The sequence below is a fragment of the Amycolatopsis sp. PSD-21 genome (genome assembly GCF_055561455.1).
Genome location: NZ_CM145712.1, coordinates 278,196 through 333,212, shown reverse-complemented (window position 1 = coordinate 333,212; position 55,017 = coordinate 278,196). Strand labels below are relative to the sequence as shown.

At 68.6% G+C, this 55,017-nt stretch carries 57 protein-coding genes (2 of these 57 running past the window's edge); 18 read left to right on the top strand and 39 right to left on the bottom strand.

Annotated features, from left to right (window positions below; genetic code table 11):
• On the bottom strand, positions 1-107 hold the start of the coding sequence (locus tag ACZ1DY_RS01735; RefSeq protein WP_465483438.1) for a spore coat protein. The gene continues 856 nt to the left of window position 1, outside the view; 107 of the gene's 963 nt are visible here — the first part of the coding sequence; the start codon lies at positions 105-107; its stop codon lies off the left edge, out of view.
• Positions 104-850: a cytidylyltransferase domain-containing protein gene (locus ACZ1DY_RS01730; protein WP_465485805.1), complete on the bottom strand. Its 747-nt coding sequence runs from the start codon at positions 848-850 to the stop codon at positions 104-106. The genes ACZ1DY_RS01735 and ACZ1DY_RS01730 overlap by 4 nt, the downstream gene beginning before the upstream one ends.
• Positions 851-899: 49 nt before the next feature.
• Here ACZ1DY_RS01730 and pseB point away from each other — a divergent pair, with 49 nt between their 5' ends.
• Complete coding sequence (gene pseB / locus ACZ1DY_RS01725; RefSeq protein WP_465483437.1) at positions 900-1,883, top strand: UDP-N-acetylglucosamine 4,6-dehydratase (inverting); 984 nt, start codon at positions 900-902, stop codon at positions 1,881-1,883.
• Positions 1,876-3,009: a DegT/DnrJ/EryC1/StrS family aminotransferase gene (locus ACZ1DY_RS01720; protein ID WP_465483436.1), complete on the top strand. Its 1,134-nt coding sequence runs from the start codon at positions 1,876-1,878 to the stop codon at positions 3,007-3,009. Before pseB ends, ACZ1DY_RS01720 begins: the two co-directional genes overlap by 8 nt.
• Here ACZ1DY_RS01720 and pseI read toward each other — a convergent pair.
• Genes pseI through ACZ1DY_RS01700 form a run of 4 tightly spaced genes read right to left on the bottom strand, consistent with a single transcriptional unit; the run spans position 3,006 to position 5,687 of the window.
• Positions 3,006-4,061, bottom strand: a complete 1,056-nt coding sequence (pseI, locus tag ACZ1DY_RS01715; protein ID WP_465483435.1) for a pseudaminic acid synthase — start codon at positions 4,059-4,061, stop codon at positions 3,006-3,008. The genes ACZ1DY_RS01720 and pseI overlap by 4 nt on opposite strands.
• A gap of 10 nt (positions 4,062-4,071) precedes the next feature.
• Entirely contained in the window at positions 4,072-4,590 is a 519-nt protein-coding gene (locus tag ACZ1DY_RS01710; protein ID WP_465483434.1) for a GNAT family N-acetyltransferase, read from the bottom strand.
• Complete coding sequence (locus ACZ1DY_RS01705) at positions 4,587-5,021, bottom strand: hypothetical protein (RefSeq protein ID WP_192747511.1); 435 nt, start codon at positions 5,019-5,021, stop codon at positions 4,587-4,589. The genes ACZ1DY_RS01710 and ACZ1DY_RS01705 overlap by 4 nt, the downstream gene beginning before the upstream one ends.
• 36 nt (positions 5,022-5,057) lie before the next feature.
• Complete coding sequence (locus tag ACZ1DY_RS01700; RefSeq protein WP_192747999.1) at positions 5,058-5,687, bottom strand: hypothetical protein; 630 nt, start codon at positions 5,685-5,687, stop codon at positions 5,058-5,060.
• Between the two features lie 144 nt (positions 5,688-5,831).
• Between ACZ1DY_RS01700 and wzm the strand changes: the two genes are divergently transcribed.
• The 3 genes from wzm to glfT1 are packed head-to-tail and all read left to right on the top strand — an operon-like array spanning position 5,832 to position 8,518.
• The gene (gene wzm / locus ACZ1DY_RS01695) at positions 5,832-6,785 is read left to right on the top strand and encodes a galactan export ABC transporter permease subunit Wzm/RfbD (protein ID WP_465483433.1); all 954 of its coding nucleotides are present in this window, start codon (positions 5,832-5,834) and stop codon (positions 6,783-6,785) included.
• A gap of 3 nt (positions 6,786-6,788) precedes the next feature.
• Complete coding sequence (gene wzt, locus ACZ1DY_RS01690; RefSeq protein WP_257483720.1) at positions 6,789-7,613, top strand: galactan export ABC transporter ATP-binding subunit Wzt/RfbE; 825 nt, start codon at positions 6,789-6,791, stop codon at positions 7,611-7,613.
• Complete coding sequence (glfT1, locus tag ACZ1DY_RS01685) at positions 7,610-8,518, top strand: galactofuranosyltransferase GlfT1 (protein WP_465483432.1); 909 nt, start codon at positions 7,610-7,612, stop codon at positions 8,516-8,518. The genes wzt and glfT1 overlap by 4 nt, the downstream gene beginning before the upstream one ends.
• On the opposite strand, the gene ACZ1DY_RS01680 is transcribed toward glfT1, so the two are convergent.
• The 6 genes from ACZ1DY_RS01680 to ACZ1DY_RS01655 all read right to left on the bottom strand — a co-directional run bounded on the left by ACZ1DY_RS01680 (position 8,430) and on the right by ACZ1DY_RS01655 (position 14,088).
• Positions 8,430-9,680: a hypothetical protein gene (locus ACZ1DY_RS01680; RefSeq protein ID WP_465483431.1), complete on the bottom strand. Its 1,251-nt coding sequence runs from the start codon at positions 9,678-9,680 to the stop codon at positions 8,430-8,432. The two genes, glfT1 and ACZ1DY_RS01680, sit on opposite strands and share 89 nt — an antisense overlap.
• Before the next feature lie 286 nt (positions 9,681-9,966).
• Positions 9,967-10,404: an SUKH-3 domain-containing protein gene (locus ACZ1DY_RS01675; protein ID WP_465483430.1), complete on the bottom strand. Its 438-nt coding sequence runs from the start codon at positions 10,402-10,404 to the stop codon at positions 9,967-9,969.
• Between the two features lie 266 nt (positions 10,405-10,670).
• Entirely contained in the window at positions 10,671-12,134 is a 1,464-nt protein-coding gene (locus tag ACZ1DY_RS01670; protein WP_465483429.1) for a hypothetical protein, read from the bottom strand.
• A gap of 12 nt (positions 12,135-12,146) precedes the next feature.
• Complete coding sequence (locus tag ACZ1DY_RS01665; RefSeq protein ID WP_465483428.1) at positions 12,147-12,695, bottom strand: DUF3558 family protein; 549 nt, start codon at positions 12,693-12,695, stop codon at positions 12,147-12,149.
• A 6-nt stretch (positions 12,696-12,701) separates the two neighbouring features.
• Positions 12,702-13,178 carry a hypothetical protein gene (locus ACZ1DY_RS01660; protein ID WP_257483713.1) on the bottom strand — a complete coding sequence of 159 codons (477 nt, stop codon included), beginning with the start codon at positions 13,176-13,178 and terminating at the stop codon, positions 12,702-12,704.
• A 145-nt stretch (positions 13,179-13,323) separates the two neighbouring features.
• Positions 13,324-14,088, bottom strand: a complete 765-nt coding sequence (locus ACZ1DY_RS01655; RefSeq protein WP_257483712.1) for an ESX secretion-associated protein EspG — start codon at positions 14,086-14,088, stop codon at positions 13,324-13,326.
• A gap of 114 nt (positions 14,089-14,202) precedes the next feature.
• On the opposite strand from ACZ1DY_RS01655, the gene ACZ1DY_RS01650 reads away from it, so the two are divergent.
• Positions 14,203-14,445, top strand: a complete 243-nt coding sequence (locus tag ACZ1DY_RS01650) for a hypothetical protein (RefSeq protein WP_126732425.1) — start codon at positions 14,203-14,205, stop codon at positions 14,443-14,445.
• 90 nt (positions 14,446-14,535) lie between these two features.
• On the opposite strand, the gene ACZ1DY_RS01645 is transcribed toward ACZ1DY_RS01650, so the two are convergent.
• From ACZ1DY_RS01645 to ACZ1DY_RS01635, 3 genes are all read right to left on the bottom strand, one after another.
• Positions 14,536-15,555 (bottom strand): acyl-CoA dehydrogenase family protein, encoded by a 1,020-nt coding sequence (locus ACZ1DY_RS01645; protein ID WP_465483427.1) that lies wholly within the window; start codon positions 15,553-15,555, stop codon positions 14,536-14,538.
• Positions 15,556-15,808: 253 nt separating this feature from the next.
• The gene (locus ACZ1DY_RS01640; RefSeq protein ID WP_257483710.1) at positions 15,809-17,734 is read right to left on the bottom strand and encodes a glycosyltransferase; all 1,926 of its coding nucleotides are present in this window, start codon (positions 17,732-17,734) and stop codon (positions 15,809-15,811) included.
• Between the two features lie 6 nt (positions 17,735-17,740).
• Positions 17,741-18,223, bottom strand: a complete 483-nt coding sequence (locus ACZ1DY_RS01635) for a GtrA family protein (RefSeq protein WP_465483426.1) — start codon at positions 18,221-18,223, stop codon at positions 17,741-17,743.
• 101 nt (positions 18,224-18,324) lie between these two features.
• On the opposite strand from ACZ1DY_RS01635, the gene ACZ1DY_RS01630 reads away from it, so the two are divergent.
• The 6 genes from ACZ1DY_RS01630 (at position 18,325) to ACZ1DY_RS01605 (ending at position 23,767) form a co-directional block, all read left to right on the top strand.
• Complete coding sequence (locus tag ACZ1DY_RS01630; RefSeq protein WP_126732429.1) at positions 18,325-19,695, top strand: FAD-binding oxidoreductase; 1,371 nt, start codon at positions 18,325-18,327, stop codon at positions 19,693-19,695.
• A complete protein-coding gene (locus ACZ1DY_RS01625) occupies positions 19,692-20,447 on the top strand; it encodes a decaprenylphospho-beta-D-erythro-pentofuranosid-2-ulose 2-reductase (protein ID WP_126732430.1) in 756 nt (251 codons plus the stop codon). The genes ACZ1DY_RS01630 and ACZ1DY_RS01625 overlap by 4 nt, the downstream gene beginning before the upstream one ends.
• Before the next feature lie 71 nt (positions 20,448-20,518).
• On the top strand, positions 20,519-21,004 hold the full coding sequence (locus ACZ1DY_RS01620) for a YbaB/EbfC family nucleoid-associated protein (RefSeq protein WP_465483425.1): 486 nt from the start codon (positions 20,519-20,521) through the stop codon (positions 21,002-21,004).
• On the top strand, positions 21,001-22,491 hold the full coding sequence (locus tag ACZ1DY_RS01615; RefSeq protein WP_465483424.1) for a WXG100 family type VII secretion target: 1,491 nt from the start codon (positions 21,001-21,003) through the stop codon (positions 22,489-22,491). Before ACZ1DY_RS01620 ends, ACZ1DY_RS01615 begins: the two co-directional genes overlap by 4 nt.
• A complete protein-coding gene (locus ACZ1DY_RS01610; protein WP_465483423.1) occupies positions 22,488-23,174 on the top strand; it encodes a hypothetical protein in 687 nt (228 codons plus the stop codon). The genes ACZ1DY_RS01615 and ACZ1DY_RS01610 overlap by 4 nt, the downstream gene beginning before the upstream one ends.
• Positions 23,174-23,767: a hypothetical protein gene (locus ACZ1DY_RS01605; RefSeq protein ID WP_465483422.1), complete on the top strand. Its 594-nt coding sequence runs from the start codon at positions 23,174-23,176 to the stop codon at positions 23,765-23,767. The genes ACZ1DY_RS01610 and ACZ1DY_RS01605 overlap by 1 nt, the downstream gene beginning before the upstream one ends.
• Positions 23,768-24,297: 530 nt before the next feature.
• Here ACZ1DY_RS01605 and ACZ1DY_RS01600 read toward each other — a convergent pair.
• The 5 genes from ACZ1DY_RS01600 to glf all read right to left on the bottom strand — a co-directional run bounded on the left by ACZ1DY_RS01600 (position 24,298) and on the right by glf (position 28,987).
• Positions 24,298-25,803, bottom strand: coding sequence for a hypothetical protein (locus ACZ1DY_RS01600; protein ID WP_465483421.1), 1,506 nt, complete (start codon positions 25,801-25,803; stop codon positions 24,298-24,300).
• A 38-nt stretch (positions 25,804-25,841) separates the two neighbouring features.
• The gene (locus tag ACZ1DY_RS01595; protein WP_465483420.1) at positions 25,842-26,198 is read right to left on the bottom strand and encodes a hypothetical protein; all 357 of its coding nucleotides are present in this window, start codon (positions 26,196-26,198) and stop codon (positions 25,842-25,844) included.
• Between the two features lie 98 nt (positions 26,199-26,296).
• Positions 26,297-27,256 carry a decaprenyl-phosphate phosphoribosyltransferase gene (locus tag ACZ1DY_RS01590; RefSeq protein ID WP_063277319.1) on the bottom strand — a complete coding sequence of 320 codons (960 nt, stop codon included), beginning with the start codon at positions 27,254-27,256 and terminating at the stop codon, positions 26,297-26,299.
• Positions 27,253-27,768 (bottom strand): phosphatase PAP2 family protein, encoded by a 516-nt coding sequence (locus tag ACZ1DY_RS01585; RefSeq protein ID WP_037333445.1) that lies wholly within the window; start codon positions 27,766-27,768, stop codon positions 27,253-27,255. The genes ACZ1DY_RS01590 and ACZ1DY_RS01585 overlap by 4 nt, the downstream gene beginning before the upstream one ends.
• The gene (gene glf / locus ACZ1DY_RS01580) at positions 27,761-28,987 is read right to left on the bottom strand and encodes a UDP-galactopyranose mutase (RefSeq protein ID WP_126732438.1); all 1,227 of its coding nucleotides are present in this window, start codon (positions 28,985-28,987) and stop codon (positions 27,761-27,763) included. Before glf ends, ACZ1DY_RS01585 begins: the two co-directional genes overlap by 8 nt.
• 81 nt (positions 28,988-29,068) lie before the next feature.
• On the opposite strand from glf, the gene ACZ1DY_RS01575 reads away from it, so the two are divergent.
• Entirely contained in the window at positions 29,069-31,078 is a 2,010-nt protein-coding gene (locus ACZ1DY_RS01575; RefSeq protein WP_465483419.1) for a DUF6541 family protein, read from the top strand.
• A 324-nt stretch (positions 31,079-31,402) separates the two neighbouring features.
• Here ACZ1DY_RS01575 and ACZ1DY_RS01570 read toward each other — a convergent pair whose 3' ends face one another.
• Positions 31,403-32,296 (bottom strand): LLM class flavin-dependent oxidoreductase, encoded by an 894-nt coding sequence (locus tag ACZ1DY_RS01570; protein WP_465483418.1) that lies wholly within the window; start codon positions 32,294-32,296, stop codon positions 31,403-31,405.
• A gap of 82 nt (positions 32,297-32,378) precedes the next feature.
• Here ACZ1DY_RS01570 and ACZ1DY_RS01565 point away from each other — a divergent pair, with 82 nt between their 5' ends.
• Entirely contained in the window at positions 32,379-33,179 is an 801-nt protein-coding gene (locus ACZ1DY_RS01565) for an HAD family hydrolase (RefSeq protein WP_257489852.1), read from the top strand.
• A gap of 111 nt (positions 33,180-33,290) precedes the next feature.
• On the opposite strand, the gene ACZ1DY_RS01560 is transcribed toward ACZ1DY_RS01565, so the two are convergent.
• The 3 genes from ACZ1DY_RS01560 to ACZ1DY_RS01550 are packed head-to-tail and all read right to left on the bottom strand — an operon-like array spanning position 33,291 to position 37,113.
• Entirely contained in the window at positions 33,291-34,025 is a 735-nt protein-coding gene (locus ACZ1DY_RS01560) for a lysophospholipid acyltransferase family protein (RefSeq protein ID WP_126732442.1), read from the bottom strand.
• Positions 34,026-34,078: 53 nt separating this feature from the next.
• The gene (wsfD, locus tag ACZ1DY_RS01555) at positions 34,079-35,506 is read right to left on the bottom strand and encodes a glycan biosynthesis hexose transferase WsfD (RefSeq protein WP_465483417.1); all 1,428 of its coding nucleotides are present in this window, start codon (positions 35,504-35,506) and stop codon (positions 34,079-34,081) included.
• Positions 35,503-37,113 (bottom strand): hypothetical protein, encoded by a 1,611-nt coding sequence (locus ACZ1DY_RS01550; RefSeq protein ID WP_465483416.1) that lies wholly within the window; start codon positions 37,111-37,113, stop codon positions 35,503-35,505. Before ACZ1DY_RS01550 ends, wsfD begins: the two co-directional genes overlap by 4 nt.
• 261 nt (positions 37,114-37,374) lie before the next feature.
• Here ACZ1DY_RS01550 and ACZ1DY_RS01545 point away from each other — a divergent pair, with 261 nt between their 5' ends.
• Complete coding sequence (locus ACZ1DY_RS01545) at positions 37,375-39,327, top strand: DUF6541 family protein (RefSeq protein ID WP_465483415.1); 1,953 nt, start codon at positions 37,375-37,377, stop codon at positions 39,325-39,327.
• On the opposite strand, the gene ACZ1DY_RS01540 is transcribed toward ACZ1DY_RS01545, so the two are convergent.
• Genes ACZ1DY_RS01540 through ACZ1DY_RS01510 form a run of 7 tightly spaced genes read right to left on the bottom strand, consistent with a single transcriptional unit; the run spans position 39,324 to position 45,756 of the window.
• Positions 39,324-40,292, bottom strand: coding sequence for a lysylphosphatidylglycerol synthase transmembrane domain-containing protein (locus tag ACZ1DY_RS01540; protein ID WP_257483698.1), 969 nt, complete (start codon positions 40,290-40,292; stop codon positions 39,324-39,326). The two genes, ACZ1DY_RS01545 and ACZ1DY_RS01540, sit on opposite strands and share 4 nt — an antisense overlap.
• 34 nt (positions 40,293-40,326) lie before the next feature.
• Entirely contained in the window at positions 40,327-41,577 is a 1,251-nt protein-coding gene (locus ACZ1DY_RS01535) for an acyl-CoA reductase (protein WP_465483414.1), read from the bottom strand.
• Positions 41,574-42,626, bottom strand: a complete 1,053-nt coding sequence (locus tag ACZ1DY_RS01530) for a LuxE/PaaK family acyltransferase (protein WP_465483413.1) — start codon at positions 42,624-42,626, stop codon at positions 41,574-41,576. The genes ACZ1DY_RS01535 and ACZ1DY_RS01530 overlap by 4 nt, the downstream gene beginning before the upstream one ends.
• Complete coding sequence (locus ACZ1DY_RS01525) at positions 42,623-44,020, bottom strand: AMP-binding protein (RefSeq protein WP_465483412.1); 1,398 nt, start codon at positions 44,018-44,020, stop codon at positions 42,623-42,625. Before ACZ1DY_RS01525 ends, ACZ1DY_RS01530 begins: the two co-directional genes overlap by 4 nt.
• A complete protein-coding gene (locus ACZ1DY_RS01520; RefSeq protein ID WP_185927063.1) occupies positions 44,020-44,775 on the bottom strand; it encodes a glucose 1-dehydrogenase in 756 nt (251 codons plus the stop codon). Before ACZ1DY_RS01520 ends, ACZ1DY_RS01525 begins: the two co-directional genes overlap by 1 nt.
• On the bottom strand, positions 44,775-45,014 hold the full coding sequence (locus ACZ1DY_RS01515) for an acyl carrier protein (protein WP_034309750.1): 240 nt from the start codon (positions 45,012-45,014) through the stop codon (positions 44,775-44,777). Before ACZ1DY_RS01515 ends, ACZ1DY_RS01520 begins: the two co-directional genes overlap by 1 nt.
• 10 nt (positions 45,015-45,024) lie before the next feature.
• Positions 45,025-45,756, bottom strand: coding sequence for a UDP-N-acetylglucosamine acyltransferase (locus ACZ1DY_RS01510; RefSeq protein ID WP_465483411.1), 732 nt, complete (start codon positions 45,754-45,756; stop codon positions 45,025-45,027).
• A gap of 158 nt (positions 45,757-45,914) precedes the next feature.
• On the opposite strand from ACZ1DY_RS01510, the gene ACZ1DY_RS01505 reads away from it, so the two are divergent.
• On the top strand, positions 45,915-47,021 hold the full coding sequence (locus ACZ1DY_RS01505; RefSeq protein ID WP_192747476.1) for a DegT/DnrJ/EryC1/StrS family aminotransferase: 1,107 nt from the start codon (positions 45,915-45,917) through the stop codon (positions 47,019-47,021).
• Entirely contained in the window at positions 47,018-47,977 is a 960-nt protein-coding gene (locus ACZ1DY_RS01500) for a Gfo/Idh/MocA family protein (protein WP_192747475.1), read from the top strand. The genes ACZ1DY_RS01505 and ACZ1DY_RS01500 overlap by 4 nt, the downstream gene beginning before the upstream one ends.
• Before the next feature lie 16 nt (positions 47,978-47,993).
• Here the strand turns inward: ACZ1DY_RS01500 and ACZ1DY_RS01495 are convergent, their stop codons facing one another.
• The 8 genes from ACZ1DY_RS01495 to ACZ1DY_RS01460 form a co-directional block, all read right to left on the bottom strand.
• Entirely contained in the window at positions 47,994-48,740 is a 747-nt protein-coding gene (locus ACZ1DY_RS01495; protein WP_465483410.1) for a hypothetical protein, read from the bottom strand.
• A complete protein-coding gene (locus ACZ1DY_RS01490) occupies positions 48,737-49,246 on the bottom strand; it encodes a SigE family RNA polymerase sigma factor (protein WP_126732456.1) in 510 nt (169 codons plus the stop codon). Before ACZ1DY_RS01490 ends, ACZ1DY_RS01495 begins: the two co-directional genes overlap by 4 nt.
• 45 nt (positions 49,247-49,291) lie before the next feature.
• Positions 49,292-49,861 carry a copper resistance CopC family protein gene (locus tag ACZ1DY_RS01485; protein ID WP_465483409.1) on the bottom strand — a complete coding sequence of 190 codons (570 nt, stop codon included), beginning with the start codon at positions 49,859-49,861 and terminating at the stop codon, positions 49,292-49,294.
• A 75-nt stretch (positions 49,862-49,936) separates the two neighbouring features.
• Positions 49,937-50,473 carry a Uma2 family endonuclease gene (locus ACZ1DY_RS01480; protein ID WP_465483408.1) on the bottom strand — a complete coding sequence of 179 codons (537 nt, stop codon included), beginning with the start codon at positions 50,471-50,473 and terminating at the stop codon, positions 49,937-49,939.
• A 168-nt stretch (positions 50,474-50,641) separates the two neighbouring features.
• Positions 50,642-51,268, bottom strand: coding sequence for an acyltransferase (locus ACZ1DY_RS01475; protein ID WP_126732461.1), 627 nt, complete (start codon positions 51,266-51,268; stop codon positions 50,642-50,644).
• Positions 51,255-52,451: a glycosyltransferase family 4 protein gene (locus ACZ1DY_RS01470; RefSeq protein WP_126732462.1), complete on the bottom strand. Its 1,197-nt coding sequence runs from the start codon at positions 52,449-52,451 to the stop codon at positions 51,255-51,257. Before ACZ1DY_RS01470 ends, ACZ1DY_RS01475 begins: the two co-directional genes overlap by 14 nt.
• 26 nt (positions 52,452-52,477) lie before the next feature.
• On the bottom strand, positions 52,478-53,410 hold the full coding sequence (locus tag ACZ1DY_RS01465; protein ID WP_257483686.1) for an NAD-dependent epimerase/dehydratase family protein: 933 nt from the start codon (positions 53,408-53,410) through the stop codon (positions 52,478-52,480).
• Positions 53,411-53,417: 7 nt separating this feature from the next.
• Positions 53,418-54,548: a DegT/DnrJ/EryC1/StrS family aminotransferase gene (locus ACZ1DY_RS01460; protein WP_465483407.1), complete on the bottom strand. Its 1,131-nt coding sequence runs from the start codon at positions 54,546-54,548 to the stop codon at positions 53,418-53,420.
• Between the two features lie 103 nt (positions 54,549-54,651).
• On the opposite strand from ACZ1DY_RS01460, the gene ACZ1DY_RS01455 reads away from it, so the two are divergent.
• Positions 54,652-55,017, top strand: the 5' portion of a protein-coding gene (locus ACZ1DY_RS01455) for an AfsR/SARP family transcriptional regulator (protein ID WP_465483406.1). The gene runs 2,745 nt beyond the window's last position; only the first 366 of its 3,111 coding nucleotides appear in the window; the start codon lies at positions 54,652-54,654; its stop codon lies off the right edge, out of view.

Sequence of the window (55,017 nt, the reverse complement as noted above, 5' to 3'; positions counted from 1 at the left end):
ACATCCCAGCCCCGCGCGACGGCGCGTTCGGCATAGGCGACCATGCGCGAGACGTGGCCCGCACCGATCGTCCCGGAGGCGTCGGCCCGCAGCATCAGCCTCGTCACCCGGCCACCTTCTTCTGCTCGACGTGTTCGTTGAGCCGCGCGAGGTCGGGCCGGGACCGCAGCACCGCGACGACCTCGCGCCAGTCACCGACACGGTCCCCCAGCTCCGCCACGACGCCGTCGATGACCGACCAGTCCTCGACGGTGTCCAAGGTCACGCGCAGGTCGTCGGCGGCAGGGCTCACCACGACACCGGAACACGAGTACGTCTCCGGACGCGAGTAGATACCCGAAGTGACGTGTTCCCGATCGGCGCCGCGGGCGATCTCGACCTGTTCGGCCAGCACCTCCGCACGCACGAGCTCCGCGTCGAACCCTCGGGGCAGCGTGCGGACGAGGGTCGTGCTCAGGTAGTCCAGCGACGGTCGCGCCCGCCACAGCGTGACGAGTTGCCCGATCAGCTCCGGGTCCAGCAGCGGGCAGTCGGCGGTGAGCCGCACCACGGCGTCGGCCGGGTACAAGTCGACAGCGACCGCGAAACGCGCGAGGACGTCGTCGAGCGGCCCTCTGGCGACCAGTGCGCCGTGCCGGGCGGCCTCTTCGGCCACCGCGTCGTCGACGGCCTCCGTGGAGGTCGCGACGACGACCTGGTCGATTCCCGGCGAGGCCGCGGCGGCGCGGACGACCCAGCCGAGCACACTCCTGCCAGCCAGCGGACGGAGGACTTTGCCAGGTAGCCGGGTGGACGACGCTCGCGCCTGGATGACGGCGTTGACCACGTGGGCCCCGGGGGCTGGATCCATGGATGACATGATGGCCTGCGGCAGCAGCACCGAAACGCGGAGGTCGACGATGTCCGAGCTGGATGGCTCCAGCATCCTGCTCACCGGCGGGACCGGTTCGTTCGGCAAGGCGTTCATCACCTACGCCCTGGCCGAGCTGAACCCGCGACGGCTGGTCGTGCTCTCCCGCGACGAGCTCAAGCAGTACGAGGCCCGGCAGCAGTTCGGCAACGACCCGCGGCTCCGCTGGTTCATCGGCGACATCCGGGACCGCCGCCGCCTCGAGCGCGCGATGCACGGCGTCGACTACGTGGTGCACGCCGCCGCGCTCAAGCAGGTCGACACGGGTGAGTACAACCCGTTCGAATTCGTGCAGACCAACGTCGTCGGCTCGCAGAACGTCATCGAGGCCGCGATCGACACGGGGGTGAAGAAGGTCGTCGCGCTGTCGACGGACAAGGCGTCCAGCCCGATCAACCTCTACGGCGCCACGAAGCTGTGCGCCGACCGGATGTTCATCAGCGCGAACCACTACGCCGCGACCCATCCGACCAGGTTCTCCGTGGTCCGCTACGGCAACGTGATGGGCTCGCGCGGCAGCGTGATCCCGTTCTTCCGCGCGCTCGCGGAAAAGGGCGAGTCGCTGCCGATCACGCACAAGGAGATGACCCGCTTCTGGATCACGCTCCCGCAGGCCGTGCAGTTCGTGGTCGACTCCTTCGACCAGATGAACGGCGGCGAGCTGTACGTGCCGCGTATCCCGAGCATGCGCCTGGTCGAACTCGCGCAGGCCATCGCGCCCGGTTCACCGATGCACGAGGTCGGCATCCGCCCCGGCGAAAAGCTGCACGAAGAGATGATCGCCCCCGACGACGCCCGCCGGACGGTGCGGCTGAGCGACCGCTACGTCGTCCAGCCCCATATCGCGGGCTGGGGCTACGAGCCGCCGTTGGACGGCCAGGCAGTGCCGGAGAACTTCGCGTACCGCTCGGACACCAACGACCTGTGGCTCGACGCGGACGAGCTGCGCGACCTGGTCGAGCAGTATGGCTGAGTTCCTTCCCTACGGCCGTCAGTCGGTTTCCGACGAGGACGTCGCCGCCGTCACCGAAGTGCTGCGCGGCGACTGGCTGACCACCGGCCCCGCCGTCACCCGCTTCGAGGAAGACCTCGCCGAGCACACCGGCGGCACGCCCGCGGTGGCCGTCACCTCGGGAACGGCCGCGCTGCACGTCGCGTACGCTGCGGCCGGGATCGGCCCCGGCGACGAGGTCGTCACCTCGCCGATGACGTTCGTCGCCACCGCCGCGACGGCCGCGCTGCTGGGCGGCAAGGTCGTGTTCGCCGATGTCGAGGCGGACACGGGCAACCTCGACCCGGCGGCGGCATCGGCGGCCGTCACCTCACGGACCAAGGTCGTCGCCGCCGTGGACTACGCCGGCCACCCGGCCGAACTGGACGAACTCGGCCGGATCGCGCACGACAACGGCGCGCTGTTGCTGGAAGACGCCGCGCATTCGGTGGGCGGCAGCTGGCAGGGCAGGCCGGTCGGTTCGCTCGCCGACCTCACCACGTTCTCCTTCTTCCCCACCAAGAACCTCACCACGGCCGAGGGCGGCGCGGTGGTCGCCGCTTCGAACGAACTGCTGACGCGTGCCCGGGGTTTTCGCAATCACGGGCTGGTGCGGGACAAGACGGCGCAGCGTTATCCGGACGAGGGCGCGTGGCATCAGGAGGTGCACGAGTTCGGCCTCAACTACCGCTTGCCGGATGTGTTGTGCGCCTTGGGAAGCAGCCAGCTGCGCAGGCTCGCCGAGTTCAAGAAGCGCCGCGCGGAGATCCACGCGCGGTACACCGCCGCACTGTCCTCATTGGACGGCGTGCTGACGCCTGCCGTGCGCGAAGGCGCGGATCCGGTGTGGCACCTGTACCCGCTGCGAGTCCTCGAAGGACGCCGCCGCGCGCTGTTCGATCACTTGCGCGCCAAGGGAATCGGCGTCCAGGTCAACTACATCCCCGCGTACTGGCACCCGGTGTTCGAGGACCTCGGATACCAGCGCGGGATGTGCCCGAACGCGGAGCTGTACTACAGCCAGGAGATTTCACTGCCGCTGTTTCCGGCGCTGACCGACGCCGACGTGGACCGCGTCATCGACGAGGTCCACGCCTTCCTCGCCTAGATCAGGCCCCAGGTGAGCGCGGTGCCCTTCGGAACATCGCTAGTGAAGGTGCGCCCGAGCACGTTCACGATCTCGGCGGGCGCCAGCCCACCGGCCGGCCGGATCGAGCGGACGTTCTCCCGCGTGACCGTGTCCCCGGCCCGCACGTCCTCGACGACATAGAGGGAACGCCGGAATCGCAGGCCTTCCTTCTCGCTCTCGCGCGGCCCGATCACCGCCGCGCCCAGCGCCTCCCAGGCACGGTGCGACTCGGTGACCAACGCGGCCAGCTCGGCGGGCTCCAGTGAGAACTCCGAGTCGACGCCGCCGTCGTTCCTCGCCAGCGTCACGTGCTTCTCGATCGCGACGGCACCGAGCGCGACGGCGGCCAGCGGGGCACCGATGCCGGGCGTGTGGTCGGACAGGCCGACGAGCGTCCCGGTCACGCCGGCCAAAACCGGCAAGCCACGCAGGTTGCTTTCGGCGGGCGACGCCGGGTAGCTGGCGGTGCAGCCGAGCACGACCAGCTGGTCATTGCCCGCCGCCCGCGCGGTCCGCACCGCCGCGTCGATCTCGGCGATGCTGGCCATCCCGGTCGAGATGATCAGCGGTTTGCCGGTCTTCGCGCACAGTTCGATCAGCGGCAGGTCGACGATCTCCGAGGACGCGATCTTGTACGCGGGCGCGTCCAGCGACTCCAGCAGGTCGACCGCGGTGGGGTCGAACGGGCTGGAGAAGATCTCCAGGCCACGGGCGCGGGCGCGCTCGAACAGCGGCTCGTGCCATTCCCACGGCGTGTGGGCGCGCTCATAGAGCTTGTAGAGGTTCTCGCCACCCCACAGCGAATGCGAGTCGCCGATCCGGAAGTCCGGCGTGTCCACGTCGATGGTGATCGTGTCCGGCCGGTAGGTCTGCAGCTTGACCGCCTGCGCGCCGGTTTCGGCGATCGCGTCGACGATCTCCAGCGCCCGGCCGAGGTCGCCGTTGTGGTTACCGGACATTTCGGCGATCACGAACGGCGGACGCGCCGTCGAGAGGACATGTGCGCCGATGCGCACCTCGGTGGCGGTCATCGGGGTGGGGCTACCTCTTCTTCCTGGTCCGGCGGTCGGCGGCACGCAGTTCGGTCCAGACGACCTCGCGCGGCTCACCGTCGACCTCTCGAACATACCTGCGTGTTTCGGTGAAGCCGAATCGCTTGTGGAGCTGCAGCACCTGCCGGTTGTCCGCGAGCGTCGCACCGCCGAGCAGGTTCAGGCCGAGCACGTCGAAACCGTAGTCGACGGCGGCGCCCTCCAGCTTCAGCCAAGCGGGGAGGAGTTCCCGGCCGAGGCCTTCGACGTCTAGGTAGAAGTGCCATTCCGCGCTTCCGGCCTCGGTATCGATGTCAGTGAACAACACGACACCGGCGGGCACGCCGTCGTGCCGGTAGACCAGAACACGACGGCTCGGATCCGCGCGGACGGCTTCGAACCAGCCACGGTGTTCTTCGACACCGATCTCGTGCGTGGTGAAGCTGACCTGCCGGACCGACGGGTGGTTGCGCCACCGCCGGATCCGGTCGAGGTCGTCCTCGCCGGCTTCGACCAGCAGGCCGGTCATTCGCCTGCGGGGGCGGTGATGGTGTCCTCGATCCGGCGCAGCCGGTCCTCGTACCTGGCGATCCCGGCGAGCCGGACGCGGATCTGGGCGTGCTGACGCTGGATCTCCTGGATCAGGCTGCGCGCCTCGGCCAGCTCGGGCTTGTCGGCGTGCACGGACAGCGACAGCGACTCGCGCAGGTCCTCCAGCTGGGCCTCCTGGGCCGCGACGCTCGGGATCAAGCGGTCCAGCTCGGCGCGGGTCCAGCGCAGGTCGCCGCGGACGTGCTCGATGCCGCTCTCGGCGCCGTCGAGCCGGCGTCGGTGGTCCGCGGTGGCGTACTCGAGCTCGATGACGCGCCCGTTGAGGTCGCGGAGCCGCTCGTCGATCCGGAAGTCGATGAGCCGGGCGATCCGGGCGATCACGCCGTTACGGAGTTTCTGCACTGCCATGGGGTGGTTCCTTCTCGGGGTGGGCCGGCTGGGACTTCAGCGCAGGAGTTCGGTTTCGCCGGTCTTCGTCCACGAATCCAGCAGCCTGCCCTCGGCGGCGATCTGGTGTTCGGGACCGACGATGCAGGAATCGCCCGCGGCATGCTCCCAGTGCGTCTGGTTCGGGTCGTCGATGAACGAGAACCCGGAGAGGATCAGGTTGGCGTGCGGGAACGACGTGCGTGCGATCCAGGCGGCCAGTGTCCCGGTGGTCGACCACAGGCCCTGTTCGCGGCTCGGCAGGCCGAGCGCGTCCGAGAGCGGCAGCACCACTTCACGGTTCGGCACCGGCACGTAACCGAGATCACCGGGCCACCAGCCTGGGATGTCTTCGGGCTCCCAATGCATCCGCCCCGGCTCGACCAGCAGGTAGAGCCGCTTGCGGTAGTCACGGAAGACGTGCTTGGTGGCGCGGACGGCACGGTTGAACACGACGACGTGCACCCGGCTGCCGACGGTCTCCGGGCCACCCGGCTCGTCGACGACGAAGCCGTTGACGCGGATCACGAGATCGCAGGCGTCGATGGCCTTCGCCCGCCGGGGATCCGGCGGAAGCGGCTGATTGCCGACCACGGCCACCGAACGGGGCTCCGGCCGGTCGGCGTATGCGGCGAGCAGATTGACCATCAAGCTCGCCTCGCCGAGTTCAGCAGTCATGAGGGCAGAAAGTACCAGCACACGCACCGCGTTCGGCTACGAATCCGACGGTAGCTTTCCGTGGTCGGGCGGGGCGGCCCAAGCATCACCGGCCCCATCGGTACCCTCGTTCCCGTGCATGCCACCAGCACGGTTCACGCCGCCGACGGTGCTGCGCCGACCTCGGTTCCGCCGATTTCGGACAGCAAGACCTTTTCGCGCGCGTTCGCCGACATCAAGACCGGTTTCGCCGCCAAAGAGCTGTGGGGACACCTCGGCTGGCAGGACATCAAGCAGCGCTATCGCCGCTCGGTGATCGGCCCGTTCTGGATCACGATCAGCCAGGGCGTCATCGCGCTGGGCCTGGGGCTGCTGTACTCACAGTTGTTCGGCCTGCCGATCGATACCTTCCTGCCCTACCTCAGCACGGGCTTCATCATCTGGGGCTTCATCAGCGGCTGCCTGTCCGAAGGCATGGAGACCTTCATCTCCAACGAGGGGCTGATCAAACAGCTCCCGGCGCCGCTCTCGGTCTACGTGCTGCGCACGGTCTGGCGCCAGACCCTGATGCTGATGCACAACCTGATCGTCTACGTGATCGTCATCGCGATCTTCTTCACCGCGCTCAACCACGAGTATTCGCTGAACACCGGCAACTGCAATCCGGGCTTCTCCGGCATCTGCCACCCCGGCATCGGCTGGTACTCGCTCACCGCGATCCCCGGCTTCTTCATGCTCGCGTTGAACGCCGGCTGGGTCACCCTGCTGCTGGGCATCATCTCGACCCGCTACCGCGACATCCCGCAGGTGATCAACTCGCTCATCCAGCTGCTCTTCTACATGACGCCGATCGTGTGGCCGATCGACCAGCTGCTGGCGGGCGGCGCGCGGGCCTCCGCCTCTTGGGCACTGCCGTTCGTCCACGGCAACCCGTTGTTCCACTTCATCCAGATCGTGCGCGCACCACTGATCGGGCAGGAAGTCAGCGTCAACAGCTGGTACGTGGTGGCAGGCATCACCGTCGTCGGCTGGGTCCTCGCGCTGGTCGCGATGCGCAATTACCGTTCCCGCGTCTCTTATTGGGTGTGACAGATGGTCAGCATTGATGTGCACAACGCCTACGTCGACTTCCCCATCTTCGACGCGAAGACCCGCTCCATGAAGAAGAAGGTGCTGGGCAAGGTCGGCGGCAAGATCGGCACCGAGACCAAGGTGCCGATCATCGAAGCCCTGCACGACGTGACGCTCCAGCTGCGGGAAGGCGACCGGGTCGGCCTCGTCGGCCACAACGGCGCCGGGAAGTCGACGCTGCTGCGGCTGCTGTCCGGCATCTACGAGCCCACCCGCGGTTCGGCGAAGATCTCCGGCAAGATCGCGCCGGTCTTCGACCTCGGCATCGGCATGGACCCGGAGATCTCCGGGCTGGAGAACATCATCATCCGCGGCCTGTTCCTCGGGATGACCGCGAAGCAGATGGAAGCCCGTGTCGACGACATCGCGGAATTCACCGAGCTCGGCGACTACCTGCAGATGCCGCTGCGGACGTACTCGACCGGTATGCGAGTGCGCCTGGCGCTGGGTGTGGTCACCTCGATCGACCCGGAGATCCTGATCCTCGACGAGGGTATCGGCGCGGTCGACGCGGCGTTCCTCAACAAGGCCAAGGACCGGTTGAAGGCGCTGGTGAAGCGGTCGGGCATCCTCGTGTTCGCCAGCCATTCGGACGAGTTCCTCTTCGAACTCTGCGACTCCGCCATCTGGATGGACGAGGGACACGTCAAGCAGCGCGGTTCCCTACGCGACGTGCTCACCGGCTACAAGGGGCGCGACCCGTTCGAGAACATGAGCCAGGAAACGCTGGAGCGGTTCGGTGTCGAGCCCGAGCCGGCGGCGACGACGAACGGCGGCCAGGGATGACCAGCGAGACCAGGCAGTTGCCCGAAGGCGCCGTCGTCGGCGTCGTCGTCACGCGCCATCGGCGGGAACTGCTCGCGGACTCGCTCAAGGTGATCGCCGCGCAGACCCGGCAGGTCGACCACCTCGTCGTGGTCGACAACGGGCCGGACAAGTCGGCGCGGGACATCGTCGAGAACTACCCGCTCCCGTTCACGTACCTGCCCTCGCACCGCAACCTCGGTGGCGCGGGCGGGTTCGCGCTCGGCATGCTGCACGCGCTCTCGCTGGGCGCGGACTGGGTCTGGCTGGCCGACGACGACGGCCGCCCGGCCGATGAGAACGTCCTCGCGATCCTGCTGGACGAGGCCGAGAAGCGGGGTCTGGCCGAGATCTCGCCGGTGGTCACCAACATCGACGCGCCGGACAAGCTCGCGTTCCCGTTGCGGCGCGGGCTGACCTGGAAGCGTTCGTCGTCGGAACTGGGCACCGACTTCCTGCCCGGCATCGCCTCGCTGATGAACGGTGCGTTGTTCCGCGCGTCCACTTTGGACGTCGTCGGCGTGCCGGACCTGCGGCTGTTCTTCCGCGGCGACGAGGTCGAACTGCACCGGCGCCTGGTGCGTTCCGGACTGCCGTTCGGCACCTCGCTCAAGACCGCGTACCTGCACCCGGACGGCTCGGACGAGTTCAAGCCGATGCTGGGCGGCCGGTTCCACGCGCAGGACCCGGAGAACGAGGTCAAGCGCTACTACACCTACCGCAACCGCGGCTACCTGCTGTCCCAGCCGGGCATGCGCAAGATCGGCGCGCTCGAAGTGGTGCGGTTCGGCCTCTACTTCATCGGCGTGAAACGGGACCCGAAGGCTTTTCTGCAGTGGCTGAAACTCGTACGCCAGGGACGCCACGAAAAGTTCTACCGCTACTGACCGGGTAGTACATCAACAGCACGAAGATCAGAGCGGCCGCCGCGTCGACGAGGAAACTCGTCGGCGCCGGCACCCATCCCAGGCTCAGCGCGATGTACAGGAACAGAAGCAACCCGACCCACAGCCGACGGCGTTCACCGCGCTGTCCATCCAGCACCACGGCGACGACACCGAGAACCAGCGGCGCCATCATCACGAAGACCCGGCCGGTGTCGGTCGCGACGAGCCGGCCTGCCACGCAGCAGCCGAAGAGCCAAATGCTCGCGACGAGCAGGTCGCTACCCAGGCCGTATCGCCGGTATTGCCGGTAAAGGCCGAAGGCGAAGACGAGCCACAGGAAGTGGAACGTCGTGAACAGCACCAGCTGATCGCTGCCCTTGTTGGCCGACAACGCGAACGCGATGTTGTCGAACAGGCTCTTGTTACCCTGGCCCGCTCCGAAACCGTATTCCCCGCCGATGAGGTTCTGGGCCCAGAGCCGGAAGGCGATGTAGAGCCCAGCGGCGACGACGACGGCGAGCACGCCGCCCAGCACGTCACGGTCGCGGAACTTGCGCCCACGGGTCCAGGCCAGCAGCGGGTAGAGCGGGGCGAGCAGCAGCGTGGTTTCCTTGTTGATCGCGCCCACCACGATCACGACGGTGAAGGCGATCAGCTTGCGTTCGAACGCGAGCCACAGCGCGACGACATACAGCAGGTTGTTCAGCGGGTCGACCAGATACGGGTTCGTGAAGGCGTACGGCGCGTACCAGAAGGTGCACGCGAGAGCGACCGCGGTCAGGGCCGAGGTGAACAGCTGCAGCTTCAGATGCGAGCGGAGGAACTCGAAGAACACGATGGCCGCGGCCAGCACGGCCACGACGGTCAGCGCCAGCCACAACCGGTCGAGCGAGATCCCGGTCAGGAGGTTCGCGCGATGCACGAGCCAGGGGCTCAGCATGCGCAGAGCGAACGGATTGTCCACCGCGGCGCCGGTCTGCTCCGACATCCGGAAGTAGTTGATCGCGTCGCCCCAGGCCTTTTCGTGGGCGTTGGGCTGCAGATTCGCGTGGGAGATCACGTTGAGCAGCGTGACCATGGCAAGCGTGCCGTATACGCACAGTCGCTGGGTCAATGCCGTACCGCGGGTACGGGAGATCAGCTCGGTTTGTTCGGAAGTCATCTCTCGATCCGTCGCGTAGGCAACCAGCGCGCAATCCCGGTAGTGGGGCGCATCTGGCATCGTAGTGGGCGGCAAGCAGCGGGCTTCTGCCGGTCAGCGGCATGAAGACGGTGACCGCGGGTTCGGTCGCGCCGGGCTTTCATGCCATTCAGGAATGTGCCTTGCCACCGGTGTACGTCGGTGCGGAAGGACTGGCGGCGCTGCGCCGTGGCCCGCGCTAGGTGCCCCTCCAGGTTGCGCCACGCGCCGAGCGCCTCCTCGGGCGGACCGCGCGATAGCCGACAACTCAACCAGTGAAATCGCCTTCGACCAGGCGCACCACAGCGTCACGACCCCGGCCGACTCGCACACCACCACCGAAGAACAGGTAAACCCAGCCAGTATTGTCGATAAGCAGATTCGCATGGCCGTCATCGACGCCACCGATGGGCACGAAGCCGTCGCCACCAGTCTCCAAGGAAAACTTCTCGAGCAACCCGTGAGAGGTCAAGCCAAGCGTCGGGTTGATTACAAAACTGTAGTTCGACGACTCCATTCCGGGAATGCCGACATCCACAGAGACCCCACCGAACTCGGCGAGAAATTTTTCTGCTGCGTCATGCATGACGAATCCTCGTTCGGCGAGCATCGAACGCCAATCCTCTACCGGAACCGCTCGGCCATGTTCCCAGCCGGCCGCATGAAGCAGCGCCACGACATGGTCGGGCCAGGTACCCGCGCTCATCACTTTCCTCGTCCTCTTCGCTCGGTCAGCCGGAACTCTTCAACCAACGGCCTACAGCCCGGACGGCCGACGCCTGCTTTGCCCTTGCCATCGCTGTTCGACGGAGATCTCGTACAGCTTTCCCGTCGGCTCGGTGCGCCCGGCCGGCGGTGACCTCCTTGACCGCGGTCTTACCCGTGGCCGGGTCCGTCGCGTCGAACCAGTCGCTTTCCCGAAACGGGAGTGGCCCCCTTGCTCATGAGCAAGGGGGCCACTCGTGTGAAGAACTACTCGCCGATGACCGGCGGAGCGGTGCGCATGTCGGTCCCGAAGACCTCGTCCGGGTCGCCCTCGACGAGGTATGTCGGACGCTGGTGCTCGGTGTCCTCGTCTCCGTCCGCGTGCTGACCGCGGCCACCCATGCCGCCGCCCATACCCGGCCCGCCGCGACCGGCGGCGCCACCGCCGAGACCGCCCATACCGCGGCCTGCCGCCGCTTCGGCGGCACCGATACCACCGGGGCGGGCCGCGCCGGACGCGGAGCCCGAGCCGGGCGTGGAGCCCCCGGCTCCGCCGCCGGGACCGAACCCGCTTCCGCCGCCACCGCGGGCGGTGCGGCTGTTGTGCTCCGCGTCGCCGAGGCCGCCGCCCATCATGGGCGGCGCCATCGGCATGGGGCTGATCGGCATCGAGGTGTTGTTGTTGGGGCCGGGACCGGTGATCGGCGCCGGCGTGTTCTGGAAGCCGGACGGCGTCGTCCCCGACGGGAGGCTGCCGGAGCCCGTGCTGCTGCCGGGGCCCGGGAGGTTGGGCGAGCCGTAGCCGCCGCCACCTCCGCCTCCTCCACCGCCGCCGGTACCCCTGCTGCCGGGCGGGATGTAGGTGTTGCCGGGGTTGTTGGAGCCGGGCGTGTTCGAGCCGGGCGGAATCTGGTAGATACCGGGCCTACCGGTGTCATCGCCGCCGCCACCCGCACCGAACTTCGGCGGCTCGGCGAAGGCCGGCTGCTTCGACGCGGCGTCGTACAGCGCCTTGTCGTAGCTGTGCATGGCGGAAGCCGCCTCGGTGTGCGCCTCCTGGCTGTCCTTCTGCTTCTGGATGGACTTGTCGATGTTCTCGCCGAGGTTGAACGGGTTCGACGTCATCCACCCCCCGACCTCTTCCTTCCAGCTGAAGGGGATCGGTTTGGGCATCGTGTTCTTCACGGTGGAGGCCGCGGTGCCCTGGTCGTAGATCGTCTCGGAGGCGAGCTTCGCGTTCTGGGAGTTGGTCTCGGACCATTTGCTGAGGCTCTTGAAGTAGCCCTGTGCGTTGCCCGCCGCGTCGCCTTCCCAGGTGCCCTGCGACGAGGTGACCGCCTGGTCCATGGTCTTCGAGAAGGTTTCGAAGGCCTTGGACAGGTCGTGGTACGCCGTGGAGACCTGGGTGACCTGCTCGACGTTCAGGTCCGTGTTGACGAACTGTTCGAGCCGCTCGTGGTCGTAGCCCTGGTAGTCCGCGTTCGACGGCTCCAGGCCCTCGACGTACTGGACGTCGCCGTTCCTGGTCAGCTGGTCGACGTTCTTGTCGCCGACCTCCTGCGACTGCTGGTTGGCCTTCCCGGAGGCGATGAACCGGTTGACCGCGCCGAACAGCCAGCCGTCACTGGGGTCGACGCCCTCCTGCGCCTTCTGCTGGAAGTACGCGTCGCGAGCCGCCGGCGAAAGGTCGGAGACCTGCTGCTCGGTCAGGTTCGGTGTCTTGGTGGTCATCCTGGTTCCCCCTTAGCCCTTCGGAAGCTTCGGTTCGACGATGTCGGCGACCTTCTCGGCGATCCCGCACGCCTTCTGGGCGTCGTCGGCCGCGACGAGGAGATCGACCCGCGCGGACGGGCCGAGTTCGAGCGCCATCAGGCACCCTCCCGGAGGCCTGGGCGCGAGGACAGCCTTGCGTCCGTTGACGTTGCCGGTGGTCTTGCCGTTGCCGGAGTCGCTCACCGAGTCGAGGCCCTGTGCGTCACGGACGCCGACACCGATCGAGAGGGTCTCCGAGACCGTCGCGGCCTCCTTGTTCAGCGTGCAGAGCCGGGCCCCGCCCGCGCTCTCGTTCGTCGGCGGCTTGAAGGTCCCGTAGGACGCCAGGTCCGCCGCGCTGACGAGCGAACACGGGTCGATCGAAGCGGTGTCACCGCCGGAAGTGGGCGCGGCGCTGGAAGCGCTCGACTGCGCCGGAGGAGCCGACGGCGCGGGACTGGCGCTGCCCGGCTTTTCGCTGGAGCACGCGGCCAGTACCAGGGCGGCCGCGGCGAGCGGCAGCACGCAGAGTTTCTTCATCGTCCCTCAGGCCTGAATCTTCTTGGTGGCGTCGATCGCGCGGTCTTCGACGTCCTTGTACAGTCCGGCGGCCCTGGCCAGCGCCTCGTCGGCGTCCTTGACCACCTGCTCGAACTGCCCGATGATCGCGTTCGCGGAGTTCGCGGACTGGGCCGCGCCCTTGTGGTCGTGGGCGGCGACCGCCTTGCCGTACGGGTGACCGCCGAGCTGCGGGGCCTCGTTCAGCGCCATGGTCTTGGTCTTCAGCGCCTTGAGCTCTTCCGACATGTTCGCGAGCGCTTCACGCAGCGGCTTGACGCCTTCGGCGGTGATCTTGAAACCACCGCTCTTGGCGGCCGAGACCAGCTTCTGGGTCTCGGCGCTCACCTTGGCGATCGCGGCCTGGTTCAGGCCGCCCGCCTCCACGTACTTGGCCGCCGCCCCCATGGCGGAGCCGATCGAGAAGTCCGGTGCCGCCTGTCCGCCGTCCGCTTCGAAAGCCATCGCCCGCCCCACTGCATCGTCTGCTCGCCCGTGCGTTCCGCCCGGAAGTCTACTAGCCGGGCACTCAGCGCAACGGTGATTCCCGGATCACCGGAGATCTCACCGGAACTGTGACGAAACGGGCGTCACGCCGGTTCCCGTAGGTTCAGAACTGGCCTTCGAGCTGGGCATACAGCTGCTGGGCGATCCTCGCGTTGTCGGCGGGCGCGTAGGTCAGCCAGCTTTGTCCGTCGGACGCCTGGCGCGAAGTCATCATGAACCGGCCCGCCTCGGTGTCGAACCACGCCAGCGGCGGGAAGGCCTGGCCGCCGCGGATGAACACGCTGAACTGACCCACGCGCTTCATCGGCTTCTCGAAGATCCGCTCGACCTGCCGCTGCTGCGGGTTCGACCCGTGGGACCTGGGCCCGCTGACCTGGGCGAAGGGGTCGTACGCGTCGTCGTTCCGTGGGCGCTTGGGCGCGCTCGCCGGCTTCGCGATGGTGACCGACTGGCCGGGGCCCGACGGGGTGAGCGGCAGGAGATCGACGATCGACGCGACGATCGCGGTCGGCCTGGTCTCCTCGAACACGAGCAGGTTCTCGTCCTGGCGCGCGAGGACCGCGAACTGCCCGTTCGTCGCCGCCCGCGCGAACAGCTGCTTGTCGTTGTCCAGCTGCGCGACCGTCCAGACCGCGAGCTGCGGGTTGGCGAACGTGGCGAGCGCGAGTTCGACGTCGGCGTCGAGCCTGCCGCCGCGCATCATGCCGCGGCCTTCGAGGTCGCGGAAGACGGCCTCGCGCACCATCGCGCGCTGATCGGTCGTCGTGCCGATGTGCGGGACCTCGAACGGGACCGGCGCCGGGCCGAACCGGCCGTGTTCGAGCAGGATGTCCACCGCCGCCAGCGACAACGAGAACGAATGCGGCATCGCCATTTCCCCCCGCGGGTGTCTTGTCCGTCGGGATGAACGTAGTCCACACACCCGATACGCCCGCAGCGAACCCGCTTGCCCGGCCGTGATCAAGGCTGGTGCCATGGATTAATGGCAGACCAGAAACCCGCGCTCGTGCTCCATCTCGCCGCCGGCGGCGAGCCGCTGCTCTTCGCGCTCACGGCGGAAGAAACCGAACGGCTGACCAAGGATCTCTCGCATTTCGTCCGCACCGGCGCGGTCCAGACGGTCCGGACGCGGGACGACTCCGAGGTGGCGATCAACTTCTCCCACGTCGCCGCCGCCTACATCGACGACCTGAACCGCAAGACGAGGGTGTTCGGCCTTCACTAGGGCGTGTTTCATAAGCCTGTTCGATGGGCTTCGTGATCCAGGTGGTTCCTGACGGTGCGAAGACCGCGAACTTGGCTTATGAAACGCGCCCTAGCCCCGGGAGAAGAGCTCCAGCAGGCCCGACTTGATCTCCGGGCGGCTGGCGGCGACCAGCAGGAAGGTGGCTTCCCGGACGAGCCGCTGGGGGTGTCGTCCGACGAGTACCGACGCGCTGCCGTTGGCCGCGACCAGCGCGCCCGCGGCCCGGAACGCGAGCTCCGCGCCCGCCGCCCTGGCCGCGGGCAGCGACGGCGGATCGGCGAGCGCCGCGTCGAGCCTGCCGCGGACGGCGTCGATCTCGGCCCGGATCCCGGCGGCGACGTCGGCCTTCCCGAGGTCTTCGATGAGCCGCGCGGCGCGGGCGGCAAGGCCGAGGGGCGCGCAGCCGTTGAGGCGGGAGGCGAAGGTGTTGCCCGCGACGAAGTCCGCGTGCGGGGTCTTCGCGTAGACACGGTCGTCGGGGAGGAAGTAGCGGGTGAACCCGAGGTGCACGGTGGACGTGCCTTGCGCCGCGACGAGGTCGAGCGGCTGGACCTCCAGCTGCTCCCCCGCGACCGGATCGATGATCGCGCCGACGACGGTGTCGCCGTCGCGAGCACTGAGCTGGAGCACGTCGATGATGCCCCAACCGCTGACGAAGGGCGCTTCGCCGTCGAGGAGGTAGCCGCCGTCGACGCGTTCCGCCCGCAGTTTGGGCGGGGTCGGGATCACCGCGGCGAACGCGGCGCCGGCCTTGAGCTCCCCGCTGATCAGCGACGGGAGGTAGCGGTCGCGCAGTTCGGCGTCAGCGTTGCCGTCGGCGGTCAGGGCCGCGACCAGGCCGTGGTGCTGGAGCCAGGTGAACGTCGTGGTGAGGCAGCCGCCGGCCAGTGCCTCGAGGATCTGGACGATCTCCGGGAGACCGGCGCCCGGACCGCCGACTTCTGTGGGCGCCGCCAGGCCGTAGAGGCCTTCGGCGGCGAGAGCGTCGAAGTGACTTGAAGGGATTTCGCCCTTGAGGTCGACTTCGGTGACTGCGGGGAAGAGGAGATCATCGGCGAGGGCGTGGGCTCGGGCGACCAGATCCGTCATGCGGGTAAGGCTACCCTTACTTGGGTCGACGTGGGTCTAGCGTCGCTAGGAAAGCTAGCGGTACTAAAGGTCCCTTGCTCCCCTTTTGAGACGGCGGGCGAGGGGTTGCGAAAGCCACTTTCGCAACGTTGAAGGTTGCGAAAGTGGCTTTCGCAACCCGCCGGCGGCAGGTGACCAGCTTCGACCGAGACGAAAGGGCCCTTCACCGCATCGCATGCGGTGAAGGGCCCTTTCAGCTCACGTCAGGCAGTGCCTACAGCTTGTAGAGGCGCTTCCAGTTGTCCCGCGAGGTCAGCTCGGGCATGGCGCGCTTGTACTGCTCCTGCACCGCCGCGCCTTCCTTCCGGAGCCGCTGGATCACCTTCGCGCCCCGGCGCGCCAGGTCGAACATCTTCGCGCGGTCGTACGAGCGGACCCGCACGCCTTCCTGCGAAGCGTCGGTGACGACAGCGGTGTCGAAGGTCGCGACGTGCCACCAGTGGGCCTCGTCGATCGGGATCGCGCCGAGCGAGTGGCGGCTGCGGCCGAGCACCCGGTCGAGGATCCGCTTGATCAGCACCAGGCGCTGCATGCTGGGCCGCGGCGCGCTGTTGATGATGCCGATGTCGTTCGACGCGATACCCGGGACGTCGGTGGCCTTGTGCCGTTTGGTCTCGGGGTACTCGTCGCGGATCCGGCGGATCTCCTTCATCGCGGCGACGCCGCCGTCACGCAGGACCTCCGGCCCCTCGAGGAAGTCCTCGACGGCCTTGATCAGCGTGGCGGACAGGCCGTACTGCATGCCGAGCAGGTACCGCACCAGCTGCGCGAGGAGCACGCGCGAGAGCAGGTTCAGGTTGAACGGCGAGTGCAGCGCGGCGGTGATGATCGAGTTCCGCAGGTTGAAGTAGCGGTGCCACTCGTCCCAGTCCTTCCAGTGGAAGTCGGCGTGCCAGACGCCGGCGCCCGGAAGGGTGACGGTGGGGAAGCCGTGCGCGCGGGCGCGGTAGCTGTACTCCGCGTCGTCCCACTGGAAGAAGAACGGCAGCGGGTAGCCCGTGGCCTTGACGACCTCGTATGGGATCAGGCACGACCACCAGCCGTTGTACCCGGCGTCGAGGCGGCGTTCCTGGCGGTTCGGCTTGAGGGTCTCCTCGTCGACGCCGAGCAGGTCGGCGGTCGAGAGCGAGTGCTGAACCGGCTGGCCGGGTTCCAGCGTGTTCAGCCGGGCGTATTCGGCGCCGACGTGCAGCTGGTTCGGGTGCAGCAGGTTCAGCATCTGCCCGCCGACGATGACCGGGTTGACCGTGCGGTTGGAGAACGCGGTCATCCGGATCACCAGATCCGGCTCCAGCAGCACGTCGTCGTCCATGAACAGGACGTTCGCGTGCTCGGTCTCGGTGTGCCCGGCGACCTCGTAGAGGCCGCGGGTGAACCCGCCGGCGCCACCGAGGTTCGGCTGCTTGATGTAGTGCAGCTTGTCGCCGAGGTCCTTCGCGACCTGCTCGAAGCCGTCACGCGACTCGACGAGGTCGGTGCCCTGGTCGGCGACGTAGATCGCGTCCAGCGTCTCCAGCGAGGAGACGTCGGCGGCGAGCGCCTGCAGGTTGGACAGGCAGTCGTCGGCGCGGTTCATCGTGCAGATGGTCACCGCGGTCGGGCGGATCTTCTCCGGCGCTTCGACCGTCCAGCGGACCTTCTCGACGCTCAGCGACTGGCCGCCCTCGGTCTCGAGGTCCAGCCAGAGCGCGCCGCCGTCGTAGAACTTGTCGAGCTTCGCGGTGAGCGTCACCTTCTGCTGCTTCGCGCCCGTGACGATCTCGGCGGCGACCACGCGGGCGTCGCCCTCGATGTCGGAGGCGCCGACGGACAGCTGGCCGTCACCGGAGACGACGGCCTCGACCTGGACCTCGGTCACGTCGGTCCAGCGCTGCCAGTAGCTGGCGGGGAAACGGCCGAAATAGGTGTTGCCGGACACCTTCGACGCCGGCTCGATGGTGATGCCCGCACGCTCGCGCACGGCACTACCCCATTGGAGCTCGGCGTAGAGGTCTTTGCTGACGATGGGGGCCGGGCCGGCATAGAGCCCGCGCTGCGCGGTGAGACGGCCCTGCGGGGTGCGTTCCGCGAAGCGGGTGTCGTCGACAGTGCTCACCATGGCGCTCGGGGCCTCTCCGGTGACGGCGGCTTTACCGGGCATGAATCCTCAGTTCTCCTCTTTGCTGGTGGCGATGGCGCGGGGCTCACGGAAGACGACCCACTTGAGCATGACGAAATTGATCATGGTCGCGGTTGCCTGCGAAACGACCCAGCCGAAGGTGGCCTTCCAGGCCGAGTCCGGCAGGACGTGCAGCATCGTGCGGTTGACGCCGACGGCGACGAGGAACGTCACGGCGTACAGGAGCACGAAGCTACCGATCTGACGCGCGCCCTCCTGGCGTCCACCGGCGAAGGTGAACTTGCGGTTCAGGAAGAAGGCGGTCGTGGTGCCCACGATGAAGCTGAGCGCGCGGGCGATGTCCACCCACGGCGTCGCGTCCATTCCGAGGGCGCGAAGCCCCTGGTAGACACCGAAATCGACCAGGGCGCAGAAGCCGCCGATGAGGCCGAAGCGGATGAGCTGCCCGAGCAGCCCAGGAGAGGACGGCGCTGCTGCCGTCACGCCGGCTTTCGGGTCGGTCGCCACCACTGCTCTACCTCATAAACTGCTGGGGCTGGTGCGCAAAGTGTAGAAGCGAGCACTTCAGGGTCACGTTCCGGGCATTGTTCGGCGTGGTTACCCTGGTCGGCGTGACCCAAGCACCCAAGACACAGCGGCAGTCGCTCATGGGCTGGGCAAGGACGTCGCCGAGTATCGCGGACGTCCTGAGCACCCCCGACGTGGAAGCCATCGCCCGCGCGGTGACGCGGGCCGGGGAACGCGGGGTCATCGCGCGTGGTCTCGGCCGCTCCTACGGCGACCCGGCGCAGAACGCGGGCGGCCTGGTCGTCGACATGACCGCGCTCGACCGCATCCACTCGATCGACCCGGATTCCGGCATCGTCGACCTCGACGCGGGCGTCAGCCTCGACAAGCTGATGCGCGAGGGCCTCCCGTACGGGCTGTGGGTGCCGGTGCTGCCGGGTACGCGCCAGGTCACCATCGGCGGCGCGATCGCCAACGACATCCACGGCAAGAACCACCACTCGGCGGGCAGCTTCGGCAACCACGTGGTGTCGATGGACCTGATCACCGCCGACGGCCAGGTGCGCACGCTCACGCCGGAGGGCCCCGACGCGGAGCTGTTCTGGGCGACCGTGGCCGGCATCGGCCTGACGGGCATCATCGTCCGCGCCAAGATCCGGATGACGAAGACCGAGACGGCGTACTTCAAGGCCGACATCCAGCGCACGGCGAACCTCGACGAGACGCTGGCGCTGGTCACCGACGGCTCCGAGGCGAACTACACGTACTCGTCCGGCTGGTTCGACTCGATCTCCAGGGGCGCCAAGCTGGGCCGCGCCGCCTTCCAGCGCGGCTCGCTCGCGAAGCTGGACGAACTGCCGCCCAAGCTGCGGGCCGACCCGCTCAAGTTCAACCCGGGCACGCTGGCCACCCTGCCGGACGTGTTCCCGAACGGGCTGGCGAACAAGCTGTCGTTCACCGCGATCGGCGAGCTGTACTACCGCAAGACCGCGAAGAACGCGCGCGACCAGATCCAGAGCCTGACGGCGTTCTATCACCCGCTCGACCTGTTCGGCGAGTGGAACCGCGCGTACGGCTCCAAGGGTTTCCTGCAGTACCAGTTCAGCACGCCGCTGAACGCGCACGAGCCGCTGCGCCGGATCATCCAGAAGGTCGCCGACTCCGGCCACGTGTCGTTCCTCAACGTGTTCAAGCAGATGGGCGAGGGCAACGCGGCGCCGCTGTCGTTCCCGCACCCCGGCTGGATGGTCTGTCTCGACTTCCCGATCAAGGACGGGCTGAGCCGGTTCTGCCAGGAACTCGACGAGGACGTCCTCGCGCTCGGCGGCCGTCTGTACACGGCGAAGGACTCGCGCACCTCCGCGGAGAACTTCGCGAAGATGTACCCGCGGCTCGAAGAATGGCGCAAGGTCCGCGCCTCCGTTGACCCCGAAGGCGTTTTCGCCTCTGACATGTCCCGAAGGTTGGAACTGTGATCGACGCTGTGGGCAACCCCCAGTCCCTGCTGCTGCTCGGCGGCACCTCCGATATCGCGCTCGCGATCGCGGAAAAGTACCTGTCCGAGAAGCCGCTTCGGGTCGTGCTGGCCGGACGGCAGTCGCCCCGGCTCGACGCCGCCGCGCAGCGCCTGAAGGACAAGGGCGCCGAAGTGTCCACTGTGGACTTCGACGCGAAGGACATGGAGTCGCACCCCGCCGTGCTGGACAAGGCGTTCGAGGGTGGCGACATCGACGTCACCGTCGTGGCGTTCGGCCTGCTCGGCGACCAGGAAGAGCTGTGGCAGGACCACGCGAAGGCCGTCGAGGCGGCGACCGTGAACTACTCGGCCGCGGTGTCCGTCGGGGTCGCGCTGTCGAACAAGCTCAAGAAGCAGGGCCACGGCAAGGTCATCGCGCTGTCGTCGGTCGCCGGTGAGCGGGTCCGCCGGTCGAACTTCGTCTACGGCTCCTCCAAGGCCGGTTTCGACGGCTTCTACCTGGGCCTCGGTGAGGCGCTGGCCGAGTTCGGCGTGCGGATCACCGTCGTCCGCTCGGGCCAGGTCCGGACCAAGATGACCGAAGGCCTCAAGGACGCCCCGCTGACCGTGGACGCCGAGCAGGTCGCCGAGACCGCTGTCGCCGCCTCGCGCGCCGGCAAGGAACTGGTGTGGTCGCCCGCGCCGTTCCGCCTGGTCATGTCGGCCCTGCGGCACATCCCCCGGCCGATCTTCCGGAAACTGCCGATCTAGGGAACGAGCGCGTTACGCCATTCGTCTCACCCGGGCACGGACTCCCTCCGTCCCCGGGTTGAGAGGAATCGATGGCTGACCAGGAAGCCAGGCTCGACGCGGCCATCCGGTCGTTTCAGGAGCAGGCCGCCAAAGCAGCGGAACTGAAGGACAAGATCGCCGGGCTGCGCGGATCCGCGCGCAACGCCGACGGCTCGGTGACGGTGACCGTCGCCCCGTCCGGCGCCCTGCTGGGACTCCAGCTGTCCCCCAAGGCGATGAACCGCACGCACACCGCGCTGCAGCAGGAGATCCTCACCGCGGTCAGAGAAGCGACCCAGCAGGCCGCGGCCGCGATGCAGCAGACCGTCCAGCCGATCCTCGGCGACCGCGCGGACCAGTTCAAAGAGGCGTTCAACGCCCACGTCGAACCGCTCGGGCCGAGCGCTCCCCCGCCCGCGGAATCCCTCGCCGGACCGGCCGCGCAGCAGCCCGTCCGCACCCAGCGCCCGACGCGCCCCGCTCCCGCGGACGATGACGACTTCGGCGGCCCGATCCTGCGGAGGGACTCGTTTTGACCGGCTTCGGCGTACAGACGGAAGCGCTCACCGCGCACGCGACGGGGTCCAAAGAGGCCTCGGGGAACTTCGGCAGCCTCGCGAGCCTGCTGGAGCAGGCCAGGGTCTCGGACGACTGCTTCGGCCCGCTCGGCGAACTGATGGCCTTCAAGTACTTCGAGGGACTGCAGGAGTGCCAGGGCCTCGCCGAGCAGGCGAAGTCCTTCATGGACCAGATCGCGGACAAGACCACCACCGCGGCGAAGACCTACCTCGACCACAACCAGGGCACCGCCGAGGTCATCACCGGTCTCGGCGCGGGGCTGGACGACGGCGGCAGCGGTCCCGGCAGCCTGAGCGACCTCAACAGCGCCGGCGACTCCGGCCGCAAGGGGTTCTTGGAGCAGCACGGCGGCTACGGCAGCTCTTGGATCAGCACCTCCTCGGAGGTCGCCAGGGCGAGCAGCCCGCCGGACGTCGCGATCGCGGCCGTGCACGCGAGGATGGAACAGCTCCAGCTCGTGACCAGCCCCGGCCAGTCCTTTGTGGACAACGGACTGGGGTTCCTGATCGGGATCGTGATCAGCCCGCTGGTCGAGCTGGTGCTGGAGCCCGCGATCGGCGACCCCGAGCAGATGCGCAGCACCGCCAAGGGCTGGGAGCAGACGGCGAAGTGGCTCGACGGCGTCGCCGAACACGAACAGAAGCGCGCCGAAGGCACCACGGAAGCGTGGAAGGGCCAGGCAGGCGACGCGTTCCGCGGCCAGATGACCGAGTTCTCGGGCGGTGCCAAGGCGTTCGCGAACGACGTCCGTGGGCTGCAGCAGATCCTGGAGATCGCGGCCGACCTGTTCGACGCCTTCGTCGAGATCGTCATCGACATCATCCAGGAACTGGTGATGGGCCTGATCATCGAATGGCTGGCCGCGCTGGCCGCCTCGTGGATCACGGCGGGCGCCTCGGTCGGCGCGGCTGGCGCGGCCACGGCCGGACAGGTCGCGGTCACCGGCGGACGGCTCGGGATGAAGGTCAAGCAGCTGCTCGGCAAGCTCAAGCCGTTGATCGACAAGCTCGAAGACATCCTGAAGGCGCTCCGCAACGGGCCGCTGAAGAAGGTCGTCGAGCGCACCGAAGGGCTGCGCGACGGCAACTGGGTGCAGAAGCGGCTCGCCGACCAGATCGACAAGAACCCGCTGGCCAAGATCGTCACCAAGGCCAACCCGGCGACCGGGGCCTCCAAGACGGCCAACAGGTTCGCGGACCGGTACGGCGTCGGCGGCGAGGGCTCGGACGCGCTGACCACGAACCTCACCGAAGCCGGGCTGCGGGCGATGGGCATGAGCGGCACGACCAGCGTCGGCAAGGCCGCCTTCCGCGGCAGTGCCGGTAACCTGGCCGAACTGGGCGTCGAGCAGGGCGTCAAGGCGGGCTACCACGAGTCGCAGGACTCGTCGTCCGAGGAAGAGCGCCGCGCGGCGACCGACAGAGGGTTCACGATCGAAGAATGAATCTCGGCTACCCGCTCGGGGCCGCGTCGCAGGCCCTGCCTTCGCTGCGCCCGGGCGAACGGTTGCTGTGGGCCGCGTACGGCCGGACGCTGAACTACGACGTGCGCGGGCTCGACCCGTGGGGCGTGCCGAAGAAGAGCGTGCTGGGCAAGATCGGCTCCGGCGCGGCGAACTTCGCGGGCGACGTGGTCGGCGCGGCGCTGGGCGGGGGCGACGACAGCGGCAAGTCGAATCCGCCGTCGCCGCAGGTCGTCGTGCTCGGTGAGCAGGGCGGCCTCGCGCACGCGGCGGTGCGGGAGCTGCCCACCAGCGGCTCGCTTTCGCGGCTTTGGGCGCTGACCAGCGCGCGACTGCTGGTGCTGGAGAAGTTCGTCGCCCCGGAAACGCCCTCGAAGAAGTCGTTCATGTCGAAGGCGATCGGGTTCGGCAAGGACATCGCCTCGATCATGACCACGAAGACCTACGGCGAGAACGCCGAGGGCGTCCCGGTCGCGCGGCACGAGATGGTGCCGTGCGCCGAGATCCCGCGCGAGGCGATCGCCGGTTTCGCGGTCGCCGAACACGGCAAGAAACGGCGTCCGTGTCTTCGGGCGTCCTTTGTGGACGGATCGGGGATGGATTTCCTGTTCGGCTGCGACGATCCCCGGCAGTTCGCCTGGCTGCACTCGGTGACGGTGAGCTGATGGAGAACACGCTTCCGATGGCGAAGTCCGTCGACGAGATCGTCGAACGGGAACTGCACCAGTTCTGGCTCGCACCCGGCGAACGGCTGATCATCGGCTGCCCGCCCGCGCACGGGTACGCCGGCCTGCTGCTGGACGGCAAACTCTCGCTGCCGTACGAACCGTCGCGGGAAACCCCTGCGGTGACGGGGAAAACGCGGTGGCCACTGCCCGCTTCCGACGTGCTCGAAGGCGACTGGACCGACGACCCGACGATCGCCTACTGGGCCGTCGCGCGGACCGCGGACCAGACCGCCGCGCGGCTCGCGGACCACCTCGCCGGCGGCAAGGGCGAGGCGCGGCTGACGCTGTCCGATCGGCGGCTGGCCGTCGTCTACCCGGCGCGGATGCTGGAGGGCGAGGATCCCGCGCAGCCGTTCCGGACCTTCGAGGAGATGCCGTCGGGAGTGGTGCGTTCGGTGTCCGCGCTCTACCTGGGACGGAGTTTCCCGCCGCGGCCGGTGCTTCAGTTCGTCTTCGCCGACGGGTCCATGGTCTGCCAGCGCGACATGCTGGCCGTCACGAAGGCCGACCGCGCCCACTCGCGTCGCTGAAGGGCCGCGGCCACGCGAGTCGTCCGTCCAATCACGCGAGACCGCCATCCGCGCACCGGCGGGGCCGTCCAGGCCCTGGGGGGCGTGAGTGCTGAAGAGGGTTAAGTCAAACCTGGCGTGTTTCCCAGCCGATGGCTCACTCGCGGGACCTGACGTACCACGACTGTCCACAAAGGATGCCAATTCGGTCATTCGTGTCCGATTCAGGCGCTTTGCGTGGGGGGTCGTGAGTGGCAATGGTCGTTCTAACCCTCTTTTTCACTCACGACCTCCGCGAGAACCGGACATCGTTATATCAATCGGGCGCGCAATCGGCTAGAGGTGTCCTTTGTGGACACTTCGCGACGGGGTCGGGCCGGGAGCCTGCTGTCCAGGGTGGCCATCTCAGTGCGAAGTCGGCGAAGACGGCCAGCGCGGCAGGGGTTCGTCCACGCCAGGTTTGACTTGCGGCGCAACAGAACGCTCATGGCCACTCACGACCTCAGTCAGGACCGCGCCGAGCCTCGCTCCCGCCACCAACCGAACGCCATTCACCGCGCGGGCAGCAGGTACAGGCTTTGGGTGCCCATCCAGGGTGAGCTGATCGTCCAGGTCGCCAGCGCGTTCGGCGGCGGCGCCTTCCGGGTGGTGGCCAGCACGAGATCCGGGGTCGCGGGCGGAACGCTGTGGTCGAAGAACCGGAAATTCGCCGCCAGCAACGCCTTGCCCAGATCGCTGCTGCGGTTCTTCGTCTCGACGATCGCCGGGTCGACCGAGCCGCGGTCGGAGAACTGGTCGACGATGTCGCAATCACAGGAGTAGGCGAGCGCGCCGACCTCGCCAGCGCTCTCCACCTTGCGCCCCTTGGTCAGTTCGCCCAGTTGCGCGCCGATGGCGCGGTACTCGTCGGACGCGGCGTGGTTGCTGGTGATGGGCGCGAACCGGCGCGGCAGTTCGGGAGCCGCGTAGGCGACGGCGCTCACGAGAAGGAAGGCGCCCGCGAGGATCCCCATGCCGAGCCGGGCCCGGCCGGGCACCGCGCAGGCTCCGGCGGCGAGGAAGATCGTCGCGCCGACGATGCTCGGCGCGTAATACCAGTGATACGGCGGGACGTTCAGCCAGCAGTAGGCCAGGTAGTGCACCGCTCCGGCGATGGCGAGCGTGGCGAACGGCAGCAACCGCTTCGCCCGCTCCGAACCGCGCCGGAAGTGGAATGTCCACAGCAGACCGGCTAGAGCACCGATCACGAGCGGCAGGAAGGAAAGCGTCGCCGCCACCGGGAAGTTGTTCAGGTACAGCAGCGGGCCGTTGGTGAAACTGAACGGCCCCCACGAGCGCTGCATGATCTTGATGACCAGCGTGTCCGGCACCGCCGAACCCAGCACCAGCCAGCTGAACAGGTACCACGGCAGCGTCACCGCGAGCGCGGCGAACGCCATCCGCCAGATACCCACCCAGAATTCGCGGCGCCCGAGGAACAGCACGAACGCGATCAGCAGCAGATCGATCCGGATCAGTGCGATCAGGCCGATCACCGCGCCCGCGGCGGCGGGACGGCGTTCGTGCAGCAGCACCATCGACCAGACGACGGCGGTCGCGCCGAGGGCGACTTCGAGCCCGACCGACGACAACAGCAGCGGATTCACCAGCAGCATGCCCAGCGCCAGCGGGGCGAACCAGCCGGGGAGCCCGGTCGCGGCGCCGATACGGCGCAGGCCGAGGACGAGCGCCACCTGGCTCGCGACGAAGACGATCCCGGCGGCGAAGACGGCGTCCCGCACGATGAAGGTGACGAGCGCCAGCACGAGGACGTTCAGCGGCGACGTCGCGGTGTTGGCGGTGCCCTCTTCGATCAGGCCCCAGTGGCCATGGAAGGCGAGGTTCTTCGCGTACGAGAGCGTGATGTACGTGTCGTCGATCAAATGCCCGCTGACCAGCACGAACACCAGGGCCGAAGCGACCGCCGCCCCGGCCGGGAGCACCCAGGGGCGGGTAAGGACGGCGGCTCCCGGCAGCGCACCGGGAGCCTGGGGCAGATCGGCGGAGGCGCTTCGCATCACGAACACCGTACACGGCGGCGTGATGATTCCGTTATCTACCTGCCGTGGGACTCGTCACGCCAGCCGCGGTCGCCCGGGCCGTCACGGAAGTCACGGTGCATGCCGGGACCGCCGTGACCACGGTGTTCGCGGGAGAAACCGGGCCGGTCGCCGTCGCGGGAAGCCAGGCCGACGGCGGTGCCGATGATGCCTCCGCCGAGGACGAAACCGAGGACGCCGACCGCGACCAGCTGCGTCGCGCGGTGCCCGGCGAACCGGCGGAATCCGCCCTTCTTCGGCGGGGCCGGCTGCACCGGCGGAGGCGCGGCGGGCTGCTTCGGGGTTTCGTCCGCCACTGAAGGCTGCTCGACCGTCTTGTCCTCGTCTTCGGACGGCCGCTGCGGGTCGCTCATCTTTCGCTCCTCAAAGTGATGGGGGCGGGCTGCGTGCCCGCCCCCATCACCGAGGATGCGTGCGCTTCCTATGGATGCGCTGTGTGTGAGCTGTCGAATCAGAGATAGAACGACAGGAACAGCGTGATGACCCAGCTCGCGCCGAGCACCTGGAGCACGCGGTCCTTGAGCGCGATCTCCTCCGGCTCGCCCGCGTTGCCGCCGTCGACGTCGACGGCGTAGCGCAGGACGGCCACCACGAACGGGACCATCGAGACGACCGCCCAGACCGAGTCGTGCTCGACCTGGCGGATCTCGAACGCCCACAGGCAGTACGACATGATCAGGATCGCCGCGGACGTCGCCCAGACGAACCGCAGGTAGCTCGCCGAGTACTTCTTCAGCGAAGACCGGATCTTCGCGCCCGTGCGCTCGAAGAGCATGATCTCGGCGTAGCGCTTGCCCGCCACCATGAACAGCGAGCCGAACGCGGTGACCAGCAGGAACCACTGCGAAAGCGCGATACCCGCGGCGACACCACCGGCGATCGACCGCATCAGGAAGCCCGAGCCGACGATGGCCAGATCGACCACCGGCTGGTGCTTGAGCCCGAAGCAGTAGCCGAGCTGGACGGCCTCGTAGACCGCCAGCACGACCGCGAGCTGCCAGCTGGCGAAGAACGAGATGCCGAGGCCCGCCGCGAAGAACACGGCGGCCGCGACGAACGCCACCGGCACCGGCACGATCCCGGCCGCGATGGGCCGGTTCCGCTTGGTCGGATGCGCCCGGTCGGCCTCGACGTCGATCGCGTCGTTGATGAGATAGACCGAGGAGGCCACCAGCGAGAACGCCGCGAAGGCGATCAGCGCGGCGATCAGCAGGCCGGTCCGGTCCGTCGACTTCGAAAAGGCGAAGAACGGTGCGGCGAACACCAGCACGTTCTTCACCCATTGGCGCGGGCGTGCCGTCTTGATGATGCCGCCGACGAGACCGCCGGCGACCTTCTTCGGTTCGGCGGCCTCGGCCACGGGTTCTACGTCGTCAGGCTTGGAATCGGCCTTCTCGGTCGTTTCACTCATCGTCGCTTCAGCTTCCTACGTATCAGGCCGCCGACTACGCCCCCTAGGGCCGCTCCGGCCAGAACGTCGGTCGGGTAGTGGACGCCGAGCACGAGCCGGGAGGCCAGCATCGGCGGTACCAGGGCCGGGACCAGGTTACGCCCGGTCAATCCGGAGTAGAGCACCGCCGCCGCCGTAGTCGATGTCGCGTGCGAGGACGGGAAGCTCAGCTTGCTCGGCGTGGAGACCAGGACCTCGACGCTCGGGTGGTCCGGTCGTGGCCGCCTGACCACGCGTTTCACCGCGATCGACGCCGCGTGCGCGCCGACGACCCCGGCCGCCGCGACCAGCCAGTCCTTGCGGCGCTTCTTGTCGACCGCCGCCCCGACGAGCCCCAGCGCGAACCATCCCGCGCTGTGCTCGCCGAAGTGCGAAAGACCCCGGGCCGCCTTCACCGTGACGTCGCTCTTCAGGACGCCCTGTGCCTTCGCGAGAACAGCCACCTCACCGGTGGGAGCGCCCTTCTCAAGCATCGAGGGACCCGTCGAGAGGCGCGCCATCGGTCAGGTGCGGCGCGATCTTGTTGTCGAACGCGGTCAGCGCCGAGCCGATGGCCATGTGCATGTCGAGGTACTTGTAGGTACCGAGACGGCCGCCGAACAGCACGTTCTTGTTCTTGGCCTCGGCCTTCGCCAGCTCGCGGTAGGCCTCGAGCTTCTCGCGGTTCTCCGGGGTGTTGATCGGGTAGTACGGCTCGTCGGCCTCGCCGGCGAAGCGCGAGTACTCGCGGAACACGACCGTCTTGTCGTTCGGGTAGTGCTTGCGCTCCGGGTGGAAGTGCCGGAACTCGATGATCCGGGTGTAGGGCACCTCTTCGTCGTTGTAGTTGACGACCGAGGCTCCCTGGAAGTCACCGGTCTCGACGACCTCGGATTCGAAGTCCACCGTGCGCCAGGTGAACCGGCCCGCGGAGTAGTCGAAGTAGCGGTCCAGCGGCCCGGTGTAGACGGTCGGGGTGCCGGCGGGGATGTGCTCGCGGACGTCGAAGTAGTCGACGTTCAGCCGCACCTCGATGTTCTCGTGCTCGGCCATCTTCTCGAGCCACGCGGTGTAGCCGTCGACCGGCAGGCCCTCGTAGGTGTCGTTGAAGTACCGGTTGTCGAAGGTGTAGCGGACCGGGAGCCGGGTGATGATGTCGGCGCCGAGGTTCTTCGGGTCGTTCTCCCACTGCTTGGCCGTGTAGCCGCGGATGAACGCCTCGTAGAGCGGGCGGCCGATCAGCGAGATCGCCTTCTCTTCGAGGTTCTGCGCGTTCGCGGTCTCGAACTCCGACGCCTGCTTGGCGATCAGCTCGCGGGCCTCGTCCGGCGTGTGGGACTTGCCGAAGAACTGGTTGATCAGCGCCAGGTTCATCGGCAGCGGGTACACCTGACCCTGGTACTTGCCGAACACGCGGTGCTGGTAGTTCGTGAACTCGGTGAAGCGGTTGACGTACTCCCACACACGCTTGTTGGAGGTGTGGAACAGGTGCGCACCGTAACGGTGCACCTCGATCCCGGTCTCCGGCTCGGCCTCGGAGTAGGCGTTACCACCGATGTGGTGCCGCCGCTCCAGCACGAGGACCTTCTTGCCGAGCTCGGCCGCGGCCCGTTCGGCGACGGTCAGCCCGAAGAATCCGGAGCCGACCACGATGAGGTCGTAGCCGGTGTAATCGGCTTCAGTAATCTTGTCGGGGTTCGTGTGCGCGCTCACGGGCGTCGAGGGTACGCACGTCGACTCCGAGCCCTGCAGCGAGCATCGGTTTTCACCTTCGACAGACACATTTAGGAAGCAGTGCCTACTCCGGACACCTTCTGGTCGTACTTCGGTGCGACCCTCACCTATCTGGCCGTCCTGGCGGTCCCCGGCGGGCTCGTCGGCCGGGCCGCGGGCCTGCGTGGCTGGGCCCTGGCGGGCCTGGCCCCACTGCTGTCCTACACGGTAACCGGACTGGCCGGTCCGTGGCTGGCACTCGCGGGTGTGTCGTACAACCCGCTGACCGTGGCGGCCGTCACGGCCGTGCTCGCCGGGATCGGTTTCGGCCTGCGGAGGCTGGGGCAGGCACGCGGCTGGATCAAGCCGGGCGCTGAGGAGCCGCCGACGAAGTGGCACCCGCGCGCGCACTACGCCGTCGCCGCCTGCGTCGCGCTGGCCGTGGGGATCTCGATCCTCGTGGTGCTTTCGGCCCGCGGCGGGACGACGGCGGTGTTCCAGCGCTGGGACACCGTCTTCCACGCGAACGGCATCCGCTACATCGCCGAGACCGGCGACGGCTCGCTGACCGGTATGGGCACCATCAACTGGTACCCGGACGGCTCGTTCTACCCGAACGCGTATCACCTGGTCGGCTCGCTCGTGTACTCGATCTCGGGCACGACGATCCCGGTCACGCTGAACGCCATCACCATGCCGGTCGCCGGCGTGTTCGCGCTGTCGATGGTCGCCCTGATCCGCCAGCTCGGCGGGCGGGCGGTGTTCGCGGGCTGCACGGCCCTGGTGGCCGCCGCGGCCACCACCGGCGCGTACGAGTCGGTGTCCAGCGGGCTGCTGCCGTTCGCGCTGGGGATCGTGCTGACGCCGCTGGCCGTCGTCGCGCTGGCCCGCTTCCTCGCGCGGCCCGGCCTCGACACCGGCTACGTGCTCGCGCTGACCGCGGTCGGCCTGCTGGCCGCGCACTCGTCGGCGCTGTTCGGTGCGCTGCTGTTCGCGTTCCCGCTGGTGGTGCAGCGCTGGTACCGCGCCCTGCGGCACAAGCCGCTCGACGGAGTGCCCGAAGGCCGTGGCGGCTGGCGGGTGATCGGCGGCGACGTCGCCAAGATGGTGCCGGTGATGGTGGGCAGCGGGCTGCTCGCGGCGCCGCACATCCTCGGCGCCCTGAAATTCACTTCGGGTTCATACCCTTATTACGCGTGGGGCTCCGACCTGCCGGTCGTGAAGTCGCTGGGCCTGCTCGTGACGTTCCGGCAGGTGCTGAGCGCCCCGCAGGTGTGGCTGACGGTGCTGCTGGTGATCGGCGTGCTGAGCCTGTTCCGGCTCGGCCGGATGCGCTGGCTGGGGCTCTCGGCGATCGGCTTCTCGGCGCTGTTCGTGCTGGTCGCCTCGTTCGGCGCCGAACCGTGGGTGATCTCGCTGTCGCGGCCGTGGTGGAACGACCGGTACCGCCTGATGGCGCTCGCCGCGATCCCGCTGTGCCTGTTGGCCGGGCACGGGATGGCGGAGCTGCAGCGCTGGTTCGCGAAGTGGGCGAGCGGGCGCTCCTGGGTGAAGAGCCGCCCCGCGCTGCCCGCCCGGCTGGGGCTGGCGACCGCCGTGTTCGTCGTGGCCGCGTCGGCCGTGCTGACCAAGGGTTTCTACACGGAGTCGAACGCGCACGCGGTGTCGTTCCTGTACTACAACGGGCCCGAGGGCGAGGTCACGCCGCCGGTCAGCGCCGACGAACTGGCCGCGATGAACGAGCTGACCAAGATGAACGTCGGGCCGGACGAGAAGGTGCTCAACGAGCGCTTCGACGGGACGGCCTGGCTGTACGCGATCACCGGCATCCACCCGGTCGCCGGGCACTACGACCCGGGCGTGCCGCCGCCGGACGCCAAGTACCTGGCGCTGCACTTCCGGGAGTACGACACCGACCCCGAGGTGCGGGCCGCGGTGCGGCGGCTGAACGTCAAGCACGTGCTGATCGGGAGCACGCCGATCAAGATCGGCGAACCGCCGGCGCCGGGCCTGCGGGACCTGGACGGGCTGGACTTCCTGCGGAAGGACTTCAGCAACGCGGGTGCCTCGATCTACACGCTGACGCGCTGACCACCTGCCGGCGTAAGACGCGTGCTTGAAGCCGTATGACGCGTGCTTGAAGGCGTAACACGCGTGTCTCCCGCCGGAACTCGCGAGTTACGCCTTCAATCACGCGAGTTACGGGTCTGGACACGCGAATCACGGCCAAAAGATAAGGCTCGCGTGGTCGCGGACTGCCCCTGCCGCGACCACGCGAGCCTCAGTCCCCCATTCACCCCCGGGGTGACCCATGAGGGGCAGCCGTCGCCGGCCGCACCCACTCGCTGTACTCGTCTGTCAGACGACCACTGGGCGGAACCGGTTTACCGGACCCGCCGATGTCACCCGATCGGCCTAAGAACTTCTTCCCTGGAGTACCGGGAGTACGTCGCTCGCGACCTCTTCGAGGGTCGACTCCCGGCCGACGTAGTAGTCCCCGGACCGTGGCCAGTGGGTGACGATGTCGGTGAAGCCGAGCTCCCCGGCCCGCCCGGCGGCGTCGGCGAACGCGCCCGCGCTGGAGAGCGAGAAGACCGGCGCCGAGTCGAGGCTCAGGAACCGCTGCACACTCGTCTTGTCCCTGCCCACGACGTCGAGCCGCTCGTCGAAGGTCTTCACGAGATCCGCGACGCCCTTCCACCACTCGTCCTGGGTGTCCGCCTTGACGCCCGTGGTGGCCCAGCCCGCGCCGAACCGCGCGGCGAGCGTCATCGTGCGCGGACCGTTCGCGGCCACCAGGAACGGCAAGCGCGGCCGCTGCACGCAGCCCGGCTGGTTCCGCGCGCCCTTGGCCCGGTAGTACTCGCCCTCGAAGTCGAAGCCGTCGGTCATCAGCAGCCCGTCGAGCGCTTCGACGAACTCGGCGAACCGGTCCGTGCGCTGTTTGACCGACAGCTCGGGGCCGTCGAGGACGACGGCGTCGTAGCTGGTGTTCGTGACGCCGGCGCCCACGCCGAGGATGAAGCGGCCGTCGGAGATGTCGTCGAGGGTGGTCAGCTCGCGGGTGAACGGCACGGGATGCCGCGCGACCGGCGAGGCGACGAAGGTGCCCAGTCTGATCCGCGACGTCACCATCGCGGCCGCCGTCAACGTCGGCATCGCACTGAACCACGGGCCGTCGACGAGGGTCCGCCAGCCGAGGTGGTCGTACGTCCAAGCGTGGTCGAAGCCGTATTCCTCGGCGGCCCGCCATTTCGGCTCGGCCGCCCACCAACGATCTTCCGGAAGGATCACGATGCCTACGCGCACACCGGGGAAGGTACTGGTCCAGACCGACACTTCGCCCGATGGGCGGATCTTCGGGGATGATGTGCGGGTGGAAAAACCCCTCTTGATCGCCTCCGACGTCGACGGAACGCTGCTCGGCCCGCTGGAGGTCCTGTCCGAACGCACGATCGACGTCGTCCGGCGCGTCGCCGACGCCGGTGTGCCGTTCGTGCTGGCCAGCGGCCGTCCGCCGCGCTGGATCGCGCCGATCGCGAACCCGCTCGGCCTGACCGGGTACGCGGTCTGCGCGAACGGCGCGGTGCTGTACGAGATCGGGACGGACCGGATCGTGGCGGTCCACGGACTGCTCGAACCCCAGCTGCTGCACGACACGGTGAGTGCTCTTGATCACGCTCTGCCCGGCTGCCGGTTCGCCGCGGAGCGGGTCGGCGGCTCCGCGCTCGACCCGGAGATGCGCAACTTCGTGATCGAGCCGGACTACCACAACCCCTGGGGCAACCACGAGGGCACGGAGGCGCCGCGGGCCGAGGTGCTCGGGCATCCCGCGATCAAACTGCTGATCAGCAGGCGCGGGATGAGCTCCGACGAGATGGCGCGGGCGGCGCGTGAGGTGCTCGACGGCTCGGTGGACATCACCTACTCGACCAACACCGGCCTGATCGAGGTCGCCGCGCACGGCATCACGAAGGCGACCGGTCTGGCCGAGGTCGCCGAGCGGCTGGACGTCCCGGCCGAGCGGGTGATCGCGTTCGGGGACATGCCGAACGACGTCGAGATGCTCGGCTGGGCCGGCCACGGCGTCGCGATGGCCAACGCGCACCGGTACGCCCTCGACGTCGCCGACGAGGTGACCGCGCCGAACTCCGAGGACGGGGTCGCGCAGGTGCTGGAGCGCTGGTTCTAGCGGGGCGCGGTCCGGGTGGCCGTCGGACTGTCGCGTGTCGCGAAAGCCACTTTCGAGACACCTAGCGTCGCGAAAGTGGCTTTCGCGACACGGCAGCGGGGCGCCGGCGGGCTAGCGGCCTTCGCGGTCGAGCTTCGCGGCCTCTTCCGGCGTCGGCGCGGTGCCGCCGAGGTGCGCGGGCAGCCACCAGCGCTCGTCGTCGGACGACGGCTTCTCCGGGTAGCCGGCCTGGACGCGGTCCACGAGCGCGGACATCCGCACGCGAAGGTCCTTCGAGAGGACTTCGGCGTCTTCGTCGGCCTTCGGGTGCATCGGCTCGCCAACGAGGATCGAGATCGGGACGTGGCGTTTGGTGAGGTCCTTCGGGCGGCCCTTGGTCCACAGGCGTTGCGTGCCCCACAGCGCCATCGGCACGACCGGGACACCCGCCTCGGCGGCCATCCGGACCGCGCCGGACTTGATGTCCTTCACGGTGAACGACCGGCTGATCGTCGCCTCGGGGAACACGCCGACGACCTCCCCGGCCTTCAGCCGCTCGACGGCTTCGCGGTACGACGCGAGACCGGCGCCGCGGTCGACGGAGATGTGGTGCATACCGCGCATGAGCGGTCCGGCGATGCGGTTGGAGAAGATCTCCTTCTTCGCCATGAACCTGACCAGGCGCTTCGCCGGCTGCGCGCCGAGGCCGCAGAAGATGAAGTCGAGGTAGCTCACGTGGTTGCAGGCGATGACCGCCCCGCCCGTCGACGGGATGTGCTCGGTCCCCTCCACCCGGATGCGGTTGTCCAGCACCCGGAACATCAACTTCGCCGCCATGATGACGGGCGGGTAAACGAGCTCAGCCATTCGTTCAGGTTACGCTACCGTAGGGTAACCAACCTACGGTAGCGTAGGTCACATCACTCCGAGCGCGCGAAGGTCACCAGCGCGAGTGCGACGCCGAGCACCGTGCAGTACAGCGCGATCACCTGGTGCTTGACGTTCTCCAAGCCGTCGCCCAGCGCGGCCAGCACGAACTGCCCGGCGGCGACGGCGAGCAGGAAGCCCAGCACGACACCCAGCGCGGCGCGCCGCGTCTTCCAGCCTCGCCAGGCGATCAGGGCCCATATCGGCAGCAGAGCGAAGAAACCCAGCGGTGCCAGCAGTTTCGTCACGGTCGAAACGATCGGGACGCGGTATTCCTGGGTTTCCGGGGCGAAGCCGGCCGACCGGTCGAAGCTGCCGAGGTAGGGCGGCCGCGCGGTGAGCAGATCGCCCGCCGCGCGGTCCAGGATCTCGACGGTGCGCCACGGGTGCGTCGCGAAGTACTCGACGACGTTGCGCCTGCTGATCTGTTCGCGGTACTTCGGGTACTCGGGGTCCTGCGTCGCGGGCTTCGGATGCCACCAGCCGTTGCCCGCGTACTGGCCGAACGAGGCGGGCAGGCCCAGCGCGGCGAGGTCGGCCGCGGTGTCGTGCCGACCGTCCACAATGGTCAGGAAGATCGTGTTGAACATGTTGATCTCACGCGAATCGTCGCCCGGCCGCGCGGCGAGCGAGCCATCGGGAAGTTTCGCCGGTTCGACGGTCTGCTGCGCATAGGCCGTGCCACCGGCGAGCGCGCCGATGACGAACACCACGGGCAGCCAGCGCCTCAGGCCGCGAACGCCGTCCGGACGGACGAGCAGCGCGGCGAGCGCGAGCAACGGCAGGATCATCAGCGTCTGGACCTTGGCGTTGACCGCGATCAGACCGCCGAAGAGCAGCACGGCGAGGCCCGCATAACGCCACCAGCCGGGCCGAGCGGCGAGCAGCAAGCCGCCGACGGCGAGCAGAAGACCGAGGAAGGCGGCACCTTCGCCGAGCACGGAGGCGAAGTAGCCGAAGAACGCGGAGTCCGCGACGACCAGCAGCAGCCCCACGGCCGCGAAACCGCGGACGCGGCGCGAGTACGGCAGCCCGACGACGATCAGCGCGACCGCCGCGGCGGCGAGAACGCTGGTGAGCACGCCGAGGACGACCAGGCTCAGCGTCGATTCGAGGCCGAGCACCCCGCCGATCGACCGCGCGATCCGCGCGAACCAGCTCTGGGTCAGGAGATAGGTGGCGTCGCATTCGCCTGCCGGGACGGTGTAGGCGAGGTGGACGAATCCCTCCGGCTTGCCCTTCCACGGGATGCCCGCGCCGCACAGCACGCGGAAACCGTCACCGTTGTCGGACATCGCGATCGGCCGCGGCACGAGGAAACGAACCAGGAGCACGGTGAGCGCGGCGGCGAACACACCGAGGCCGAACAGGCGCGAGGTCGCCTCACGCGCTGCCGGTCTGCTGGGGGAAACGACACTCACGAAGGGCACGGTACGTGGCGGAAATCCGGCGAGCGGTCGAGGGCCGAGGTGACCGCTCGCTCGACGTCCGCCCGCGGGAACACGGTGATCCACGACGAGGTTCCTTCACGCGCGAAGGTCGCGACGCGGTACCTGGCCGCGTACGCCGGGTCGATCACGCAGGTCTGCTTCGCCGAGTAGCCGCTATCAGTGACGACGGCGATCGTCGGATGCCGCCGGGAGACGACGGCCTCGCCCGTTTCCTCGGCCTGGCCCCGGACGCCGACGATCTGCAGTCGTGTCCCGGCGTGATACGACAGCACGCCGGGAGCGGAGGTGCTCACGACCGAACCGGGCGGGAGGTAGGCATCGAGCCAGCGGCCGATCTCCTCCATCTGAACGCCGTGGTCGTGCCAGGCGCGCACGCGGGCCAGCATCTCCGGGCTGAACACCGACACCAGCACCGCGAGCCCGGACAGCGCCACCGCGGCGGCGGGCATCAGCCGCTGGACCGGCGGACGCGGGCGGGGGCTCGGTTTCGCGGCCGCGACGAGCACGCCGTAAACGGACACGGCCGCCACCGACAACAGCGGCGGGATCGGCGCCAGCAACCGCCAGGCGGGCCCGGCGTCGCCGCCGAAGAAGACCACGAAACCGGTGAGCGCGACGGCGGTGACCAGCATCAGCCAGGTCAGCGACCTGGCTTCGGCTTCGTGCGGCGTCCGGCCGGTCCGGCGCAGCAGAAGGGCCACCACGGAGATCAGGCCGAGCAGGAGGAAACCCTGGTGGACCAGCGAGAAACCCGACAGATACCGCCACCCGGCGTCGATCCGGGCGGGCAGCTCGAGGTCGAAGGGGATGACGACCGACGTCGGCAGGACATGGTCGTAGTAGGTCACCCGCCAGGCCGTCCACGGCGCCGCGAAGACGAGCCCGCCGAGCAGCCAGCCCACCGGTGACCACCAGGTGTAGCGGCCGCGCAGGGCGGCGGCGACCAGCCAGAGCCCGACCAGTACCGCGAGCAGGAACCCCGCCGGGCGCGTCATCGTCGCGAAGGCGACGAGCACGCCCGCGACCACCGGCCGACGGGCCGCGAGCGAGGCGAAGACGCCGAACACGAGCAGCACGAACAACGGCGTCTCGGAGCCGGATCCGCCGTACGCGGCGAGCCCTCCGGCGCCCGCGACGAGCACCGCGGCGGCCACGCCATAGGCCGGGCGCGCCTCACCGGCGGCCCGCGCGACCACGCGGTTCACCGTCACGTGGGCGAGCAGGACCACGCCGAGCGTGGCGAGGACGCCGAGCACGATCGCGGACGTCTCGATGTCGGCCCCGAAAGCGGCCTTCGGCAAAGCGATCACGATCATCCAGAGGAAATTCGCGTAACCCTCGATCCGCTCGCCGGGGTTGAACACCGGGCCGTTGCCGTCGGCGATGTTCTGGGCGTAACGGAAAGTGATGTACGCGTCCTCCGCGATGGTCGAAAACATCAGCTGGTGCACCAGCGAGAAAACGAGGGTCAGCAGCAGCGCGCAGACGCGCCAGGCCTTGTCGGCGCCGATCCTCGGCCAGGCCACCAGTACGAAGATCGCGACCAGGAACCAGGCGACGACGAGCGCGATCACCACCTGATCCCCACCCTCCCGGGCCGAGCCACCCCGTGTGCGAAAAGACTACGGTCAAGTATCGATCACCGCGCCGGTGCGTTTCTTTCGGCGCAGTCAATTGACACGAATGGGCCAGCAAGTGTGCACAAAGTAGGCAATGTTCCGCCCTTGTGCCGGGCCGGATGTGACTCCTTCGGGTAACGGTGCCCCGCGGTTAATCTGGTTTCCCATTCCGTTCCGCACCTCGGGGGTTCCGTGCGGATTCCCCACCCGAGGTAGCCCGTGCCCACCCAGACCTCCCTGTCGGCCGACGTCGTCACGCTGTGCGTCGCGCTGCTCGTCATCGGTCTCCCCGGTCTGCTCACCGGGCTCGCCGCCGGCCTGCGTGGCTGGGTGCTCGCGGGGATGACGCCGTTGCTGAGTTACGCGATCGGCGGTCTCGCCGGGCCGTGGGCGGCCGCTCTCGGGCTCCCATTCAACCCGGTGACGTACGCGGTGGCGACGGCCTTGTTCGCCGGAGTCGCGTTCGGTCTGCGAAGGCTCACCCTGCGCCGATGGCCGCCCGCGCCCGACGAGCCGCTGTGGGGACGTTCCGGGCATCTCGCGGTCGGGGCGTGTCTGCTGCTCGCGGCCGGCGTCGGGATGTACGCGGTGGTGCGCGGGATGGGCAGGTTGGACGCCATCCCGCAGGGGTTCGACGCCGTCTATCACGCCAACGGTGTCCGGCAGATCGCCGAAACCGGGGACGGCGGCCTGTTCGGCACCGGCGAGGTCAACTGGTACGGCGGCGCGGCGCCGGTGTTCTATCCCAACGCGTACCACCTGCTCGCGTCCGTGGTGTACCTGCTCGGCCCGGCGACCATCCCGCTGACGCTGGACGTGAACACCGCGCTGCTGCCCGCGTTGCTGGCGTTGTCGCTGGTCACGATGGTGCGCGTGTTCCGGGGGCGCGCGGTGTTCGCGGGCGCGGTCGCCCTCGTCTCGATCGCGCCGGTGATGGGCCTGTACGAATCGATGAGCAGGGGACCTTTGCTCCCGTTCCTGCTCGGCCTCGCGCTGACCCCGCTGGCCGCCGTCGCGGTGAAGCGCTACCTCGACCGGCCCGCGCCCGACACCGGTTTCGTGCTGCTGGCCGCCGCTCTCGGGCTGCTGTGCGTGCACTCGTCCGCGTTGTTCGGCTCGATGCTGTTCGCCGGCCCGCTACTGCTGCAACGCTGGGTCGCGCCGGGCGAACGGTGGCGGCGGATCGGCCGGGACCTGCGCGCGCTGGCGATCGTCGCGGTCATCGCGATCGGCGTGGCGTGGTTGCAGCTGTTCGGCGCGATCGGGCTCGCGAACGGCGAGGTGCCCTACCGCAGCTGGCCGGTCGAATGGCGGGCGACGACGGCGCTCGGCGCGCTGCTGGGCTTCCAGCACCACCAGCCGTATCCGCAGGTCTGGCTTTCGGCCGCGCTGCTGCTGGGCTTCATCTTCTTCTCGCGGCTGGGCGGGCTGCGCTGGATCGGCGTGACGGCGTTGATCACCGGGTTCGCCTACATCGCGGTGACGTCGTCCGAGCAGCCGCTCGTGCTGGCGCTGTCCCGGCCGTGGTGGAACGACCCGTACCGGTTCATGTCGATGGCGGCGATCCCGCTGGCGATCATCGCCGCCCACGGCCTCGCCGAGACGCAGGCGTGGCTCCGGGACAGCGTGACGCACCGGAAGGTGCCCGCGTTCGCCGTCGCGGTGGTGGTGTTCGGCGCGTTCGCCTTCCTGAGTGACGGTTTCTACGCACGGTCCAACGCGGAGAAGATCGCGCCCGGCTACGCGAACACGCCCGGCGTGAATCCGCACAAGCTGCCGGTGAGCCCGGACGAGGTCGTCGCGATGGAGAAACTCGCCGAGTTCGTGAAACCCGGCGAGCGCGTGCTGAACGACCGGCTGGACGGGACGGTGTGGACCTACGCGCTCTCCGGCGTCCGCACGACTTCCGGGCATTTCGACGAGACGCTGCCGCCGCCGGACGTGGGGCTGCTGGAGTGGCATTTCCGCGAGTACCCGTCGAACCCCGAGGTGCGGGCGGCGGTGGCGCGGCTGAACGTGCGGTGGGTGATCCTCGGGCAGTACGGCTACCCCACGGGCGCCCAGCGCCAGCCCGGGCTGCGCGATCTGGAGGGGCTGAACTTCGTGACCGAGGTGTACCGCAACGCCGACGCCGTCATCTACCGGCTGACCCCCTCGCGATTAGCCGACTAATCGCGGGCTACGAGGCGGGCCGAGAGGGCGGCGCCACCGGCGGTGATCAGATCGGCGACGGTGAACATCACCCGCGAGGCGATGGCGAACGCCGTCGCCTGGACGACGGTGAGACCCGAGGCGGTCAGCACGGCGACCTGCGCGACCTCCCGGACGCCGACGCCGCTGGGCAGGATGAACGCGAACGTCCCGACGGTCATCGCGACGGCCATCGCGCCGACGCACAGCACGAACCCGCTGAACCCGGGCGTGCCGACGGAGTTCGCCAGCAGCCACAGGTGCACGCCCTGGAGCGCCCACGCGGCGGTCGAGGAGCCGAAGACCTTCCCGACGACCGACCAGCTCAGCCGGTGGTCCAGCGGCGGGCGGCGCAGGATCCGCAGCACGAGCGACGTGCCCCAGGTGAGCACGCGCGGGTGCAGCATGGCCAGCCCGACCGGGATCAGCACGAACAGCCACAGCGCCCGCGGGCTGTTGCTGAACACCGCGGGGGCCGCGAGCAGCGAGACGACCAGGGCGGACACCACGCCGACACCGAGCTGGATCAGCGAGCCGGTGAAGATCCGGGCCCTGGCGAGCCCGGCCTTGCGGCCAAGCTCCATCTGCAGCAGATACGCCCACACCGAACCCGGCACGTACTTGCCGAGCGAGCCGACGAGGCAGATCTGCGCGCCGCGGGCGTAGCCGATCGGCTTGCCGAGGTCGTCGACCATGACCTGCCAGCCGTAGGTCGACACCATGATCGCGGCGATGAGCGCGAGCAGGCTCAACGTGGAGGATTCCCACGCGACCTCGGACAAGGTCCGCCAGAATTCACCCCAATTGGTGACCAACGTCTTCGCCGCGAAACCGACGACCAGCAGGATGGCGACCCAGCGGACGACGTCGAGGATCTTCGCCTTCGTGGATTTCGGTTGCTTTACGGAAACCGAAGTGTCCTCTTCGGGCGTTTCGACGGTCGTCACTGAACCTCCTCTGCTGCTACCTCGTCACCGCAGGTCAGGCCTGTACGGTCACCAAGCGGCTGAACTCGGTCAGCAGATCGTAGCCGTCCCAAATCGCGGAGAACGTCAGGGCCGAGCCGAACGGAACGACGCGGTCGACGCCGCGGCCCGCCAATTCCGTCACGAATTCCGTCAATTCTTCTTTGGTGAAGCCGAATTGACCGACGGTTTGATCTTTGCGGAGCACGATCGGGACGAGGTCGGAAAGCGTGTCGACGCGCGCGTTGGCGAAAGTACCCGCGCCGAGCCATTCGCGCGGGAGGATCGCGGGGTCGGCCAGTTCGAGGGTCGCGATGCCGTTGCCCTGGAACTCGATGCCGTTCACGAGCCCGTCGACGGCGGCACCGTACGCCGAAACCCGCTTCTGCACGGCCATGGCGGGCTCGGTGACGTGCTGTTTCGTCGCCAGTACCTCGGCAAGCAGCTTCCGGAACTCCTGTCCGGCTTCGCGGGCTCCGTCTTCGTCTCCGACCCAGAACACCGCGCGCGGCGACGAGCAGGCGGCCTGGTCGAACCAGTACGAGTCGTTGTAGAAGCCCTCGGCCGCGCCGCGGCGTTCGGCTTCGGAAGCGTTCTGCCAGCCGCGCACCGACGCGACCGCGAACGACGACCGGTCGGGGAAGGTCAGGTCGCGCGCGTGCGGGGCGAGCGGATACTTGCGCAGCGCGGCGACCGAGGCGTCGCCGCCCCAGATCACGCGCAGATCCGCGGCGACCGAGAGCGCACCACTGATCGCGTCGCTGCGGTCGTAGGTGACCATGCGCTGGGTCGCGGTGATCGCGGCGGCGGTGTCGGCGTCCACTTCGGACAGTGCGGCGTTCAGCGCCTCCAGCACCGTTTCCGCCGCGCCGGCCGAACGCGAGGACACGCGGACGACGTTGTGGTTACCGGCCAGCGCCGAAAGCGCCCACGAGTACACGAAGATCGTGTCGACGTTGGCCGGCGGCACGTGGAAGACGAGTCCGCGCGGGAACCGAAGCGCGTCGCCGGAAGTCTCCAAAGTGGACAGTGTCTTCAGCGCCTTGGCGATCTCTCCCTTGCGCAGGAAGAAACCGAGGGACGCCAGCTCCGGGAAGCGCCGGGCCGTCGCGGGGGCGAGCAGCTTGCGCGCGAACTTCGTCAGGAACTCGACGACCCGCGGGTCGCCCACGCGAAGCCGTCCGCCGACGGGCTCGGCCCGCAGCTCTTCGACGAGCTTGTCGACCTCGATCGCTTCCGCGAGCGGAAAACGCTGGTTCAGGCTCATGCCGCCGCTCCCTGGAAGGTGTCCGAGCAGCCGCGGGCCTCGGCCTTGGGCAGCCTGCCCATCACCGAGAAGTGCTTGCCCGGCCAGTCGCCGTCGTCGATTCCGTTGTAGACACCGAGATCCTCGGTGAGCAGGACGTGGCCGGGGTACGAGTGCGGCAGCGTGCTGACGACCTCGATCACGCCGGGTTCGCCGACCGGCTGCTCTTCCCAGGTCTCCGGGTTCCGGATCACGACGTCGGCGAAATCGGGGCAGTACAGCGAGTTCCCGGACGGTCCTTCGAGGAACACGGTACCGATCTGCTCGATCATCCCGTAGTAGTTGTGGATCCGGGTGAGCCCGGTGTCCTCTTTGAAGCGACGGCGGAACTCGGCGTTGTCCACCGCGCGGTCGATCAGCTTCTTCCAGCCGCCGGAGTGGATCAGGATCCCGTTGGAGAGGTCCAGCTTGTGCTCGCGGGCGACCTCGTAGAGGTACTGCCACACCATGAAGGTGAAGCCGAAGATCAGGAACGGCTTGTCACCGTAGGTCGCGAGGAACGTCTTGACGGCCTCGACGTCCGGCTGGTCGTTCTCGTCCAGGACGTAGGTGTGCTTGCGGCCGAAGTTCGCCATGCCCAGCACGCCCGCGCCGCGCGCGGAGAACGAACGGCGGTTCTTGATGATGCCGATGGTGTCGACCATCAGCATCGGCAGCCGCTCGCCGCCGAGGACCTCCTGCAGCGTGGCGCCGAGCTGCTTGGTCTGCGCGCCGGCCGCGGCCTTGTCCAGGTAAATCCGTGACGCGCCCGCACCGGTGGTGCCCGACGAAGTCAGCGTCTTGAAGATCTCGGACTCGGGGATGCTGCGCAGGTCGTGCGTCTTGAACATCCGCACCGGCAGCCACGGCAGGTCCGCGATGGACGCGAACTCCGCGTCCCGCGCGATGCCGAGCGACGAGAGGATGCGCTCGTAGCCTTCGGAGTTCTCGCGGTGGTGCGCGGTCAGTTCGGCGAGCTGCGGAAGCAACTGCTTCTCGCGCTCCGCCTGCGAAAGCGTGAACACACTCATACCTGGGCCTCCAGCGACCGGTAGTCGATCTTGCCGCTGGCCAGCAGCGGCACGGTGTCGATGGGGCGGACGTCGAACCCGCTCGTGTGCAGGTGCAGCCGCTCGGACAGCGCCTTCGCGGCGTCCTTGCAGATGTCCTTGTCGGCGCCTTCGGCGAACAGGACGACCTTGTCCCCGGCCGGGACGGCGGCCACGACGTCGATCCCCACCGAAGCGGAACGCACGGCGTGCTCGAGATCATCCAGGCTGACCCGGTTGCCGAAGACCTTGCCGATCCGCTTGAGCCGTCCGGTGATGTAGAGGAAGCCGTCCTCGTCGAGGTAGCCCAGGTCGCCGGTGGCGAGCACGCCGCCGTACTCGTCGCCCGCGGCCAGGCCGGCCTCGTCCTCGGCGTAGCCCATCATCACGTTGGGCCCGCGGTAGACGACCTCGCCGACGATCTTCGGATGCGTGGTCTCGGAACCGTCCTCCCGCCGGATCGCGAAGGAGCCGCCGGGCAGCGCGGGCCCGGCCGAACCGAGCTTCTCGGCGAGCCGTTCGGCCGGGACGGTGGTCATCCGCGGGGCGGCCTCGGTCTGCCCGTACATGACGAACATCCGCCCGCCGACCTCGCGGATCTTGTCGTTGAACTGGGCGACCAGGTCGTCGCGGAGCTTGCCGCCCGCCTGGGTGAGCGTGCGCAGCGTCGGGTACTTCGCCGGGTCGAACTTGAGGCGGCGGAGCATCTCGTAGTGGTACGGGACGCCCGCGAGCGAGGTGACCTTGTGCTCGTTGACCGCGTCCCAGAATCCGCGTCCGAGCACGCCCGAGGGCTCGATGACCACGGTCGCGCCGCGGACGAGGTGCGAGTTCAGCACGGACAGGCCGTAGCTGTAGTGCAGCGGGAGGCTGGTCGGCGCGATCTCGTGACGGTCGATGCCGAGCACCTCGGCGATCGCGTCGGCGTTGGCGAACACCGCGCCCCGCGAAAGCCGGACCAGCTTCGGGTTGCCGGTCGAACCGCTGGTCGGCAGCAGGATCGCGAGATGCGGATGCGGTTCGACACCTTCGGCGGACTTCCGGACCCAGTGCCCGTCGGAAACGCCGTAACCCTCGGGGGCGGGCGCGTCCGGCGCGGACAGCACGGCGGCCGGGCGGAAGCGCTCGATGAGCCCCGCCAGGACGTCGGCGTCCAGCGCCGGGTCGATCAACGCGATCGCGCGGCCAGCCTCGAACGCGCCGAGGTAGTTCAGGACGCTCGGGAGGTCCACCGACATCCGCGCGAACAGCGCGCCCGGCGGCAGCAGCGACAACGCGGCACCCACGCGGGTGACCTCGGTGTCGAGTTCCTCGCCCTCGAGCGTCCTGCCGCTCGTGACGTCGATCAGTCGCGCACCCACACCCAGAAGGGTCATTACAGAACCAAGCCTCCGTCGATGCCCAGCACCTGCCCGGTGATGAACGAAGCGTCATCACTGACGAGGAACCGGATCGCGTTCGCCACGTCTTCGGGCGTGCCGAGCCGCCCGAGCGGGGTCTTGCCGATGTTCTCGGCCTTGGCGTCCTCGGTCAGGCCCGAGGTCAGATCGGTGTCGATGACGCCGGGCGCCACCGCGTTGACCCGGATCCCGGAGCGGCCGAGCTCCTTCGCGGCCGAACGCGCGATGTTCGCCACCGCCGCCTTCGAGGCCGCGTACACCGTCTGACCAGCACTTCCGTGCTCGCCGACGATGGAAGCGAGAACGACGATGGCACCAGCACTGGTGCCTCTATCGCCGGCGGGCGAGGCTTTCTTGCGCATCATCGCCCTGGCCGCGGCCTGGACGGTGTGCAGTGTGCCGGCGACGTTCGTGCTCAGCGTGGTGTCGACCAGTTCCTCGCGGATCATGCCGAGGAGCGCGTCCTCCATGATCCCGGCGTTGGCGACCACGATGTCGAGCTTGCCGTGCTCCTTGGCCACCCCGCGGACCAGCGTCGACACGGCCTTGGCGTCGGTGACGTCCAGGGCGAGCCCGCTCGCGGCCCCCGCCGCGGCCGCCGCTTCCTTGGCCTTCGCCTCGTCGCGGCCGGTCAGCACCACGGTGGCGCCCGCCTCGGCGAGCGCCCGCGCGGTCGCGAGCCCGATCCCCCGGGTCCCGCCGGTGACCAGGGCGACCTTCCCGTCCAGCATCACTTGGACTGGAGGTCGGTCACCATGTCGACGGCGACCTTGAAGCTGGACATGTCGATCACCTGATCGGTGTCGAACTCCACGTCGAACTCGTCCTCGATGGCCGCGACCAGCGCCATGTGACCGACCGAGTCCCAGGCCTCGATGTCGCGGTACTTCAGGTTCTCGACGTCGACGTCGCCATCGAGGTCCAGCGCCTCGACGAAGACCTCACGCAGCTTGCCGGCGACTTCCGCCATCGTTGAACTCCTAATGCTCTTCGCGCGGACGGGCGTCCCACGCCTTCACCAAGGTAGAGAGGTCGCCGGGCAGCCGGTCGGCCAGCCCGTCCTCAGGGAGACCGGCCTTACCCTTCAGCCACGGCCCCAGTGCCTCGATGGTGGCCTCGTCCAGGCCGCGGCGGGACAGCCCCACGGTGTTGACGCCCGTCACCCGTGCGGGGTTGCCGACGGCGATGGTGAACGCGCCCACCTCCTTGCGGACCGCGGAGCCCATCCCGACCATCGCGCCGGGGCCGACCACGACCCGCTGGTGCAGGATCGCGCCCATGCCCAGGTTCGCCCCGGACCAGATGTGGCAGTGGCCGCCGGTGATGACGTTCGAAGCGACCGTGACGGCGTCCTCGACGACGCAGTCGTGGGCGATGTGGGAGCCGCGGAGGAAGTAGCCGCCGTCGCCGATGCTGGTGGTGCGCCAGGTGCCCTGGTGGACGCTGACGTACTCGCGGATCCGGTTCCGGCTGCCGATGACGACACCGTGGCCGTCGTGATCGGGATCACCGTTCGGCGCGGCCTCCCAGGCGGCGGGGTGTTCGCGGCCACGGTCCTCACCAGGGGTCCCGATGGTCACGTGCGGGCCGATCCAGTTGCCGTCCCCGATCCGCGCCGGGCCCACGATGATCGTGAACGGTCCGACGACGTTGTCCTCGCCGAGCTCGACACCCTCGCCGATGACTGCTGTCGGGTGGATGCGGTTCACCACGTGAAGTTCCGTTCGTCGTGGCTGGAGACAGCCTGGGGTAATGGGCGCTTCGGCGGTCCCGGTAACGTGTGGCCCGCGCCAGAGCGGGCGGCCGGGCGCAGAACCGGCGGCTCACTGTACCGGACGCACCAGAACGCCCAGTCGAGAGAGACTTGCAGATGATCCCCATTACCGTGGTCGACGTCCGTGACGCGGAGGACCTCGTCGTCGAGGTGCTGCGATCCGGCGCCATCGCACAGGGACCGATGGTCAAGCGCTTCGAGGACGCGTTCGCGAGCGTTTCCGGCACGAAGCACGCGATCGCCGTCAACAACGGCACCACCGCGCTGGTCGCCGCCATCCAGGCGCTCGACCTCAAACCGGGCGACGAGGTCGTCACCTCGCCGTTCACCTTCGTGGCGACGCTGAACGCGATCCTGGAAGCCGGCGCGACCGTCCGCTTCGCCGACATCCGGCGCGACGACTTCGCGATCGACCCGGACGCCGTGGCCGCCGCGATCACCGACCGCACCAAGGTCCTCATGCCGGTGCACCTCTACGGGCAGACCGCGGACATGGGCAAGCTCGCGCCGCTGGCCGCCGAGCACGGTCTCAAGGTCATCGAGGACTCGGCGCAGGCCGTCGGCGCGTCGTTCCAGGGCAAGCCGTCCGGCTCGTTCGGGATCGGCTGCTTCTCCTTGTACGCCACCAAGAACGTGACCACCGCCGAGGGCGGCGTGATCACCACGGACGACGACAAGCTGGCCGACAGCCTGCGGGTCCTGCGCAACCAGGGCATGCGCGCCCGGTACCAGTACGAGGTCGCCGGGCACAACTACCGGATGACCGACCTGCACGCCGCGGTCGGCATCCCGCAGCTGGAGAAGCTGGACCAGCTCACCGCCGCCCGCCAGGCCAACGCGAAGCGCCTCACCGAAGGCCTCGCCGGCACCCCCGGCCTCGACCTCCCCCAGGTCCTGCCGGGCCGCGAGCACGTGTGGCACCAGTACACCGTGCTGGTCGGCCCGCACGCCTTCCTCTCGCGTGACGAGCTCGCCGCCGCCCTCACCGAACGCGGCATCGGCAACGGGATCTACTACCCGAAGATCGTCTTCGATTACGACTGCTACCGGAACAACCCGCTGATCCCCGACGCGAAGGTCGAGGACTTCCCGGTGGCCGCTTCCGTCGCCGCGCAGGCGCTTTCCCTGCCGGTGCACCCGCACCTTTCCGAGTCCGACCTGGACACCATCATCGAAACGGTTCGCGAGGTACTCGGCGCATGAGCACCCACAAGATCGCCCTCATCGGCACCGGGAACATGGGTTCGCTGCACGCCCGTGTCCTCGCCGCGAACGAGCGCGTGGACCTGGTCCGCGTCATCGACCCGCGTGAAGAGGCGGGCCGCAAGGTCGCCGATCGGTACGAAACCCAATGGACGCCCGAAATCGGCTCTCTGTCCGATGTGGACGCCGTCGTGCTCGCCTCGGCCACCGAGGCGCATTACGAGCTGGCGCAGGAGATCCTGGGCCAGGGCAAGCCGATGCTGGTCGAGAAGCCGGTGTGCAACAGCTTCGCATTCTCCCAGGAGATCGTGGGGCTGTCGGCGAAGAAGGACGTCCCGCTGATGTGCGGGCTCCTGGAGCGCTACAACCCGGCCGTGATGACCGCGCGGGCGCTGGTCAACGAGCCGATCCACCTGATGGCCCGCCGCCACGGCCCGTACGCGCCGCGGATCAAGACCGGTGTCGCGTGGGACCTGCTGGTGCACGACGTCGACCTGGCGATCCAGTTCTTCGGCGGCGCGACCCCGCAGCGGGTCGCCTCCGGCGCGGGCTACTTCCACCCGAGCTCGGTCGAAGGCGCCGAGGACACCATCGAGACGGTGCTGTCGTTCGAATCCGGGCTCGCCACGGTTTCCGCGTCGCGCCTCGGCCAGCGCAAGGTCCGCTCGCTCTGGGTGTCCGAACTGGACCGCATGATCGAGATCGACCTGCTCCGCCGCGACGTCACCATCTACCGGCACGTGTCGCACGATTCGGTCACCGAGGACGGCCTCGGCTACCGCCAGCAGACCGTCATCGAGATCCCGGAGCTGGTGACCGCGCGCGAGCCGCTCGCGACGCAGCTGGACCGCTTCGTCGACCTGCTCGAAGGCAAGATCGACGCCGGCACCGAGCGGGACCTGATCCTGCCGTCGCACGCCGTCGTCGACCAGGTGCTGACGCAGGCCGCTGCCTGATCTCTCGCATTTCGCGTTATTTGGTGAGGCGCTGGCCCTTCGCGTCGTACGCGACGAGGGGGGTCAGCACTCCGGCCGACTCCACCTGGGCGCCGTCGAACCAGAAGATGACGACCGACGGATCCTCGCTCCAGGGAATCGCCTTGGCCTCGACCGGCTTCCCGCGGACGGTGCTGGTGATCCGCGCCGCCGGCCCGGCGAAGTAGCCGAACACGGGCACGAACGTCCCCCGGATCACGTCGCCGCCGTCCACCGCGTGGAAGCCGAACGACCGATCGGATCCCTTGAACTCGTTGCTGGCCAGGAGCGCGTCGTACTCACCCGACTGGCTTCGGTACGCGACCTGGAGGCCGAACCTGACGTCCGGCATCCGCGGCTCTTCGATCGCGAAGGCGTAGAGCACCAGCTCACGGCCGCCTTCTCCCTTGACCCCGAGTGGGATCGCCTCACCGAACGGCTGATCCGCCGGAGCCGCGGTGATCGTCGGGCTCGCCGGGGCGGGCTGCGGCGGAACGGGCGAGCTCGCGACCGGCGCGCTCGCCGCGGGCGGAAGCGGGCGCTGAGCCGGTTCCTTGAGCGCGACCGCGCCGACGATGACCAGCACCGTCACCACGGCGGCCGCGATCCCGCCCCCGCCGGTCGCGAGACGCCGACGGCGGCGGATACGCCTTCCCTTGGTCATGATCGCGTCGAGGTCGGGCTCGGCGAACCCTCCGGCGGGCGGTTCCCGCAAGGCCGAACGCAGCGTTTCGAGGTCGGTCATCGTCCCAGCCCCCCGATCAGTTCCGTGCCGTCCTCCGCGGTGATCCGCAGCTTGCTCAGGGCGCGGGAATTGGTGCTCTTCACGGTGCCGATCGAGACACCCAGTTCGCCGGCCACGTCGGATTCCTTCAAATCGAAGAAGTGCCTGAGCACCACGACGGCCCTTTCCCGGTCTGTGAGCGTACGCAACGCGTCGAGCAGCCATTTCCGCTCGACGACGGCGCCGGCGACGTCCATACCGCTCGGCTGCTCGGGGATGTCCTCCGTGGCGTTCTCGCGGATCGGCCGCCGCCAGCCGTCGATGACGTGGTTGACCAGGACCTGCCGCGCGTAGGCGTAGGCGTCCTTGCGGCGTACGCGCGACCAGGCCGCGTACGTCTTGGCGAGCGCCGTCTGGGTGGCGTCCTCGGCCTGGTGACGGTCGCTGGTGAGCAGGTAGGCCGCATGCTGGAGACGAGTCGCCGAGTTCCGCACGAACTCGACGAACTCATCATCGCCGCGAGCCACCCTGGTCCTCATCTCCGTTCGACGGTTGACCACCTGAAAGGTTGCTTAGTTCTTCCGGCGAGTGAACCGGAGCGCGACGACGACACCGGCCGCGACCGCCGCGATCGCGAGAACGATCCACACCCAGGCCGGCACCAGGTTCTCGGGCGTGGTCCCGGCGGCCTGCGGTGCCGGGTCGGCGCTACTCGCCGGGGCGGGGGCCGGGGCTTGGCTGCTCGACGGGCTCGGGGAGGCCGCGGGTGCGGGTGCGGTGAGGTTGAACTTCACCGAGCCGCTCGCGGCGTGCGTGTCCTCGAAGGTCACCTTGTAGCGGAGGGTGTACTCCCCCGCGGGCCCGACGGCCTTGACCGGCGCCGTGACGACCGCTCCGGCGACCTCCGCGCGGCCGACCGTCCACGACGCGTTCTCGGGGCCGGTGATCTGGATCGGGTTGTCGTCGGCCAGGGTGACCGGGCCCGAGAAGGTCAGCTTGATCTGCGTGGGCGGCGTCGCCAGCGAAGCACCCCTCGCCGGGTCACTGCTCTTCAGCTCCGAGTGGGCCAGCGCCGGGGACGCGGCGCCCAGCAGGGCCAACCCGGTGACCAGCAACGACGCGCCGAACCGTTTGAACCTCATCTGACACCCTTCTCACCCGGGGACTCCCGTCGAGCCTAGTAGCCGGGCTCGGTGGTGCGGTGGTTCCGAGGGCGCTCAGGGGCGCTGCGCGTGGCGGGTGGTCAGCGCGTCGAGGTCGAGGGTGAGCGGGGTGCCGTCGAGGTCGAGGCTCACCTTGCCGGTGTGCTCGCCGAAGTTCTCGTACTCGCCGTCGATCAAACGGTAGGTGGTCATACTCGCCGGTTCTTCGAGGTCGACGATCCAGTAATGCTCGATGCCCACTTCGGCGTACTCGGAGAACTTGGTGACCCGGTCGGTGCGGACGGTGCCCACGGACAGCACCTCGATGACAAGCCGCACGTCCTTCGGCGACGACCTGCGGACGTTCGGCTCGGTCGAGCTCGTGACGAGGACGTCCGGCACTCGGATGCTCAACGGTTCTTCGGCGAGCAGCAGTTCGACTCCGGCGAGGGCGACCAGATCCGGAAGGCGCTCGTCCAGCCAGTACGCGAGCCGCGTGACCGCCTGTTGGTGCCGCGTGTCCAGGAATGGCGCCGCGACCAGGACACCACCGGCCACTTCGGCCCGATTCCGGGGCATGGCCGCCCACTCGTCGAGGGTTACCTGAGTCATCGGCACCGAGCGTACTGCGGACTCGAGTGAGAATTCACCACTCGTCACAGTGATCGACGACCGTGCGCTTGCGGACGCGCGGAGCCATGTCGCGAAAGCCACTTTCGGGACATCAGACGTCGCGAAAGTGGCTTTCGCGACGTGGTCGCCGCGGCCGACCGGCTCTGACTACTCCGTGAAGTCGCCCGCCGGAGCACCCCAAGCCCCAGGAGTGTCCCCGCGCTCCTCAGCCAGCGCCCGCCGCCGCGCGTTCTCGGCGCGCACACGCTCCACTTCGGACTGGATGTACTCGTCGTCGTACTTCTGGAACACGCGCGCGGGGTTGCCCGCGACCAGGGTGCGCGGCGGGACGTCCTTGGCGACCACGGAATTCGGCTGCACGGTGGCGAAATCGCCGATCGTGACGCCTGCCATGATCACCACGAGGCCGCCGATGAAGCAGCCTTTGCCGATCTTCACGGGTTTGCGCTCGATGAGGTCGCTGCCGGAGTGGTTCTGCAGCGTCATGTTCGCGAGCCAGCTGGAATGCGTGAAGATCAGCGTGTTGAGCCCGATGCTGGTGTGCTCGCCGATCTCCAGCCCGCCGCTCGCGTCGAGCGCGGCGCCTTCGCCGATCCAGCAGTGTTCGCCGATCTTCAGGTTCTCCGGGCTGATGATCTTGACCCGTTCGCGGACCCTCGTCGACTCCGGCAGCCCGTAGAACTTCGCGCGCTCGGCGTCGTTCATGTACTGCGAGACGAGTTCGGTCAGGATCTGCGGGCGCAGGCGGTTGCTGCGCTCGTCATCGAAGAACATCGGCCTCGGTCACCAGTTTCTCGAAGGTACGCAGGTGTTCTTCGGCGACGACGTCGAGGCCGAAGTTGGCCCGCACCATCGCGCTTTCCCGCTGTGCCACCAAAGCCCGCTTCTCCGGGTCGTCGAGCAACTCGATGACGGTGTTCGCCACCGCCTCGCTGTCGTCCGGCCGCACCAGCAGGATGTTCTCGCCGTTGCGCAGTTCGATGCCCGGGTAGTTGTCCTCGGTGACCGACGCGATGGTCGCGGTGCCCGAAAGCATCGCCTCCAGCGACGCGGTGCCACAGCCGCCGTTGAGGTCGTGCGTGACGATGTCGGCGGCGGCGAAGTACGCGGGGACGTCGGCCTTCGGCACGGCGCCGGTCACGATGATGGCGTCCGCGACGCCGAGTTCTTCCGCCCGCTTCAGGAAGACGTCGTGGTAGACGCGGCCGACGACGACCACCTTCACCCCGGGGTGTTTGTCCAAAATGGACGGCAGCGCCTCGACCAGCGGGAGCCGGTTGCGCAGCGGGATCACGTGCCCGAGCGAGACGATCACCGGACCGTCGCCCAGCTGGTGCTCGGCCCGCACGTCGAGGGTCAGCGGCTTCTCGAAGTTCCCCGTGTCGACGGCGATCGGGAAGTAGTCCGAGTTCGCGTCGCTGGTGCCGTAGCGCTCGACGCAGTAGTCGACCCCGAGTTTGTCGAGGATGACGTAGCGCGGCTTCAGGTAACGCAGGATCGGGTTCACCAGCACCTTGTCCAGGAACCGGAAAACCCCGCCGTACAGCTTGTTGTCGCTGATCAGCAGCGTGTGGATGGTCAGCAGCATCGGCAGCTTGTGGCGCCGCGCATACAGCCCGGCCAGCCACGACAGGTCGAAGAACTGCCCGTGCAGGTGGACGGCGTCCGGCTTGAACTCGTCCAGCAGCTTCCACAGCCGCCGCCAGTTCCCCGGCCGCAGCGAGGCGAAGCTCATGTCGAAGTCGATCGACAGGCCCAGCTGCGGCATCTTCACCGCGGGCAGGCGGACGACGCGGTAGCCGTCCTTCGTCTCGTCGGCCGGGGCGTCGGCGTACGCGGCGGTGATCGCGAGCACCTCGTGCCCGCGCGCCGCGTACTGCTCGGCCAGGGACGCCGCCATGTGCGCGCTTCCGCCCACCCTCGGCGGGAAGAAGTTGTTCACCACGGCGATACGCATGGGGCGGCTCTCCCCTGGCCCGGCGGTCATCCCTCCGAAGCCTTCACCAGTTCGTACATGCCCTCTTCCACGGAGATCTTCGGCTCCCAGCCGAGAACCTCGCGGGCGCGGGTGATGTCGGCGGCGCGGCGCGAGACCAGCACGTCGCGCTCGTTGAACAGCGGCTCGACGTTGACGCCGACGGCGTCGATGAGGATCTTCGCCAGCGTCGCGATGGAGGTGTCGATCCCGGTGCCGATGTTGATCGGCAGGTTCGCCTTCTCCGACTCGAGCGCCGCGACCACGGCACGGGCCAGATCCGTGACGTGCACGAAGTCCATCGACTGGTCGCCGCGGCCGTCGATGATCGGCGGCTGGCCGGCGCGCAGGCGCTGGATGAAGTGGTTGATCACCGACGTGTAGTAGGCCTCGATCTTCTGGCCGGGGCCGTACACGTTGAAGAAGCGCAGCGCGTTCCAGGACAGGCCCTTGGTGCGCTCGTAGAAGCCGAGCATGTCCTCGCCCGCGCGCTTCGAGATGCAGTACGGCGTGAGCGGCTTGAGCTCGTCGTCCTCGTGCATCGGCAGCCGCTTCGGGTCGCCGTAGACGGACGCGGTCGAGGCGAACACCAGCCGCTCGACACCCTCGTCCGCCGCGGCGGCGAAGACGTTGTGGTTGCCGACCATGTTGATGTCGATGGACTCGTGCGGGTCCGCGACCGACTTGTTGATCGACACGGTGGCGAAGTGGATGACGTGCGTGCAGCCGCGCATGGCCTCGCGCACGGCGCCGCCGTACCGGACGTCCTTCTCGACCAGCTCGACCTTGCCGGTGGCGACGAACTCGTTGATCCGGGCGCGGTCGCCGCGGGTCATGTTGTCGAAGACGCGGACGGTGTAGCCGCCCTCGATCAGCATCGGGATGACGTGCGCGGCGATGAAACCGCCGCCCCCGGTGAAGAGGACCTTCTTGTCGGGCATTTCTCTCCTAGCTCGGCAGTGCGGCGCTGACGGTCCCGATGACCCGGTCGACCTGGGCATCGGTGAGGTTGGCGTGCATCGGGATGGCGAGATGACGGGCGAAGAGGTCCGCCGAAACCGGCAAGGTCTGCTTCTTGCCGTAGATGGGCTGCAGGTGCGAGGCGTACGTGCCGAAGTTGCACTGCACGCCCTGCTCGCGGATCCGCAGGGCGAGCGCGTCGCGGTCGATCTCCGGGGCCACGGTGAGGATGTAGGCCTGCCACGGGTGCTCGCGGTCCGGCAGTTCCACCGGAACGTCGAGACCGGGCAGATTCTCGAACGCCTCGTGGTAGCGCTTGGCCACCGAACGGCGGGCCGAGAGCAGATCCGGGAGGCGGTCCAGCTGCACGTTCATGATCGCGGCCTGCACGTCCGAAAGCCGGAAGTTGTAGCCCAGCTCGTGGAACTCCGGGATCGGCAACGCGCCGGAACCCTCACGGGTGATGGCGGGCTCGATGCCGTAGGTGTGCAGCTTGCGCGCGTGCGCGATGAGGTCTTCGCGGTCCGAGACCAGCGCGCCGCCTTCGCCCGCGGTGATCCCCTTGCGGCCGTGGAAGGAGAACGCGGCCAGGTCGGCGAGGCTGCCTGCCGGGCGGGTCTTGTACGTCGCGCCCGCGGCGCAGGCGGCGTCCTCGAACAGCCACAGGCCGTGCTTGTCGGCGATGGCGCGGTATTCGTCGAAGTCACCGGGCTGCCCGGCGACGTCGACGGCGAGGATGCCGACCGTGCGCGGGGTGATCAGGGCTTCGATCGACGCCGGGTCGGCGCTCCACACGTCGGGGCGGATGTCCGCGAACACCGGGGTCGCGCCGGCCTGGAGCACGGCGTGGCCGGTGGCGGGGAACGTGTAGTCGCCGACGATGACCTCGTCGCCCGGCTTCACGCCGAGCACACGCAGCCCGAGGAAGAGTGCCGAGCCACAGTTGCTGGTGGTCAGGGCGTGCGCGGTGCCGACGGTCTTCGCGAAGCGTTCCTCGAAACGACGGCACGCGGGGCCGGCTCCGGCCAGCCAGCCGGACCGGAAGACCTCCGCCACGGCGGCGAGTTCTTCGTCGCCGACGGTCGGCTGACCCAGAACGAGGGGTTCCTGCTCAGACATACCTCTCCCATTGCGTGGGGACCCGGCGAAGTGTATAGACGCCGATCGGCGTAGTTCGGGCGGGCTGGATCCACCCAGCTCAAGGACGCCCTAGGGTTACGGCATGCGATTCCGCGTGCTGGGGGCGACGGAGGTGCGCCGCGACGACGGCACCACCGTTCCGATCGGCGGGCCCAGGGTCCGGACGCTGTTCGCGTTGCTCGCGCTGGAGGCGGGCCGGATCGTCCCGGCGGAGCGCCTCATCGACGGTCTCTACGGCGAACAACCACCCGAAGGGGTGGCGAACGCGCTGCAATCGCAGGTCTCGCGGCTGCGGGGCGCGCTGAAGGAGCTCGCGCCCGTCGAGTTCAGCCCGGCGGGCTACCGGCTCGCCGTGGACCCCGACGACGTCGACGTGCACCGGTTCGAGCGGCTCGCCGCAGAGGGACGGCGCACTCTCGCGGCGGGAGATGCCGCGAAGGCGTCCGAG

Bases quoted from the DNA above. Each gene is read 5' to 3' on its own strand.
- ACZ1DY_RS01700 (WP_192747999.1), bottom strand. From the start codon at position 5,687: ATGGTCAATCTGCTCGCCGCATACGCCGACCGGCCGGAGCCCCGTTCG.
- ACZ1DY_RS01665 (WP_465483428.1), bottom strand. From the start codon at position 12,695: ATGAAGAAACTCTGCGTGCTGCCGCTCGCCGCGGCCGCCCTGGTACTG.
- ACZ1DY_RS01650 (WP_126732425.1), top strand. From the start codon at position 14,203: ATGGCAGACCAGAAACCCGCGCTCGTGCTCCATCTCGCCGCCGGCGGC.
- ACZ1DY_RS01500 (WP_192747475.1), top strand. From the start codon at position 47,018: ATGAGCACCCACAAGATCGCCCTCATCGGCACCGGGAACATGGGTTCG.
- ACZ1DY_RS01465 (WP_257483686.1), bottom strand. From the start codon at position 53,410: ATGCCCGACAAGAAGGTCCTCTTCACCGGGGGCGGCGGTTTCATCGCC.
- ACZ1DY_RS01675 (WP_465483430.1), bottom strand. From the start codon at position 10,404: ATGAGCGCGGGTACCTGGCCCGACCATGTCGTGGCGCTGCTTCATGCG.
- ACZ1DY_RS01730 (WP_465485805.1), bottom strand. From the start codon at position 850: ATGGATCCAGCCCCCGGGGCCCACGTGGTCAACGCCGTCATCCAGGCG.
- ACZ1DY_RS01475 (WP_126732461.1), bottom strand. From the start codon at position 51,268: ATGTTCTTCGATGACGAGCGCAGCAACCGCCTGCGCCCGCAGATCCTG.
- ACZ1DY_RS01585 (WP_037333445.1), bottom strand. From the start codon at position 27,768: ATGCTTGAGAAGGGCGCTCCCACCGGTGAGGTGGCTGTTCTCGCGAAG.
- wzt (WP_257483720.1), top strand. From the start codon at position 6,789: ATGGTCAGCATTGATGTGCACAACGCCTACGTCGACTTCCCCATCTTC.
- ACZ1DY_RS01530 (WP_465483413.1), bottom strand. From the start codon at position 42,626: ATGAGTGTGTTCACGCTTTCGCAGGCGGAGCGCGAGAAGCAGTTGCTT.
- ACZ1DY_RS01495 (WP_465483410.1), bottom strand. From the start codon at position 48,740: ATGACCGACCTCGAAACGCTGCGTTCGGCCTTGCGGGAACCGCCCGCC.
- ACZ1DY_RS01610 (WP_465483423.1), top strand. From the start codon at position 22,488: ATGAATCTCGGCTACCCGCTCGGGGCCGCGTCGCAGGCCCTGCCTTCG.
- ACZ1DY_RS01505 (WP_192747476.1), top strand. From the start codon at position 45,915: ATGATCCCCATTACCGTGGTCGACGTCCGTGACGCGGAGGACCTCGTC.
- ACZ1DY_RS01590 (WP_063277319.1), bottom strand. From the start codon at position 27,256: ATGAGTGAAACGACCGAGAAGGCCGATTCCAAGCCTGACGACGTAGAA.
- ACZ1DY_RS01515 (WP_034309750.1), bottom strand. From the start codon at position 45,014: ATGGCGGAAGTCGCCGGCAAGCTGCGTGAGGTCTTCGTCGAGGCGCTG.
- ACZ1DY_RS01520 (WP_185927063.1), bottom strand. From the start codon at position 44,775: ATGCTGGACGGGAAGGTCGCCCTGGTCACCGGCGGGACCCGGGGGATC.
- pseI (WP_465483435.1), bottom strand. From the start codon at position 4,061: ATGACCGCCACCGAGGTGCGCATCGGCGCACATGTCCTCTCGACGGCG.
- ACZ1DY_RS01660 (WP_257483713.1), bottom strand. From the start codon at position 13,178: ATGGCTTTCGAAGCGGACGGCGGACAGGCGGCACCGGACTTCTCGATC.
- ACZ1DY_RS01485 (WP_465483409.1), bottom strand. From the start codon at position 49,861: ATGAGGTTCAAACGGTTCGGCGCGTCGTTGCTGGTCACCGGGTTGGCC.
- pseB (WP_465483437.1), top strand. From the start codon at position 900: ATGTCCGAGCTGGATGGCTCCAGCATCCTGCTCACCGGCGGGACCGGT.
- ACZ1DY_RS01600 (WP_465483421.1), bottom strand. From the start codon at position 25,803: ATGCGAAGCGCCTCCGCCGATCTGCCCCAGGCTCCCGGTGCGCTGCCG.
- ACZ1DY_RS01535 (WP_465483414.1), bottom strand. From the start codon at position 41,577: ATGAGCCTGAACCAGCGTTTTCCGCTCGCGGAAGCGATCGAGGTCGAC.
- ACZ1DY_RS01705 (WP_192747511.1), bottom strand. From the start codon at position 5,021: ATGGCAGTGCAGAAACTCCGTAACGGCGTGATCGCCCGGATCGCCCGG.
- glfT1 (WP_465483432.1), top strand. From the start codon at position 7,610: ATGACCAGCGAGACCAGGCAGTTGCCCGAAGGCGCCGTCGTCGGCGTC.
- ACZ1DY_RS01720 (WP_465483436.1), top strand. From the start codon at position 1,876: ATGGCTGAGTTCCTTCCCTACGGCCGTCAGTCGGTTTCCGACGAGGAC.
- ACZ1DY_RS01620 (WP_465483425.1), top strand. From the start codon at position 20,519: ATGGCTGACCAGGAAGCCAGGCTCGACGCGGCCATCCGGTCGTTTCAG.
- ACZ1DY_RS01605 (WP_465483422.1), top strand. From the start codon at position 23,174: ATGGAGAACACGCTTCCGATGGCGAAGTCCGTCGACGAGATCGTCGAA.
- ACZ1DY_RS01710 (WP_465483434.1), bottom strand. From the start codon at position 4,590: ATGACCGGCCTGCTGGTCGAAGCCGGCGAGGACGACCTCGACCGGATC.
- ACZ1DY_RS01470 (WP_126732462.1), bottom strand. From the start codon at position 52,451: ATGCGTATCGCCGTGGTGAACAACTTCTTCCCGCCGAGGGTGGGCGGA.
- ACZ1DY_RS01595 (WP_465483420.1), bottom strand. From the start codon at position 26,198: ATGAGCGACCCGCAGCGGCCGTCCGAAGACGAGGACAAGACGGTCGAG.
- ACZ1DY_RS01460 (WP_465483407.1), bottom strand. From the start codon at position 54,548: ATGTCTGAGCAGGAACCCCTCGTTCTGGGTCAGCCGACCGTCGGCGAC.
- ACZ1DY_RS01670 (WP_465483429.1), bottom strand. From the start codon at position 12,134: ATGACCACCAAGACACCGAACCTGACCGAGCAGCAGGTCTCCGACCTT.
- ACZ1DY_RS01640 (WP_257483710.1), bottom strand. From the start codon at position 17,734: ATGCCCGGTAAAGCCGCCGTCACCGGAGAGGCCCCGAGCGCCATGGTG.
- ACZ1DY_RS01680 (WP_465483431.1), bottom strand. From the start codon at position 9,680: ATGACTTCCGAACAAACCGAGCTGATCTCCCGTACCCGCGGTACGGCA.
- ACZ1DY_RS01480 (WP_465483408.1), bottom strand. From the start codon at position 50,473: ATGACTCAGGTAACCCTCGACGAGTGGGCGGCCATGCCCCGGAATCGG.
- ACZ1DY_RS01560 (WP_126732442.1), bottom strand. From the start codon at position 34,025: ATGGCTGAGCTCGTTTACCCGCCCGTCATCATGGCGGCGAAGTTGATG.
- ACZ1DY_RS01525 (WP_465483412.1), bottom strand. From the start codon at position 44,020: ATGACCCTTCTGGGTGTGGGTGCGCGACTGATCGACGTCACGAGCGGC.
- ACZ1DY_RS01645 (WP_465483427.1), bottom strand. From the start codon at position 15,555: ATGACGGATCTGGTCGCCCGAGCCCACGCCCTCGCCGATGATCTCCTC.
- ACZ1DY_RS01655 (WP_257483712.1), bottom strand. From the start codon at position 14,088: ATGCCGCATTCGTTCTCGTTGTCGCTGGCGGCGGTGGACATCCTGCTC.